This window comes from Paenibacillus glucanolyticus, from assembly GCF_037333485.1.
Taxonomy (GTDB): Bacteria; Bacillota; Bacilli; order Paenibacillales; family Paenibacillaceae; genus Paenibacillus_AQ; species Paenibacillus_AQ glucanolyticus.
Window position 1 is genome coordinate 5807844 of record NZ_CP147845.1, and the last position, 57671, is coordinate 5865514.

Here is a 57671-nt window from a genome sequence, read left to right on the forward strand (position 1 = left end):
ATGACATGTGGCTTAAATCCGAGGAGTTTCTGACGAAATACGTAGCTAACACATTCAAGGTTGTCATTCAGCTTGGCTCCATCCTGGCGGTCATCGTTGTGTTTAAAGACCGTTTCCTGGACCTCTTGGGACTTAAGCGCAAAAAGCCTGAAGCTGGCGCTCCGGCTGATACAGGCAGACTGAAACTCAGCCAGGTTATCGTAGGATTGATTCCTGCGGGTATCCTCGGCGTATTGTTCGAAGATTTCATCGATGAACATTTATTCTCTACCGAAACAGTGCTTATCGGACTTGTGATCGGGGCCATTTTCATGATCGTTGCCGACAAAGTCAGCTCGAAAAAAGAACCGAAGGTTGTGTCCGTCGACCAAATTACGTACAGGCAGGCCTTCAGCGTCGGACTGATCCAGTGTCTGTCGCTCTGGCCGGGCTTCTCACGCTCCGGCTCCACCATCTCCGGGGGCGTCATGCTCGGAATGAGTCACCGCGCGGCAGCGGACTTTACCTTCATCATGGCTGTACCGATTATGTTCGGGGCCAGCTTCCTGTCGCTGCTGAAGAACTGGGAATACTTCACCCTGGAGGCCCTTCCGTTCTTCATCGCCGGATTTGTAGCGGCCTTCGTATTCGCTCTGATCTCCATCCGCTTCTTCCTGAAGCTGATTAACCGGATCAAGCTGGTACCGTTTGCGATCTATCGGATCGTGCTCGCTGCTGTAATTGCGTTGGTGCTGTATCTGTAAGTGAGTTGGGTAACTCTGTGGGTGATTTGTGGGTGATTGGTAAGTCTCTGCGTTTGAGTCTCTAAGAATGAGTCTCTATGAACCCGTTAGAGCTATGGAGACGCTTAGCAGACATACCGTTGCTCCAACTACTGTAGTTCCCCGGATTGCTGATATGATTCATCATACGAAGAAATCCGGGACAAAGGTGACCACTCCGTTTTTCCGGAATCGATTCGTTCGCTTCGCTGATTCATGTGAGTGGTGCTCCTTTTAGAGTAAAAAGGCAGGTCAAGATCTAAAAATCTTGCCCTGCCTTTTGTTATTTCAGCTGCCAGGTTCCCACGAATTATTGGGTTCCTCTATTCGAACACCTTGACCTTGATTACTGATAACCGTGATTCCTAATGCGTTACTGTGCCTAATGCGTACTGTGCCTGCTGTGTTACTGTGCCTAATGCGTTACTGTGGACGAAGGTATGGAGACTGGAGTATTGCAGGCTAACAACGGAGGCTGTTCCGGACCAGAAATCCGTTATTTTCGAAAAATCGACTCATTTTTAAAATGAGACGGACACCAGAGCCGTTATTATACAAAATTATGCTCAACAACTGCTCATTTTCGGGGAATAGCGGATCTCTTGTCCGTAACCTTTGCGAAAATGCCTAGTTTCCACCAAATAAGGTACTCTGTGTCCGCTAGCGATTCACGATTTTAATTTTTCCTATTAGGGTGTATTGTTCCCATACACAAGCTCGTGGTCCGGAGCATGCGTGGATGGTTGTTGGCCCCACACAGCTTCAGGACCTCGATCATACCAACCACACGTCTATAGCTCCACCTATAACAACAGGCTGTTTCCCCATACAAGGCCATATTGTGCCTCCCCATACTGTGCCTCGTGCATTATTGTCCCCTGTACAGCTCCTCGCACTGCTCCTGTACCGTTTACCGCACTACTCTCCTTGCACAGCTACATAACTGCCTGTACATTCCCGGTGTGCCAACTCCTATCATCATGATTGCACACTCCGAATAACGGCTACGCTTATCCCCCATCCCCATCATCCATCAAAAAGAACAAACCTTCCCCTTCGGGAAGGCTTCTGTTTCTGAACTCAAGGATCTAACATGAATTCACGCTGGACAGCCTTGCTTCACTCTTCAAACGATAAATTGGCGGGTTCCTCCAGCATCTCGTATTGAACCTCGAGGTTGGTCGTTGGTACACTCCGATCCACCTCTTCAAAGCGGAAGCTGTCCACCCATACCTGACCTGCTCCCATCAGCAGCACACCGATCGAGATCGTGGCACTATCTTCTGGCACGTCCAGCACGATCGCATAGTGATTCCAGTTCGTGCTGCCAACAATGCGCCGATCGTTCATATTGTCGAATTGAAGCACATCCTCTGAATGGCTGTCGACACGCATCCACAGCCCGCAATATTCCTTGACGTTCTCGGTTTTGACAAAACCGGAGAATCGCATCCGTTTGCCGACGAATTTACCGGCTTTAAACTGCTGCATCATGGTCGCAAAAGCACCCATGTCCATGGGCGTGACAGCTTTAAGATAGCCCGAAGTGCTTCCTTGATGGACGGTGGTCCGGTCGATGCCGATTTCATAATCCTGAGGATGGCTTCCGCTCAGGAACCAGCCCTTTAATGCGGACTGAGACTGTTGCTGCTGCATAGAATCATCTCCTTGTTCAAAAATGGAATGGTGAGCGTGCGCCGCGAAGATTTTCCGATAACGTCCCGGGGGCATGCCGTACAATTTCTTGAAGGCTCTCGTAAAAGACTCCTGGCTCTCGAAATGGCAGTGAAAGGATATGTCGATGATCGCAGCCTCGGAGTACAGCAGAAGCTGCGCCGCATAACAAAGCCTTCGTTTTCTAAGGTAATCCGCGATATTCATACCGACCTCCTTCCGAAACAAACGGTGGAAGTGATATGGAGAAAAACCGGCATGAGATGCAATATCTGCGAGGGTCAGCTGCTCCTCCAGATGCTGCTCCATGTACGCTATGCTCTTTTGGATGATTAGCTGGGTACTCAAGGTTAAGCCCTCCTTTGTTTATAAGGATACCAAAAGGAACCGGCGCGGTTTTGATCTTTTTTGCCAACATAACAAGCCCCTTCGAATATACGTTTCGAAGGGGCTTATTTAACGATTTATTCAAGTCACTCCGGTCCTGATAATGGAATGACTCCTTATAGCGCCAAAGACTGCGCCGTGAACAAAGGCACGGCCCTATCTACAAACCATATTACCCCTGCGCCTTCAGCTGGACGGTGCGCTTGGTGCTTGCGGACTCGTACGCTGCAATGGCGACACGGGCAGAGTAGTAACCGTCCTCACCGGTTATTTCAACCGGTTTGCCGTCGCGGATGCTTTCCACAAAGCTGTTCACAAGACCTTCGTCCATATCGTCGCCCCAGAAGCTCCATGCGGCCTTACCTGTCACATCGCTGTAAACGTCGTTCTTCTGGGCGAAGGAATCGATGTTCAGCACACCCTTGGTGCCAATAATCTCAAGTGTCACATCTCCCCAGGTCGGGAAGGTGCGGTTACGGGACCAGCTCGGGTCCAGCACGGCTACAACGCCATTCGCGAATTTGACGTGCACCATGCCTGCATCATCAATCTCCGTGTCATTGAACAGGGTCTCCGCATGGGCATAGACTTCCTCTGCTTTGCTGCCGGTAAACCAGTGCATCAGATCCATGACATGGACGGTATGGTCCAATACGGCTCCGCCACCCGATTTGTCCCGTTCAATAAACCAGCCCCCGGGCATGCTGCCCCGGTTGGTCCCCTTCATGGCCAGAATATCGCCGATCTGGCCGGCGTCAATCGCTTCCTTGGCCTGACGTACGGACGTAATGTAACGGCAAGGAAAAGCGGTCATAAGCTGAACACCGTTATCCTGGCACACTTGGATCATCTCCAGCATCTCCGATTCAGACAAGCCTAAAGGCTTCTCGCACAGGACATGCTTGCCCGCTGCAGCAGCGTGCTTGGTGATTTCCGCATGACGCGAATTTTCCGAACAGATCACGACGGCATCCAGTTCCTCTGCCAGCAGCTCGTTATAATCCGCATAGTACCGAATCCCTCGATCCACGGAGTATGGTCGCACGCGTTCCGCGTCTTCATCCGCGATTCCGACTACCTCGACATCATCCCGCTTCAGCATGCCCAACAGATAACTTGCTGCATGCATATGGGCGAAGCTGATAAATCCTACTTTTACTTTCTTCATGAAACCGTCCCTCCGATCGTCACGGGCTGTCCGGTCTGAGCCGATTGCTCCGCTGCTTGAGCGATTTGAACAGCATAACAAGCATCCTTGATGCTTACGAGCGGCTCGCTGCCGTCACGGATACACTCGATGAAATGCAATACCTCTTTATAATAAGGGTCATGGAGGCTTGGACTTGCGGGAACTTGTACCGCTGCTCCATCCCCTGCCTCTGCACTTACCCGTTTAATGTCCAGGGACTGCACCTGATTGCTATCGAATCTGATGATTCCTTGATCTCCGGAAATCTCGAACTGTGTCGTAAACGGTCCGGGATACCCCCAGTAGCCGGTTAAACTCGCAATTGAGCTATTTTTAAAATGAAGCGTCAGCTGGGCGTACTCCATCTCGGGCTCGGCCCGTTTAACGATGGAAGCATATACCGACTCCACCTCCCCGAACAGCCAGCAGGCGAAATCGATGTCATGAATCATGAGATCCATGATAACGCCGCCGCTTTTTCCAGGGTCGTTATACCATAAATCCATGCCCTGCGGATAGGACCCGTACCGCTTAAAGTGAGCCATCTTCGGCGTTCCGATATGACCGGAGTGGGCCTTCCGATAAGCATCCTGATAGTTCGGAAAGAATCGGACGACATGGCCGATAAACAAACGGACTCCGTGCTTTTCGCAGGCCGCCTTCATCTCCTGTGCATCCTCCAGCGTTAAAGCTGCCGGTTTTTCACAGATGACGTGCAGCCCTTTTTCCGCCAACCTCAGTACAAACGGTTTATGGAGATAGGTGGGCAGACACACCGCAACCGTTTCCAAATCTTTTTGCTCCAACAGCGAATCTACATCCGTGTATCCCTTCGCCCCGGTCAAGGCAGCAGCCTGCTCAGCCCGTTCGGCGTTCAGATCGACCACGCCCGTTACTGTTACGCCCGGCATTTTCGCCAAATTATGCGCATAGGCCGTCCCCATCGTTCCACAGCCCAATATCGCTATGTTCATGCTTATCCCTCCAGTATGCCTATAATGACCTGAATCAATAGGTGATGCCGTATCCACGAACCGCGAATACTTTCCACCCTGTTTACATTCTTCATGTGACATGACATTCCTGCCTGTTTTTCAGGATTCGAGCTTTTTTGAACTTATGCCGCTAACTTGGTAAAGTGTATATAGTAAGTAGTAGTAATAATAACATCCCTTAGCGCTGCAAATTCGAAATTGGGATGCGTTCCAATCCAGCACAATAGAGAGAAAGGGTGTAGAGAGAACATGTCAGAACTTGTCGTACAGACGAAAGACGGGCGTATTCAAGGCATTTTGGAAAACGGAGTGCGTGTTTGGAAAGGCATTCCGTATGCGAAGCCCCCGATTGGACCGCTTCGGTTCCGTGCCCCCGCAGCTCCCGAGCCTTGGGACGGGATAAAAGACACCACCGCCTTCAGCCCCATGTGCCTCCAGCCGTTGGAATCCACATCAAGCATGCTTGGAGGAGGCGTAACCAAGACCGTGTCGGAAGATTGCCTTTACCTCAATGTGTGGGCACCCCGGAACGCTCCTGCTGAGCCGCTGCCAGTCATGGTATGGATTCATGGCGGCACGTTTGTCACCGGCTCTGGCAGTTTGCCAAGCTATGACGGTTCGGCCTTCGTTCTCCGCGGCAGCGTTATTATGGTTACCATTAATTACCGCCTGGGCCCTCTCGGATTTCTTCATCTGGCTCCGTTCGGTGAATCTTATGCCTCCAACACCGGCTTGTTGGACCAAATCGCAGCTTTGCAGTGGGTGCAGGACAATATTGGCGGCTTCGGTGGAGACCCGGATCGGGTTACAGTATTCGGCGAGTCAGCCGGCAGCATGAGCATTGCCGCCCTGCTGGCCATGCCTGCGGCAAAGGGGCTGTTCCACCGGGCCATCATGGAAAGCGGTGCTGCCCAAGTTATCACATCGGAAGAGGCACAGATGATTACGGCAGGTTTATTGAAGGAGCTTGATATCCCGCGAGCAGAGATGCATCGGCTGGAATCCCTCACCGGAGAGCAAATATTCGAAGCCGGGGAACGGCTGAAGAAGCGGGTGGGTCCTGGTGTAAGCATGCTCTTCCAGCCCGTCCTGGACCCGGACACACTCCCCCAGGATCCGCTGCAAGCTGTTCAGGAAGGCTCGGCCAAGGATGTACCCATCCTGATCGGAACGAATCTCGATGAAGGCGCTTTGTTCTTCCGGCCGGACATGCCCCTGGTGAAGGAGAGAGATCTGGTCCACGTCGTTGAACGGATGACCGGGATCCCCGATGCGGCTCCCCTTACCAAGGATTACCCTTATACCATTGACGGACATGCCCAGATTATGACCGACCTGTATTTCTGGCGTTCGGCCCTGCAGTTCGCTTCAGCTCAGATCGGACATGCACCGGTATGGATGTACCGATTCGACTGGACACTGCCGAATCACCCGATTCTCGGAAAAGCGATGCATGCACTCGAAATTCCATTTGTATTCAATACGCTGGCGCTGTTCCGGAATATCGGCGTTCAGGTGGATGCTCAAACGCAGGCCTTGTCCGACCGGATGCAGGATGCATGGATTGCCTTCGCACGGGGCGGCTCACCGGATACGGAGGGACTGCCGTGGCCGACTTATGAGCCAGCGTCGCGCTCAACGATGATATTCAACTCCGATTGCTCGATCATCGAGGACCCGGATGCGGTAAAGCGCATGAATATGGGTTTATAGCATACATCACACATCTTGCCGCAGCAAAAAGCTGTACTCCGCGCATCTCGAATCGCGCAGAGTACAGCTTTTCATTTGTCTTCGTCTATTCTTCACTTTTTATTTTACGGCACCCTGCGTAATGCCGTTGATGATCCACTTCTGCGCGAACAGATAGATGATAATCATCGGCAGCATCGCCATCAGATACGAAGCAAAGGCCAGATTGAAGTCCGTATTGAACTGCCCTTGGAATATATACTGCACCAGCGGCAGCGTGTAGGAATTCGTATCGCTGATGATGATCAGCGGCAGCAGGAAGTCATTGTAGGTGGAGAGACAGATCAGAATCCCTACCGTTGCATTGATCGGTGCCATGATCGGGAATATGATTCTCCAGAACGTTCCCCAAGTCGATGTGCCGTCCACTCTGGCCGCTTCCTCCAAGGCAACCGGAATGGATTTGATGTAACCCACATACACAAATACGTTAAATGCCAAAGCATATACGGTATGCAGGATCGTAAGCCCGACCAGATTGGTCATATGGAGCCCGGCCGTCAATTTGACCAGCGGCAGCATGATGATCGGGAACGGAATGAACATCGCGCTGATGAAATAGAAGTACAGTCCCTTGAAGAATCTACGATTCATATTGCGAGCGATGGCATACGCCACAAGTGAATTGGTCAATAGCGTCAGCACCACCGTTGCCGTTGTTACCATCGCGCTATTGCCCAGCGCATTGAAGAAATTGGTCATTCGTATCGCATTGGTAAAATTCTCGAAATGAAGCTCCTTCGGCAAACCGAACAGGGAGGTAAGCATGTCCTCCGGCGTTTTGAACGCAATAGTGATTGTCATGTACAGCGGGAACAGGATCAGGATGGTACCCAGAGTGATGAGAATCATCACCGTCCAATTGGTTTTGGTCCGCATTACATCTCCCCCTCCCTTCTCTGCAGGAATCGGATTTGCACGATCGAGATCGTGGCAATCAGAATGAAATAGATCACGGAGTTAGCCGATTGATAGGCAAACTCCCCTCCCTCGAAGCCGCCGGTGTAGATCAGATGGGAGATGGACTGTGTCGCCCGTCCCGGCCCCCCGTTGGTGAGGGCAACGATCTGGTCAAACACCATCAGGGAATTCTTCATCGCAAGCACCATGTTAATCGTAAAGAACGGTGCAATCAGCGGGAACGTAATCCTCCAAAACTCCTGCCAGCGGTTGGCTCCATCCAGATTGGAAGCCTCGTACAGCGTATGGGGAATAGTCTGCAGCCCGGCCAGATACAGAATCGTGTTATAGGCAATACCCTGCCATACCGCTACGACTACGATACCAATCCAGGCATGCTGCTCGCTGCCCAGAATATTGGTGGACAGCCACTCGATCCCCAGGTTTTGTCCCCAAATGGTGAATACATTCGAGAACAGGTAATTGAATATGTAGCCTACAATCAGCACACTCAGAATATTCGGCAGGAAGTAGATGCCTCTGAAGAAATTCCTCGCCTTGATTTTGGCATTAAGCCCCATGGCAATCAGCAGGCTGAAGATATTGATGAGGATCGTTACTACCACCGCGAATTTAAATGTGAACCAGTACGCATTGCCCACGTTGCTGTCCTTGAACAGGTTCGCATAATTCTTGAATCCGATGAAATCGAAGTTGTCCCCGAATCCGTTCCAGTTCGTGAAGGAGTAATACACCCCTTGCAGCGCCGGCAGTGTCAGAAATACGAAGAACAGTATCACCGCAGGCACGGTCATCAAATAGTAAGGCATAAGCCGCTTGTTCATGTTGGGTCCTCCTCAGTGCATCTTGGATATCGTGTATGTCACAGAAAACTCGCTTGAGAAGCTTACCGGGGAATGATCGTATTGCAACATGGCAACGTTCCTCCGTCTCTTCATTATGGAGCCCTTCTTCTCATGTTGCCGCACTTCATTCCCTCGTGCTGCAACTTTTAGCGCCTGTCTGCTACCTTGTCCCATTCGGTGTCCAGTTTCTTCAAATACCCATCAATGTCCCGGTTCTGTAAAAAGGACTGGATAACCGAGTTCAGCTGCACTGCGGCAGGTATGTAATGGTCGGCAAAGTCTATCACTTGCCCCCGCTCCAGGTAAGGCAGCAGCTCTGCAACGGCAGGATCGTCCTGCGTTACACCCTCAACGGTGGAGAACAGTGTTTGCTCCGTTATATATTGCTTGCTATTTTCAGGCTCCAACAGAAATTGAATGAACTGCTGGGCCTCCTCTTTATGCTTCGAATCCTCGGATATAGCCAGCAGGGTGTCCACTCCCGAAATCAGCTTGTTCTCTTCCGGATTGTTGCCGGTCGGCAGCGGAAAGAAGCCGATCGGTGCATCCGGATTGGCTTTCCGAATCTCCGGAATCGCCCAGGTCCCTTGGATGTACATGGCGGATTCACCTCTGGCGAACTCCCGGTTACCATCTGCATAATTCTTGCCGAAGTTATCCCCATGACCATAATCCATCAGCGCCAGCTGCTTCTCTGCAATCTCTTGGTATTTGTCGGCAAAGGTTACAGTGCCTTCCCGCCGCTCCATATAAAATTCGATGCCTTCCAGGTTAGACGCCAGCGCATTGAACGGAAGCACCGTCTGCCAATCGTCTTTATAGGTAAGATAGAACGGGATTTTGCCAGCCTCCTTGGCCTTCTGTGCTGTAGCCAATAACTCATCCCATGTCTTCGGAACGCTAAGTCCCAGTTCTTTAAAAATTTCCGTATTGTACATTACGCCGTTAGCGTTCGTGGAATATGGAATGCCCGTAACCTCGTCCATGCCCGCTACGTCTTTCAGCATCTGAACATAAGTCTCATCCACCTGACTCAGCAGCGGGTTATCTGTCAAATTCATAAAGATGCCGCTCTGTGCCAGCAATGAATAGGTATCCGTTGCACCCATGCCGATAATGTCAGGAATGTCATTCTTGACAACTCTCGTCTTAAGCACCGTCTCTGCATCCGGCGGATTTACCTGTACCACCTTAATCTCGGATTGGGATGAATTAAACTTCTCAATCAGTGCATCAAAAGAGCCCTTCGCCTCAGGTTTATTCTGAAAAAACTCTACCTGTACCCGTCCGGATTCCTCTTTAGCTCCGCAAGCGGTCAGCACCAATACAGTCAACAAACATGCAGCGATATATTTACCAAGCTTCATGGTCTGCCCCCACTTCCTATCCTGATGTAATTTAGGTCAATGCCCATATCTATTTACTACCCTTATTGCTTGGTTGGTAAACGTCTGCTCCCTCCCGTGTGGCCCCGTAGACCCATCGCCGTGGAGGCCTTGTCCCCTTGTCTGCCCAGCAGGAAATGGCCTACAGGTTATGGAATGTATAGGGAACCTGATAGGAGTGATCCCGATTTGTCATCCCCATTTTCTGAAGCCATATCCTCTTACCTCCCCGACCTCCGGCGTTACTGCATGCAGCTTGCATCAGGGTCCAAGTGGGACGCAGAGGACATCGAGCAAGAATCCTTAATAAAAATTCACAAAGCCCTTGAGCAGTCCCCTGACCGGCCCATCACCAAAGCCTATCTGTATCGGATAGCGCGGAATACGTGGATCGATTCCTACCGTAAGCACACCGGGAAACCCGTTCTGCTGCCCGATGCCGGCAATGATCGGGAATATCATGAGAGCCGCTTCTTGGTAAGGGAGACGCTGGAACTGCTCGCAGCCCAACTCACGGCACATCAGACGGTATTGATCATTCTGATCGACATTTTCTCGTATACGGCCAGGGAAGCTGCCCAACTGATACAGAGTACCGAGGGAGCCGTGAAAGAAGCATTGAAACGGGCCCGTAAACGGTTGAAGGGAATTCGGGCAAACGGAGAAATTCATGGTTACGCCCTGCCATCCGAGCGGAATCAGGAGAGCCGTGACACTTTGGAATGGATGGAATCCTTGATACGCGGCTTTCAATCTGCCAATCCGTACGCCATTGCCAACGCCTATCTGTCCATGCAATCTCGGCGTATTCAGCTGCAGCGGGTGCAGCGTGCCGGGGAGAGGCTTCTTTTTACCTTCCGTGATCCGGACGGTCATCTACTTACCATGACAACAGAAATTTTTTGGGACCCCGTTTCTTATGCACCCTCTTCTTCCGTTTAATTTAATTGAGATCGCATATATAGCGAAGTCCTCAGGATAGAACTATCAAAAAAGGAGTGTATAATCAATGGCAGCACCCCCCCACCGGATAGCTGTAATTCAGTGGCCTGTAAAAAATGTAGAGCGATCGCTAAAGTGGTACCAGGATGTGCTCGGCGTTACGCTGACCTTCCCTTTTACCCCGGGAGATCCTGCGGCCTGGCTCTGCATTGGCGATGCCGGGTTCGGTCTTGTGCAGACAGAAGATGTTCCTCGGCTGGAATTTACGGATTCACAAGGCAATCTTCAATCCATCGTTCAATTGCAGGTGAATGAAATTCACGAGGTATACGAGGACCTGCAAAATAAAAAGGTAGCCGTCAGCGATATGAAATATATTCCGGATGGCGGCTACAGCTTCAGCCTCACCGATCCGGATGGAAATACCGTCAGTCTCTGGGGCGGCTGGCCTTCACCCGGCGAAGAACAAGCGGAATAAATTTCCCAGATGAGCAAAAAAGGCTGTTCCTTCAAAGCAGATTAATCTGCTATGAGGAACAGCCTTTTACTTCTTTAACAACGTTCGCAGCCTTACTTAATCCACGAATAAAACATCCTGTTCATTGTATGCACGAAGAAGTGTGTACCGGCTGTACCGAACCTTGTGGGCTTCACGCAGGCTCCGCATCAGCAGCTCGCTCTGGATCGGGAGCTCCGACACGGCTGCTGGGCCGCCCACCATTGACATCAGATCGCCAAGCTCGGACGGTTCCGGGATCCCTTTAATCCCTTCGCTGATATCATCCCAATGACGGGAGATGCGCTCCGCCATAGAATCAACGTCTGTGGCAGCATTAGGGACGATCCCGAGTTTCTGCTCACCGAGGCGGTGATACAGCTTCGAGATTTCAATACTGGCAGCGCCTACCTTAGCCCCGTGCAGCAGCTGCTTCTCCCCGAGCCGGATGAACTCCATCTCCCAGTAGTGGGACAGATGATGTTCAGCACCCGAAGCCGGATGGGATTGACCGAACAGCAGCATAGCCAGGCCGGATTCAATGAGTGCACCCATTAAGGTGCACACCCCCTCCTCGCTCCGCCGGGCAATCTGTTCCACCCCACTCACACATTGGCTGAGCGCGAATTTCGTAATGTCCGCCGAAAGCTGCAAATATGGCTCCTCTGCCACCAGGCTTCCAAACTTCCAGTCGAACAGGGACGTATACTTGCCCAGCATATCGCCAAAGCCAGCTGCGGTAAGCTCGGTGGGAGCAGACATGAGAATATCGACGTCGGCAAAAATCGCACTTGGCCCAATAGCCGGTATGGTTTTCTTCTGTCCCCGGATCATGATGGGAGCTCCCTTGGAATTGAAACCATCCACTGACGCGGCCGTTGGTATCGAGAGGAATGGAATCCCAGTGGTATAAGCCGCGTACCGGCTAATATCGTGGATCGTCCCTCCGCCAACTGCAAGCACAGCCTTCGCCCTGCTCTGCTGGATATCCAGTATGACCTGGATCAAGGAGGGTTCATCCGCGATGACATCTCCCTTCTGATCCGAAGAAAGCTTGGTAACCTGGGCCTGAATAGCGGATTTCGTGAGCAGTCTCTCCAACGACTGGCCAGCCGCATCATAGGTATTGCCATCAACCACGATCACGACCACCGTCCATTGCTTCGTCTCTAGATAACCGGCGACCTCGCGTAGGGCTCCGGCTTGAATCCGGACAGAATCCACTTCATCCAGATTTGCATGCTGATGGACCGGCAAACCTGCCGCCAAGCTTCGGATGTTCGATAATAGATCGGTCATATCAGGGTGTCCTTCTTGCCTGTAACCGCCAGGGCCGGGAGCGGGTCGTTGCAGGTCATGCCGGTAACTCCACACTCCAGCGAGTACCTGACACCATCCTCTTCGTCCGGGCAATAGCTCCAGACTAACAGCCCCTGTTCCTGGAACCGGGCAACAAGCGCTGGTGTAAGCAGCGACATCTCCACACCGATCGCCCACATCCTGGTATAGGTTCCTGCTTCGCCAGAGACAAAATGGGACATTTTCTCGCCGAGGAACCCTTGCGTCTTCAGACCATACGTATCGTGAATATAGGTCAGAACTTCTGCATCGAAGCAGGTGAATACACAGCGTGGCAGGTATCCGTATCGGCCCAGTATGGCAACGGCCCGATCAGCAGCCTCTATGGCGTCGGGACTTGGCTTAATCTCAACGTTGCACAATACCTCAGGATATTCCTTGAGCAGATCGCAGAGCTCTCCAAGCGTCGGAATTTTCAACCCTTCAAACTCATGTGCGAACCAGCCTCCCGCATCCAGAGACTTCAGCTCCTCCAGGGTAAAATCCCGAACCGCGCCCGAACCGCTCGTCGTACGCTGAACGGTTGCATCATGGATGACCACCACTTCATGGTCCTGTGATAGCCGGAGATCAAATTCCAGCATATCCACACCTAATTCAAGCGCCTTGCGAAAGGCCAGCAGCGTATTTTCCGGATAAGCTGCTTTGTACCCGCGATGTGCAGCCACCATCATGCAGGATGGTTCCTGTAGTCGTTCGATCATATGTCCTGCACTCCTTTACCGATTGTTATTGGGCGAGAATCCGCTCCGTCTCTTTCTTGAAGGTATCCAGCGTAGCCGGAATATCCTTGCTGTCGTACATAATCGCTTCAATAGCCGAGAAGAACTCATGCATAATTTCTGGCCATGCCACATCCTTATTGGTATCTACGGCAAATTCCAGCTGATCATAGGCGACTTTGCGATTCGGTTCTTTGGCCCACAGCGCTTGCATCTTCTCCGACTCCACCATCTTCTTCGTGAAGGGCAGGTATCCCGATTGCAAAATAAATTCCAGACCGCCTTCCTCCTCCATCTCCATCCACCGGATGAACTCCCACGCCGCTTCCTTGTTCTTGGAAGAAGAGAGCATTGTCACATTCGCGCCCCCGGTCGGATTCGCGTACACTTCGTCCTTCGGCAGGAATGCCGTCACGTAATCAAAATCCACCGTGCTGGACAGCCCGCCGATCGACCCCGTGGATTGATACATCATGCCGACCTTGCCTTCCACAAACATGCTGTTCACAATGTTGCCGGAATCCTGTGCCGGCGGATAATACAGTGCGCCCGTGCTTTGCAGGTCTTTAAGGTATGCAAACATTTTGGCGCCGGCTCCGTTATCGCCGAATCCTATCGACGAATGGTCATCATTGAAAAAGGTGCCGCCCGCCTGTGAGATCATGGCAATGGGATACCAGGTGTCATAAGGCATCGTAACTCCGTAACGTTTATACTCGCTGCCTTCTTTGACAACCAGCGCATTTGCGACTTCCTTCATCTCCTCCCACGTGGTCGGAATTTGCAGCCCCAGCTCATCCAGCAGCGTTTTATTCACATGCAAAATCGGGGTGGAACGGTTCAGCGGCAGTGACACCAATTGATCATTAAAGGTGGAGTGCCCCATCAGCCCCGGCGTGAAATCATCGACGCTGATGCCGGAGCCTTCAAGATAAGGCGTCAGATCCTCCAGCACATCCGAATCGGCGAACATCTGAACGTAGGCGCGCTCCAGCATGCTGACATCGGGACCGGTACCGGAGGCAATCGCCTGTTGGAGCTTGGTTACCGTCTCGTCATAACTTCCCTGGAACGTGCCGACAACTTCAATATCTTCATGAGAAGCATTGAAGCGCTGAATAAGCGCGTCCATGTACTCCCCGTTCTTGCCTCCGAGCGAGTGCCAGAACTGAACCGTGGTCTTCCCCTTATCACCGGACGGAGCTTCGGTGCCCCCGCCTCCCGGCGCTTCGCCGGTCTCCCCGGAACCTCCTCCACTGCACGCGGCAAGCAAACTGAACAGCAGGATGACGGATAGCAGTGAATACCATTTGGATTTCATTCGATTCATTCCTCCATTTAATTATTCGATTATGATTTGTATAAACCTGTCATTTCCTGTAATTATTTAATGCCTGAATAAACAAATGCCTTCACGATATGCTTCGAGCAAAACAAATACACAAGCAGGATAGGCACCACCAGAATGACGTTTCCGGCCATAATGATATGCCAGTTGCTGATGCCCTCCGTCTCCCGGAGCATGGCAATGCCCAAGGTCAACGGCCGGACAGCAGCCGAATCCGTCATGACGAGCGGCCAGAAATAATCATTCCAGTGACTGACAAAACTGAACAGCGCAATGGTAGCAAGTGCCGGCTTCGACATGGGGATCATAATTTTCCGCATAATTTTGAATTCATTGGCGTTGTCAAGACGGGCCGCTTCGATAATCTCTTCCGGGATCTGCATGAAATATTGCCGCAGCAGGAAGATGCCAAAGGCATTCGAGATGAACGGTATGATCTGCGGCAGCAAGGTTTTGACCAGGCCCCAGTCCGCCATCATCAGATACACCGGAATGAACGTAACCTGTCCCGGAATCATGAACGCCAGCAGAATCATGCCAAACAGCAGGGTTTTGCCAGGGAATTTGTATTTGGCAAAGGCATATGCAGCCGGAATCATGATCAGGAACTGCAGAACGATGATGGAACCCGTAACCACAACGGAGTTCTTAAAATAGGTCAGGAAAGGACCGGCATTCATGGCCTCCATGAAATTGCCCCATTGCGGCGAAGCCGGAATCCAGGTCGGCGGAAACGTCATCGTCTCCCGGAATGTCTGGAGCGAGGTGGAGATCATCCACAGAAACGGGAAGATAAAAATCATGAGAACCGCAGCCTTCAGTACATAGCCGAGCAGGATCCATACGGTTTTTAATTCAAAGGTCTTCAAACTGTGCCTCCTTTCTGCATGGACGCGCCCTTTATTGATAGTGAACCTTCTTGGACAGCAGCCGGAAATAGATGAACGTCAGCAGACCGATAATCGCCATGAGCACAACGCCGGTTGCTGCCGAGTACCCGATATTGGTCGTTCGGAAGCCGTATATGTAGTACACAAGCGTGGTTGTTGCATTGTTCGGTCCACCGCCTGTCATCACCTGAACCGTATCAAATACCTTGAAGGAACCAATCGTCATGATGATCAGGATAAAAAACAGCTGTGGCGAAATCATCGGCAGTGTGATTTTATAAAACACATTGAACTTACTGGCGTTATCCAGCGCAGCCGCTTCATAAATGCTCGGCGAAATGCTCTGCAAGGCCGCTACGATAATCAGCGTGTAGTAGCCGATAGCCTGCCAGACCGATACGATAATGATCGAGATTAATGCTGTCTTGGAGCTTTGCAGCCATGCAGACGGCGGGAGCCCGACCAGCTTAAACACATAATTAAGCAGACCTTGATTCGGCTCCATCAGCCACAGCCACACCAGCGAGATCGATACGATGGATACGACATGAGGCGTGAAAATCCCGGCCTGAACGACGGAGTTGAAACCGCTTTTTTTGTTAAGCCATACCGCAATCAGCAGAGACAGCAGCATGGTCAATACCACAACGCCTGCTGTATAGATGGTGGTGTTCCAGAGCGCCTTATAGAAATCGCCGCGGCCCAGAATCTGCGTGAAATTATCCCATCCGACAAACTTGCTCTTGTCTTTGTTCATCAGATTGTATTTGAACAAACTTAAGTAAATCAGATACCCTACCGGATACATCACGAACAGCATAATGCCCGCCATCGCCGGTGCGATCAGCACATAAGGTCTGAGCCCCTCCCATATTCGCTTCTTATCCATGTACCAGCCCTCTCAGCCGCTCCATAAACTCCCGGTAACGAGCATCCTGCTCCTCGACCCGCTTCTCGTCTGCACCGAAAAAAAACAATTTATCGGCTGGCACGCCGAGATAAACCTCCTGATCCACATGGAACTCATCTTCCAGGCACTTCACCATGAATGCCTGACCCTCCGTCGTTTTCACCTGATAAATGGTCTCGGCGCCCAGCATTTCACGCGTGATGATCTCACCCTTGGCCTTATAATGAAACGAGCCGGGCTCTGTACCAACCACGACACTCTCCGGACGGAAGCCGAATGTTGTGTTATCGTTGCCAAGCGGCGCAATGTTCATCGGAGGAACCCCGATAAACTGTGCGGCAAACCGATTCCTGGGCTTGCGGTATACTATCTCCGGCGGCGCCTCCTGCTGAATGACGCCTTTGTTCATAAGCACGATGGTATCGGCCATCGACATCGCCTCTACCTGATCATGGGTCACATACACAAAGGTTGTTCCGAGCTTCTTGTGCAGCTCAATCAGTTCAATCCGCATCTGAACCCGCAGTTTTGCATCCAGATTAGACAGCGGTTCATCCATTAGGAATACCGACGGGTTCTTGACCATCGCCCGGGCTAAAGCCACCCGCTGCCGCTGTCCGCCGGACAAGGTGGATGGCCTGCGGTCCAGGTAATCGTTCAATCCGACGGTTTCTCCAATGGTCTCTACCAGACGTGTCCGATCCGCTTTGGGAACCTTGTTGTTCACAAGACCGAACTCGATATTCTCGCGGACCGACATGGTCGGATAGATTGCATAGTTCTGAAATACCATGGCCACGCCACGTTTACCCGGTGCAATCCGTGTAACGTCCTGGCCATCGATGAGAACGGAACCGGAGGTTTGAGGGTCAATGCCTGCAATCATCCGCAGGAGCGTGGTTTTCCCGCACCCTGACGGACCTACCAATACGGTGAATTTGCCATCCTCAATGGTTAGATCCAAATTCTGAATGACGGGTTGACGATCAAACCACTTGCTTACTTTCACAAATTCAATAGATGCCAAGAGCGATCCCCCTCACGAAAATGTAATGATGCTATCATGACAAGCAAATAATGAACAAAAATCATTGAAATGAAAACCTTTACATGCTCTCGATAATAAATACGCATCAAATGCACATGTAATGATCATTTTTGCTCATTTTTATTTAGTTTGATTGTAAATCTGCAATATTAGGGGAGTGTTAGGCCTTCGTACGGATTTTGTAAATTCGCATAGCATCAAGGGGTTTAACATTGCGTTAACATAGTGAGGGTACACTGTAGAGACATGGAATCCATAAGCATAAAAGAGCAAAAGTGCGCATTGTATGTACAAACGCATCTAATTCATTCATCGTCTTAATAGGAAGGGAGATATCATCGATTGCTGGCACATGAACGAAAAAAAAGAATCATTGATTATGTAAGACAATACCGTACGGCAACGGTTGCTGCACTGGCATCGGAATTCGGCGTTCATACGGCCACCATCCGCCGGGATCTGGCGGAGATTGAACAGGAAGGCGCTTTAAAGCGTACGCACGGCGGCGTCATCATGGAGCAATGGACGCATAACGAGCCATCATTTAATGAACGAACCAACTTTCATCGGGATGAGAAGATTCGGATTGGCCAGCTCGCGGCATCACTTGTGGAGGACGGCGAGAATATCATCATTGATTCGGGGACAACTACCCTTCATATTGCTACACATCTGGTACACCGCTCGGACATTACCGTCATTACCAACGACATGAACGTGGCTGTCGAACTTCGCGATGCTCCAGGCATCAAGGTTATTCTGACCGGCGGGGAGCTCTACCCGTCCAGTTATATGCTGAATGGCATGTTCACCGATCATGTACTGAAATCACTGCATGTGGAAAAAGCGTTCATCGGGACCCCTGCCCTTCATCCGCAGTATGGCTTAATGCACCCGGAGGCACTGCTCGTCCCGGCCAAGCAGAGCATGATTCAGGCTGCCGGTGAGATCGTTGTTGTCACAGACCACAGCAAGATTGGCAAGCTGTCCCTGCACACCGTTGCACCCAACAGCGCCATTCACACCCTTGTAACCGGCGCTTCGGCATCCGACTCGGATATTAAGCCATTTCAAGAACGGGGCATCACGGTATACCGGGCTTAAGGATGGTTTCCTTCTGGTTCACCTGCGAAAAACACAAAAAGCACCCGTATGGGTGCCCTGATTAAGCTGCTGCCAGCCAGCAGCTTTCCTATTTATTATTATGAAATCATGTATTTACCGGTTCCATCATGCCTATTAAAGGGATTGTAAAGGTAAAACATGCTCCTTCGCCAGAAGTCTCCTCCAGCCAGATTCGACCATTCATCAGCTCGGTTAGCTGTTTGCAGATCGACAGGCCAAGACCCGTTCCGGTGTATTCTCTGGTCACTTCAGCATGGTGGGCTTGAGAGAAGGACTTGAACAAGCGATGTCTCCGGTCAACTGGAATGCCTATTCCCGTATCTCGAACGGATATCTTGATGGCTTGCGTTTCTGGAGAGATTCCAACAGCGACCGAAACCTCTCCTTCACTCGTGAATTTGATGGCGTTGGAGATCAAATTGATAAGCACCTGCCTAATCTTATCGGCGTCTGCTGTCACCTTCTCAGGCACTTCATCGCCAATAACGACATGGAGTCGGATCCCCTTACGCTGCACGTCATTCATAAATAGGCTGGTCACCTGCTTCATTAGCGGACGGAGGTAAAACGGCTCCATAACCAGCTCCATCTTGGTATTCTCGACCTTGGAATACTCCAGGATATGTTCGATCATGGAGAGAAGCGATTCGCTGCTCTGCTCAATCAGCTCCACGTATTCCCTCTGCTCCTCATCAAGCGAGGTCAACTGCAGCAATGCCGACATCCCCATAATCCCGTTCATCGGAGTGCGGATTTCATGACTCATCACGGCCAGCAGCTCTGACTTCTCTTGCAAAATTCGGTCGTTCTCATCTTCCATCTGCTTCAATTCATCGATGGTGGACTCCAATTCAAGCATATCTCCAAAGAATGCCGAGAGTGATAACAGCAAATCAATATCCTCTTGGCTATACTCGTAAAAGTTATGATCGAAAGCACACAAAGAGCCATAGATCTCGCCCGAGCTTGTAACGATCGGAACGCCCATAAACGAGCATCCGCCAACAAACCGCGTGGCATCCATGTCCTTGGTCAACGCATGCGTCAAATTATTCGGTATCACAAGCGGTCCTTCCGATTTCTCAATAACAAGATGACAATAGGAATCCTCGTTCGCTACGATCAAGCCTTCCTCAAGCATAATCGTTTCCCGGTTAAACGATTTCAAAACGGTTGTTGTATGCCGGTCGTTCAGTGCGATGCAGAAGGTATTGGCCTGCATTAATCGGCTGGAAGTCTGGATCACTCTAGCTGCAGAATCATATAATTTCGTGGATATTACGGTCAGTACATCAACATAATCCGTCTTTAACATGATTCTCCTCTCGTTCTAACAAAATGCCGCCTTCTTACCTTCATATCATAGCATTCTCATAACAAAAGTAAAGTTTGGCCGTTTCTGCCATTGCATAAAAAAAGGTCCGGCAGTCATAGGACGCCGGATCCTCTCGTACTGTTGGTTAAGGGATTACCTTCCATACTTCGGCAGATCCAGGAGTTTCACCTTGTGTCCACCATTTCGCTTCATAGTTCACGCCATTGTGGCTGACTTTATTGCCATTGGTATAAACAGCTGTTGCACTCCAAGCCGGGTAGGCCGTTGAGCCTCCGGACGTTGACACCGTAAGCGGTGCCGATGCGGAGGATTTGCTGCCTGAGCTGTTAACAGCTACCACAGTATACGTATAAGACGTGCCTGCAGTTAAACCTGTATTGTTGTAAGACGTTGTAGTGGATGTACCCACAAGTGTTCCGTTACGGTAGATTTCATAGCTGGAAGCCCCTGTGGAAGCTGTCCAGGCCAAGGAAACACTACTGCTTGTTTGGGATGGGGAAGTCAGTCCCGTCGGTGCCGGTACGCCTGGATTCGGAGTTCCGCCGCCGCCACCGAAGTCAACATCGATCGCGTTATAAAAAGCATTAGGTGTATCAGCTACTTCCCATACAGCCAGGATTACATGGTATCCGGATTTAGCAGGGACGTTACAAGTGGAAGCATAGTTTGTTGGAGGTTTAGCACCGCCGTAGTCAATGGAGCAGAAAGGCGTCAGATCAAAGGAAGCTCTGCTCAGTGGAGCATTTTGATTCCAGCCGTCTTTCGTGATGTAGTATTTCCAGCTTGCCGTCGCATGGTTGGCTGTCAAATGCCATTGGAACGTTTTGGTTCCCGGGGTAATGCTTACTTTGCTCCAGCGTGTTGCAGATTGCTCATCAAGTTTAGGGAACACACCGCCTGCACTGGCGATTTTGCCATCAGCAGGACCAGCGTTTGGCCAGCCCTTAGGGGCTTCCAAACTTTGCGGCTCATACACGATTGCCCCGCAATCGGTGTTTTGCCCCTGCTTACACAGAATGGCGCGGCTTCCCGGAGAATCGACATACCCGTGGGCAAAAGCCTTATCTGCAAATAAAACCATGAATAAAGCCATCAATAACATCGTGGAACCAGCAATAATCAGATTTTTGAGCCAAGCTTTGTTCGGCAAACTTAAAGTCATACAATATTTCCTCCTCTTAATGTTGAATTTATAATTAAAGCGTTTCCACAACCTCCGGGCTGCGCTTCCCACCTCCCTTCATTTAGACAAGTGTTGCGATCTGAATTGACTGAACTTGGAGATATAATCAAAAAGCGAATGTCCAAGCTTTACCAGTGCTATAATTATTTTAAAGCATATGGAATCGGTATCCCATAATACTAATCAACGATTTATTACACATATCAATGAAATTGGATAAATATGTAACTTGTTATGTAATGAAAAAGCGCATTTTTTGCTGAAAAAGATCACAAAAAAAAGCATGCCTCCCATAAGGATTCATGCTTTCGTTCCAAACATCCAGTCCATTCGTACTGCCGGGCAGAACGGAACTGCATTATTCGACTCCGTCCTTAAAGTGCTTCTTGTAATGTTTATCGCCTTTGTGCTCCAAATCCTCAATGGTAAGCTCCAGGGTATGCACAATCTGTTCCTTGACCTGATTCAACGTGTCAAAATACACATTTTCCTCCGTCCCTACGATACGCGTACCACTAAGTGCCTGAACGGCCTGGTAGACTCGGTGCTGTTCGGCCAAATCATCGACTGCCTTCAGTGTATGTTTCATCTGAAGAAACAGGTCTTTATGGTGCTGGGTGGTTAAACGCTTCTCAAGCTCTTCGATTCGGGCATTCACAGCAGATCTCCCCTTCATATTATGATGCTTCCGATTATACTTTGTGCGATCGTCTTTTTTCAATAAATTCTTCTTATATATATCACGGTTTCTTGGTTGCTAAACAGGAAATCGCCCCCTGCTCAGCGAACTATGATAACGTTAACATTCTGCACAATTACATACCTTGGCATTACAAAAATGATCAAACATTTGGAGGTAGCAATGGAAAACAACGGACTCGGCGGAAAAAGCATCATCCTCAGGCTGGAAATGAATACTCAAGAGATTAAATTCGGTCAGGTCGCATCCGCGATATTCGAAGCTGGAGGAGACATGGTCGCTATCGACGTCATTCAGGCGAGCGGCAACATCACCGTGCGGGATATTACCATTACGGTAACGGACAGCGTTGATATCGGCAAGATCACAAATAGCGTGAAGGAATTAAAAGGGGTTCGTCTCGTCAACGTTTCAGACCGTACATTCCTGCTTCATCTCGGCGGCAAAATCGAGACCCAGCCCAAAATTCCGATTCAAAACCGGGATGATCTATCCCGTGTCTATACACCAGATGTTGCACGGGTGTGTACAGCCATTCAGGAGGACCCGAAAAAAGCCTTCACACTGACGATTAAAAGAAATACGGTGGCTGTTATTTCGGACGGCAGCGCAGTACTCGGTTTGGGAAATATCGGCCCTTATGCGGCCATGCCGGTCATGGAAGGGAAATCCATGCTATTCAAGCAGTTTGCCGGCGTAGACTCCTTCCCCATCTGTCTGGATACTCAGGATACGGAAGAGATCATCGCTTGCATCAAAGCTTTGGCTCCGGCTTTTGGCGGCATTAATCTGGAGGACATCTCCTCCCCTCGCTGCTTCGAGATTGAGCAAAGACTGCGCGATGAGCTGGATATTCCGGTATTCCACGATGATCAGCACGGTACAGCAGTCGTTCTGTATGCCGCACTCATCAATTCCCTGAAAATTGTCGGCAAATCGATTGATAACGTCAGAGTGGTGGTGTGCGGCATCGGCGCGGCTGGTATAGCATGCAGTAAAATCCTGATGTCGGCCGGCGTTAAGGACATCATCGGTGTCGACCGCGAAGGCGCCCTGGTTGCAGGGAAGGAATACGGCAATAAGATGTGGCAATGGTATGCCGAGCATACGAATCCGAATAAGGTTGAAGGTACTTTACGCGAGGTGATTCAAGGCGCCGACGTGTTCATTGGACTCTCTGCCGGCGGTCTGCTGCGCCGCGAGGACGTACAAGCCATGGCCGAGAATCCGATTGTGTTTGCAATGGCAAACCCTACGCCGGAGATCAGACCCGAAGAGGTGGAAGATATCGTCGGGGTGATCGCAACCGGGCGTTCGGATTATCCGAACCAAATTAATAATGTCCTCTGCTTCCCGGGTATTTTCCGTGCTGCTCTTGACTGCAGAGCGACCACGATTAATGAGGAAATGAAGCTGGCAGCTGCCGAAGCCATTGCATCGGCCGTATCGGACGAGGAACGCAACCCATCCTATATCATTCCTAGTGTCTTCAACCAGAACGTTGTAAAAGCCATACGTGATCTTGTCGTAAAAGCCGCCGTCAAAACCGGCGTGGCCCGGAGAATCCCGCGTGAATAAGAATTCCCTCATCCGGAAGTTCAACAAGCAGGCTGCTCGATATGAGAGGAATACAAGACAGCGCAGCCTCGGTGAATGGAGACAACGGCTTCTTCAGGATGTCGAGGGACATGTGCTTGAAGTCGCTGTTGGCGCCGGTGCCAACTTCCCCTTTTATAATAGAAGCAAGGTGGACGTAACGGCAGTCGATTTCAGTCCCGAGATGTTAAGCCGGGCACGGCAGATGGCCTCTGAACTTGGCATCCAGGCGACTTTCCAGGAGCAGGACATCGAGACGCTGGAGCTTCCGGAACGATCTTTTGACTGCGTGGTCTCTACCCTTTCATTGTGCGGTTATAAAGATCCGGTCAAAGCACTCAATCAAATCAACCGCTGGGCGAAACCCGGCGGCCGCATTTACCTGCTGGAGCATGGCATGAGCACGAACCGGCTGCTCGGCTATGCGCAGCATCTGCTCAATCCGGCGGCACGGCGGATATCCGGCTGTCATTATAATCGGGATATGATCGAGATCGTGGATGCCTCGGCGCTGAAGGTCGTTAAGACAGAACGCTACTGGAACGGCATTATCCACCTGATCTGGGCGCAAGCAACCTGACCTTTTCATTCATTCATTTGAACCTGTCTGCATAGTTTTAACGTGAGCCCTTATTAATTGATCTGGAGGAACTTGTTATGAATACAAGGCCTGATTCTCATGAGTATTTGCCCCTCGCTGAACCGTACGTCTCTCTGGTCCCTGAGGGCAGCATAACGGAGATTTTGCAGCAGCAGCATGATGAAACGTTAAAATCGCTCAGCGATCTGACGGAAGAACAAGCCAATTACAAGTATGCAGAAGGCAAATGGAGCTTAAAACAGGTGGTTGGGCACATCGCCGATGTTGAGCGCTTGTGGAACTACCGCATCCTCTACATTGCGCGGGGGGATGCCCGTGAATTCTCGGGTTATGACCGCGAAATTTTTGTCCGGAATTCTCCCTTCGGCAGTCTTCCGTTGAGAGAAGCCCTTAAAGATTACGCCGCTGTCAGGCAGTCCAGCATTACGCTCATAGGAAGTTTGACGGAGGAAGCGCTGCTGCGCGAGGGCACGTTCAACAATTACCCCCTCTCCGCCCGCGCTGCCGCTTACGTCATTGCAGGTCATGAGCTTCACCACCTGAATATTCTCCGGGATAAATATTTAACGTAATGTAAGACCTGTGCAAGATTCTTCGTCATCTTGGCTGCTTCACGTATCTACATAAACAAAAAGAGGAGGCCCTCTATAAAGGCCTCTTCTTTATCGTTTTCAAACCTAATCCCAATTCCAAACCTCGATGCGGCCCAAGCGGAATTCCCGGAATTGCGGCTACTCCTTCAGCTTCTCCAGCTCCCGCACAGGTCCCGTCACGGTAGCGCCGTAAACCTGAACCCCATGTTTCTCCAAATATGCCAGCCGCTGTTTGTCTATGCCCACACCGTTGTATTGAATGCTCTCGGTCAGCCATTTGAGGTCGGAGATCATATTCGCAGTATGCTCCGACATCTTGCCTACATCCTCAGCTGTAAAATAGAGCCCCCACATAGACAGTCGATTGTCCTCCTCGAACGCGTACAGGGGCCGCAGGGTGAGGTGCGGAACATAATAGTCTTTGCCACCGGCAATGTTTGAACCAACCTCGAATTCCTTAAGCTCTCCAGCATATACGGGCATTCCCGTCACGGCCAGGTCATAACCTTCCAGAAGTTTCAGCAGCTGCTCGGGCTGCATTAAAGTCATCGTTGAAAATGACATATCCGCTACATTTCCGTCATCCATTCTGCCTAATTGCACGATCCCCTCCTCCTTGCGCTGTTGATCAGGCGGCGTCGTTTGTTCAGACATAATCGATGAAGGCAGAATAAATGCCCCCTGCATATCACTGTCACTATTCAGATAAGCCCCGGTATCTTCAACGGAATACGTCAACTCGCCAAACAATGGCTGCTCAGCTCGAACCTCACCGGTAATGACTTGCCATCCCCCGATATCTCTATATAACTTCAGCGTTGCCTTCTGGGTCAGGAGGGGCGTAACCTCAACATTCGGAAGACCCGTTTTCTCCACCTTAACGCCGTTTCCATGCAGCTCTACCGCCGTGATAACAGACCGGATAAACGTATCATTCCTCTCCGGGGTATCAAAAAATATCTGACTGAGCGACAAATACAGCACGTACAAAAGATAGAACAGCAGCAGCGCTCCCACCGCATTCGACAACAGCCTCACGCGCGTCCGCCACACCATCCGGTTAAACTTCTTCTCGCTCCACTCGGGCTGTTCATCCTCGAAATCCCCGTTCCGGAGCACTTGCTTCTCCTGATCCTCATCATTGCGCATACTTCTACGCCTCCCCTTCTCACCTAGACAACGGTTCTAACGCGCAAATGTTACAGGTAAAAATAAAAAAATCGTCACAGCCGCAACAAATGCTGCTGCCATGACGATTCCACATTCATTCATCTATTATTGCGCTTCAGAGGACGACGTGTTCTGTCCATCCCAGCACTCCACATCATGGAGCCCTGGAATGCTGTCCTTGGTGAAGACAGGATCCAGACCTGCCCGCTTCTGCTTCAAGTAGTCCTTAAGCGCAGCGAAGGCCTTCCGGGAAAGGAGTGTGATCGCCACAAGGTTTACGATGACCATCAATCCCATAAATAAATCCGCCAGATCCCACACCAGCTTCACGCTTGTAACCGAACCAAAAATGACCATAGCCAGCACGGCTACCCGATAGATCCAAACCCAAGCCCGGTTCGACTTCAAAAATTCGATGTTGGTCTCCCCGTAGTAATAATTGCCGATCAGCGTACTGAACGCAAACAGGAAGATCATAATCGCCAGGAAGTCGGACGCCCACGCTCCCATCTCCATACCCAGGGCAGCCTGCGTCAGCGCGATCCCGTCAAGCCCGGTCTGCTTGTACGCGCCGGTGAAGAGAATAATGAAGGCCGTGCTTGTACATATAACCAGCGTATCGATCAGCACACCAAGCGCCTGCACCAGCCCTTGCTTCGCAGGATGGCTTGTCGTTGCGGTTGCTGCGGCGTTCGGTGCACTCCCCATTCCCGCTTCGTTGGAGAACAGGCCTCTTTTGATTCCGTTCAGCAGCGCCGCACCGATAGTCCCGCCAGCGATTTGCTCATAGCCAAACGCGCTTTTGACAATAAGAACTAACACTTCCGGCAGTTTGGTAATGTTGGCTAATACGATAAAGAGTGCCGCACCGACATAAACCACGGCCAATACAACAACGATCAGCTCCGACATTTTGGCAATCCGCTTCACTCCGCCAACGATGATCGCCGCAAATATAACCGCCATGATGATCCCAATGGTTAAACGATCCGCGCCAAATGAATTCTCGAAGGCAATCGTAATGGTATTGGATTGAACCGCGTTAAAGACAAGGCCGAATGATAACGTGATCAGGATTGCAAACAGCACACCCATCCACCGTTTCTTCAATCCTTGCTCCATGTAATAGGCCGGACCGCCACGATAACCGCCCGCTCCGTCCTTTACTTTATAAATCTGAGCCAGCGTGCTCTCGATAAAGCTTGAGGCTGACCCGATAATCGCAATAATCCACATCCAGAACACTGCCCCGGGGCCGCCAAGGGAGATGGCCAGAGCAACCCCCGTAATATTCCCTGTCCCGACACGCGCCGCCATACTGATGGCAAATGCCTGAAAGGGCGAAATACTGCCCTTTGTTTTACTTTTGGGTTCGCGGATTACCCGGAGCATTTCACCGATCAAACGAAACTGCAGGAATCTGGTCCCCACTGTGAAATACAGGCCAACCGCAATCAGCAATACGATGAGCAGTTTAGACCAGAGAAAATCATTAAAGATATTAACGGCATGCTGTACAATTTGATCCATATTCTACCCTCGCTATATAAGTCATCACCCATGGTGTAGGTTTGTGAAAAATAGTCCAATTTTCATCTAACCATTACTTCCCCCTCAAATACAAGAGGTTAATTGTGGAAATCAGGGGCTTGATGAACAGCGCGGGTTCTTCTTGGCCTTCCATATAAGAGAAGTCCCTCTCCACTGCGTGTTAACAACAGTGAGAGGGACTTGCAATCAGAGCAGGGCAACTCTCTTCAGCTTGCCTTATATGGATGGAGGTTTTGCGCCCGTATAGATCAGAATCGCATCCCGAAGGAACTCCGCAGTTCCGGGATGCTTCTCATCGTAATGGGCCGTAAAGCGCTCATCGTCGACATACATCTGAGCAAGGCCAGCATGGGCTTCCTTGCTGTAATCGTTCCAATAATAAGTGAGCCACTGCTTGTGAAGACCGGCTGCCTTCTGCGCCAGATCGCTGGCCGGATCGCCTTGCTTGAACGCTTCGGCCAGCGTCTCGTACAGCTCCTCCGCGAGGCGCGTCACCTCATCATGCTGTGCCTGCGTCATATTTTTCAGCTTGGCATTCGATTTATTCACAGTCTCTTCGCCATACTTCGCGCGAATTTCCTTACCGTATTTCTGCTCATTGTCCTCAATCAACCTCTGTTTGAATCCTTCGAATTTCTCTTGGTCACTCATGGTCATTCTCCCTTCCGTGGAGGCGATCGTGTTCTCCACATTGGTAATCAGCATATCCAATTGCTTTCTTTTGTCCAGAAGCTGTGCATGGTGTTCCTGGAGCGCCCGGGATCTGTTGAAGGATGGCGAGGTCAGAATTTCTTTGATACCGTCCAGATGAAGCCCGAGCTCCCGGTAAAATAGGATCTGCTGCAATTGATCGACCTCCTCCTGCCCATAAATCCGATATCCCGACGAGTTGATCCTGGCCGGCTTCAGAATGCCAATCTCATCGTAATACCGAAGCGTCCGGGTACTGATTCCTGCCAACTTCCCAAGCTTCTGCACCGTGTATTCCATGGTTTCACCTCCTGACAACACCACTGTACACCTTCACGTAACGTTAAGGTCAACACATTGCGCGAAAAAAATTCAGAGCCAAACCAAAAAGTCCCCCACACAAGGTGGAGGACTGACTGAAAACTCGCCCCATAGGATAGCGGGCGACCTCTATCATGAATAGCGGCGGGGCAGCATCCATTATCTTAACGTAACTGCACCTGGTTCAAGCAAATGATACATTGTTATACCGCTTCATCTTCGGTATCGGTTTTAGCAGCAGCTCCTGATTTATCCGCGTCCGTATGCTTCTCGTTAATCCACTGCTTCAAGGGCTCGGTCATTTGATCTTTCAGCTTTTGCAGCAGCTGCTCCTCTGTAATTCCCTTGGTGGCAGCCAGCTCAACCAACGATTTACCATCTTCCATGCCTGCCTTGAGCTCGTCCTCCGTTATACCGAGCAGGGCGGCTATTTCCTCCGGATTACCGAATTTCCCGAAGCCATGCCCCCCTCTGCCATGACCTTTCATCCCAAAACCGGGATCACTGCTCGCCACCATTTGCTCCAGACGGGCACTTAGCCCCTCCTTCCACTCGGCTGCTTCGGTTTCCGTAATACTGCCTTCGCTCAGACGTTCCTCAATCTTGGCGGTCTCCAGCTCGGTCAGCTTCTGTACCAATACAGCTTTCGTCATCCCTTTACCTTCGGCAATCTCGGCAAATGTACTGCCGCCTTCAAGCGCCGTTCGGATCTCGGCCTCGGTCAGTCCGAGCAGCTCAGCCGTTTCTTTCAAGATGTTGCCTCCGCGGGGACCTCCTCCCTTATGATCCATCCGCTTACCCTCCCATTTCTTTACGGAATCAGATGTGCCTGTCTGCCCTTCCTCAGTAACCGAGGCGGAAGTGTCCGTGCTTGCCGCGGCGTAGGTCTTGCTCTGCAGATATCCGGCTCCTCCCAGCACAATCGCTGCCGCCATGCTGCCCACTAATACTTTTTTACTTATCGGATTCATCGTAATCTCTCCTTCAGGGTTATAGTTTGTCTTACCATTTGAAGTATAGAGAAGGAAGCTGAAAGTAAACTTAGGGGAAGATTATGCCAGGCTTAGGCCTAGCTGAAGGTTTGCTGAATGCGGGGTCGACAACGTAGAAAACCAGCTGATCCTGCACAAAAAAACCGCCGGGGATGGCCTCCCGGCAGTTCATGTTCATCCATTCTCTTCATGATCATATAGCATGCAATTCCATATTGCCTAACCTATTATGGAGGGCCTTCATTCATCCCCCTCATCCGCAGCTTCCTGAATGGCCCGATTGGCCAGGTTAGTCAGCACCATGTCGTCCATTGGCGGGTTATGAAGCCCTGCCCGAACATCCCTGTACATTCTCTCCAAGGGGAGATTCCGGGATAGACTTAATCCACCGACTATCCGCATAGCCTGATCTACAATCCGGACCGCTGCGTTGGTCACGATGTATTTGGCGAGACCGAGTTCGGGCTTTAGCGAAGCGCGGTTCTCCACTTCCTTGTCCCAGCGGTCGGCCGTTTGATACAAATAGCTTCGGGCTGTGAGCAGATCCACCTCGATTTGAGCGATCTGGCGTTTAATATTCGGCAATTCCGCAATGGGGACTGTCAATGAATTCGGTTTATGATGTCGTGCAAAATCAATAGCAAAATTGCGCGCGGCATAGGCAATCCCCATATAACATGCCGGTATGTGAAGCAGGACGCCTTCTGTAGGTACGGGTTCCTCAGGTTTCTCATAATCAAGTCCACGGATCACTTCCGCATCCGGCACAAATACATCCTCCAGAATCACGTCATGGCTTCCTGTCGCCCGCATGCCCAGCGTATTCCAGGTCTCCTCAACCTTGACACCGGGCCCGCTGCGAACCAGAAATGCACCAACCTTCTCGCTGTGCTCCATTCCCGCCGTAACAACAAACTGCTTCAAAATCGGACTTAATGTGCTGAAGGTTTTACGTCCCGTAATGCTCCAGCCACCCGTCACCCGCCGTGCAGTCGTCTCCGGCCTTCCGCCCCGGCTGGGGCTTCCCGTCGCAGGCTCGCTTGCCAGCTCATTCATGACGACGCCTTCGGCCACAACGTCCTTGCACAGCTTCTCAAATAACGGCGCCGGCCAGGCACCGGAAAGACGCAGCTGCAGCATTTGCCCAATATGCCAGCCGACGGCCAGCGCAGTGGACCCGTCCCCTCGGGCAAGCCTTTCCTGGGCAAGCACCATCTCGTAGACGGAGGCTTCTTCTCCGCCGAAGGATTCCGGCACGGTCAGCTTCAGATAACCGGATGCCTTCAGGTCTTCAAAATTCTCGAACGGAAACGATCCCTCCAGATCATGCTTGGGTGCTCTTTCCGCGAATTTCGCTCCGAGCTGGTCGGCCCGAGCAACAATCCATGCTTCGCGTTCATTACGTATGAATGGATCTGTAGAACCGAATCGATTCAAGGTCGTCCCCTCCTCATTAACCCATTATTCCGATGGCTATATACATAAAATTGTAGCAACCCTATTTTCGAGTGTCAATGAAGGGCTAAATAACGTTTCCTGCCAGAAATGAAGCGATGGCTTCATTCACCTCATCGGGGTTATCCAGATTCGTGGCGTGGTGGGCGTTCCGGATGATTTCCAATCGCGCATTCGAAATTCTCTCCAGCATGTATTCCTGCTGCCTGCGGATCATCGTGTCGCTTTCGCCCTGAAGAAGCAATGTTGGACACTGGATCTTGTGCAAGTCCTGCCTGCTCTCCATTCGGGTAACCGCATCCCATATCCGAACCCAATCGCGATGCGTTATGGAGCCGAAGGCTTCCTCGATATAGGCTTGATTGTCCTTATTATATTTGGATAACATCTTGCCCTGGATTTTCCCCGATAAAGAGATCGGCATGAGGTAACTCGACCAACGGTTCAGGGGCACAAACATTCGCTCGAACCAATTGAACGCATTCGTGAATGGAGTGCCTATCAGTACCAGCGCTTCAACCTTGTCAGGATAGCGAACTGCAGTCTGTAACGAGATATGACCACCCAGAGATAACCCGCATAGGATAGCTTTATCTATGTTCAGATGATCCAGCAGATCCGCCAAATCCCGGCTGAAATCCTCCGAATTCACTTGTCCATCGGGCAGGGCAGACGAACCATGTCCCCGAATATCCCACACGACGGTTCTATGAGTTTGCGAGAAACAGTCGATCTGCGGCCGCCATTGCTTATGATTCCAGGAGGCCCCGTGCGTAAACACAAGCGGCTTCCCTTCCCCTTGTACTTCATAATACAAATCGACTCCACTTCCGTTATAAACTGGCATGACGCTCCCCCTTCAACTCATGAAATTACGGCTTATCGCTGTTTGTTAACGAGGCAAATATCACATCAAAGCACTCATCAAACAGTTCGTCCAATGACCGGTTGGACTCTTTAATCCAGATCAGCATGGCACCGCTGATGGCAGCCTGTAATACCCTGCTGAGCGAAGCGACATCACATGGAATGATTTCGTTGTTTGTTATCGCCTGGTTCAGCATCTGCCGGGTAAACTCATCGATCAGCCGCAACCGGTACTGCGTCTTCTCCAGCAGATCGGGATCGGCCGTACTCTCCAGATAGAAGGAAGTGTGGTTAGCCAATTCAACGGGATGGCTCATACGTGAGGTAGAGTGCTTGAACACGGCCTTTAGTGCATCGATTCTGGGTTGATCAGACAGGCTGGCCTCATGGAAGGCTTGCCGGGTTAATTCAATGACATAATCGCTGTATGCCAGGAACATATTCTTCTTCGAGCCGAATCTCTTCATTAAGGCTGCCGGCGAGATATGCATTTCATGCGTGATATCCGTTAACGCTACTTGACCGTAGCCTTTTTTGCACAGTGCTCTGTAGACGCCATCAAATATGGCCTCGTCTTGAAATTCGCGAGGTCGTACCATCCAATACACTCCAATCAATTAGTGAATGATTATTTACTAATCATTATTTCATAGACCTTTTTACATGTAAACCCTTAATTCCCGGCCACTTATCTTAGAAACGTGAAATATGTCTTATTCTCTTAGGCGGGTTTAACCTCTATACTGTCAGTAGAAGGAAACCATAATCTAGGAGGAGCTGAGCAAATTGCGTACGAAGTTCGTTTACCAGGCACCTGCAAACGGTTATCCCGAATGGAATAATAACCCCCATATCTTTCAGCTAAATCGTCACAAGGCACACGCTTATATGATGACGTTCCCATCCGAATCCGAAGCGTTAAACCACGACCACTCCTTGTCCCCCTTATATAAGTCATTGAATGGGACATGGAAATTCGCTTTTGCGGAAACACCGGAAGCACGCATTCGCCATTTCCATGAAACCGATTATGATTCCAGCAGCTGGGCCGATATTCCCGTCCCTTCCCATTGGCAGCTTCAAGGCTATGACTATCCACAATATACGAATGTCAGATACCCTTGGTCCGATTCGGAGCCTGAATTAAAAGCTCCCTTCGCGCCAACCCGATATAATCCCGTAGGCTCCTACATCCGGGAATTCACGGTACCCGATACATGGGAGGGGCAGCCGGTTTATATTAGCTTTCAAGGTGTTGAATCCGCTTTCTATGTATGGGTGAACGGCGAAATGGCCGGGTATAGCGAAGATACGTTCACACCGGCCGAGTTCGATATTACTCCCTATCTGATCAAGGGTGGGAACAAATTGGCTGTTGAAGTATACCGATGGTGCGATGCGAGCTGGCTTGAGGATCAGGATTTCTGGAGACTTAGCGGCATCTTCCGTGACGTCTACCTCTATTCGGTCCCTGCGCTTCATATCTCGGATTTCTTCGTGCGGACGATTCTCGATGATGATTACCGGAATGCCGAATTGCAGATTGATGCAGCCATCACGAATTATTTTAATGAAACCATCGATAAGGACACCCTTCGGCTTGAGGCGCTGCTGTACGATCATGACCATCGACTGGTTCAGAAGCAATCACTCACCATCGCGGATTACATTATTGATGAGGGCACCTTCTCCCTGGGCATGGACGTTCATCAGCCTGAACGATGGAGCGCGGAATCCCCTTGCCTCTACACTGTAGTTCTGGCATTGAAAGATTCAGACGGGGCATGTCTCGGAGCGGTAAGCTGCCGCACGGGCTTCCGCCGCTTCGAGCTTAAAAACGGATTGATGCGAATCAATGGGCAGCGCATTCTGTTCAAGGGTGTCAACCGGCACGAGTTCTCCCCTGATACCGGACGGGCTCTAAGCCGCGAGGACATGATCACCGACATCGAACTGATGAAGACCCATAATATTAATGCGGTACGGACGTCCCATTACCCGAATCAATCCATATGGTATGACCTTTGCGATGAATATGGCCTATATGTCATTGATGAAACGAATCTGGAGACACACGGCACGTGGGTGTATGGGCAGCAGGAACTGGAGGATACGATTCCGGGCAGCAAACTCGAATGGCGCGACAACGTATTGGACCGCTGCAATTCGATGTTTCAACGAGACAAGAACCACCCCTCCATCCTCATCTGGTCATTAGGCAATGAGTCTTTTGGCGGCGACAACTTCATAGCAATGCATGATTTCCTTAAGGAGGTCAATCCATCGCGGCTGGTTCATTATGAAGGGATATTCCACTACAGGGAATCCGAAGCGGCCAGCGATATCGAGTCCACCATGTATGCCAAGCCGCAGGATGTGGAGAAGTATGCAACCAGCAATCCGGGCAAGCCCTACATTATTTGCGAGTACAGCCACGCGATGGGCAATTCATGCGGTGGGCTTCACCTCTATTGGGAGCTGTTTGAGAAGTATGACATCTTACAGGGAGCCTTCATATGGGATTGGATCGATCAAGCGATTCGCACCCAGACGCCGGACGGTACAGAATACCTTGCATATGGCGGGGATTTTAACGAGACGCCGCATGACGGCAATTTCAGCGGGAACGGCCTGATCTTCGCGGACCGCAGCAAAACGCCAAAGCTGGATGAAGTGAAAAAATGCTATCAGAACGTCAAATTCGAAAGCACCGATCCTGCCGCAGGTCGGATTCGGGTCAGCAACCGCTTCTTGTTTACCAATCTGGATCAGTATCTTGTACAATGGGACGTGCAACTAAACGGAGAAGAGAGCCAATCCGGCACACTTCAGCTTTCCCTGCCTCCGGGCGAGCATACCGAATTCTCGATTCCCTGCTTTCCTATGGAATATAATGGAAAGGAAGCGATTCTTACCCTCTCCCTCGTGAGGAAGGAAAGCGTCAAGTGGGCGCCAGCCGGACATGAAGAGGCCTGGGAACAGTTCGCTCTTACGCCATACGTTACGGAAAAATCGGAGCACGGGACTCACGGGCAGACGGATGCCTTGCTGGATGTTACCGAGTATGAAGAAGACCTCCTCATCACAGGGTCTGCCGTTTCGCTGCGCTTTAACCAGATCACCGGCGATCTGACATCTTACACGCTGTCCGGCAAGGAATACTTGCGAGCTCCCGTCAGACCTAATTTCTGGCGGGCCGTTACCGATAACGATCTGGGCAACCGCCTCCCTGAACGCTGCGGCGTATGGAGAACCGCCCATAATCAGCGGAAGCTGATATTGCTGAGCTGGCAAACCGAGGGCCCTGCCGTTATCGTCTCCAGTCAATATCAGATAGAGACCCACCCCATATCCAGCCTGACCCTGGACTATCGGATCTTCCCTGACGGAACGCTTCATGTGCATGAAACTTTCATTCCTGGCAGCGGCTTGCCCGAGATTCCGGAAATCGGCATGCTGTTCCTGCTGGATAACGAACTGGACACCCTCCGCTGGTACGGCCGCGGACCTCATGAGAATTACTGGGACCGGAAGACCGGAGCCAAAATCGGCCGATATTCGGGGAAGGTGGCGGATCAGTTTGTCCCCTATCTGAGACCCCAAGAGTGCGGGAATAAAACGGATGTCCGCTTCGCCAGCCTTAACGCAGGAAGCAGCGGCGTCGGCCTCCGCTTCGAAAGCCCATCGCTCATGGAGTTATGCGCTCTGCCGTGGACACCGGATGAACTGGAACGTTGTGACCATGCTTATAAACTTCCCGCAAGCGATAAAACCGTCCTGCGCATCAACTACAAGCAGATGGGTGTAGGCGGCGACGACAGCTGGGGAGCGCCCATTCATGAGGAATTCACCCTGCCTGCAAACCGTACGTACAGCTTCGGATTCACGATTAGGCCAAGCCAAGGGTGAAATATACGAATGCTGGTTAACCGTGACCCATTGAGCAGCCAGAATATTGCGCAGAGGCCAGAACGCAGGTCACACTGAGAATTCCGATAGAAACATAGAGAATATAACAAAAAAATGCCCTCTCACCTCCCAAATGGAGGGAAGAGGGCATGGTTATTTACTTTTTCTTGATCGGGTGCGAATCCTATATCACTTACGCCTGTACGCCTTGCAGCTCATTGCGATCCGATTCGTCCCGGATATCCCCGACGATTTCTTCCAGAATATCCTCCATCGTCACGAGTCCGGCGGCAGCGCCCGACTCATTCGTTACAATCGCCATGTGGACGCGGGATTGCTGCATCTTGATCAGGACGTCTTTGATTGAGGACGATTCCGAAAGACGCGGCATCTCATGAATAAATTCATGCACGGCGCAGTCCCTTCCAGCCGCAATGCCTGTCAGCATCTCTTTGGTGTTGATAAACCCGATGAAACGATCGGCATTCCCTGCTTCGGCAACCGGATAGCGGGTATAATCATACTCACCCAGAACCTCAATGATTTTAGCAAGCGGCCAGCCCTGTTCCACCGTAATGATTCGCTCTCTAGGAATCATGATTTCCTGTAAGGTGCGCTCATCAAAAGCGAATATATTCTTCAGGTAATCCAGCTCAGTTTGGTTGATCTCGCCGCTCTCGTAGCTCTGATCCACAATCCACTTCAACTCCTCCTCGGAATGGACCGTCTCATGTCCAGCCGGCTTTACGCCAAATATACGAAGAAGAAGACGCGAAGCTCCGTTCAGTGCATAGATAAACGGGTACATGATTCTACCGAACCAGTATAGTGGCGATGCCAGCAGCAGCGTCATCTTCTCGGCAAATTGGATCGCCAATGTTTTCGGTGCCAATTCTCCGATGACAACGTGCAGGAATGTGATAATCGAAAGAGCAATGACATAGGAGAGCACGGTTGCAATGGCAGCCGGCACATCAAATCTCTCAAACAGAGGATGGAGCATCCGCTCAACCGTCGGTTCGCCCAGCGCTCCGAGTACGAGCGCCGTTATGGTTATCCCGAGCTGGCAGGCAGACAAGTAGTAATCCAGCTCGTGTGCTACCTTCTTGGCCTTGACTGCTTTTTTATTACCCTCTGCAATCAATTGATCGATTCTTGACATCCGTACCTTCAATATCGCGAATTCGGCTCCGACAAAGAACGCTGTCAGTCCTATAAACACAGCTACTAAAAATAAGTTTAACACGATTATTCCGTCCAATGATTTCCCTCAGTCGAGGGATTCACCTCCAAAAAAATGATGGTCTGAATGTATCAACGAGAAGCCCTTAACACGCAATCTCAAGCTTGTCTTAGAATGACTTGTTTAATCTGCAAGTTATCGGTTTCCGATACAACCCATACGTGCTCGCCTTGCTTGATCTCATCGCCGTCCTGAACCGTAGTGCCTTTCTGATACTGAATCCAGCCGCCAATCGTATCCATCTCTTCACGATTCTCGAAGACCAGTCCAAACTGCTTCTCAAGCTCATCCAGGAGAACCCGTCCATTAATCAGGTATTCACGTTCCCCGGTCTTCCGGATATCCGCCACTTCGTCGGCATCGAATTCATCACGAATCTCCCCAACGATCTCTTCCAATATATCTTCCATGGTCAATATCCCAGATGTGCCGCCGTATTCATCGATAACCAGAGCCATATGCATACGTTCCTGCTGCATCTTCAACATCGCTTCATGGATCGGCGTAACTTCAAGCACGATAGGAAGGTCCCGGACAAATTCCGTCAGTTTGCGCTCCCGTCCAGCCACGATATGCGGCAGCATCTTCTTCACGTTGACAACGCCGACCACCCGGTCCTTGCTGCCCTCTTCAATGACAGGATATCGCGTATAGTTGTGTTCATCCAATATACGGACGATATCCGGGTATTTCATATCCTTGTCGAGGGTAACCAGAGCGGTTCTCGGCACCATGATATCCTTGGTCACACGCTCATCGAATGAGAATACGTTCTCCATGTAAGCCAGCTTGGTCTGATTGATCTCGCCGCCCTGATAGCTTTGCGTCATAATAATGCGCAGCTCGTCTTCCGAGTAAGCCTGTTCATGTCCAGCAGGCTTCACGCCAAAGGAACGCAGCAATACTCGTGATGCTCCATTCAATGCCCAAATGAATGGTTTCATGATTTTCCCGAACCCATACAGCGGGGCAGCGAGCAGCAGGGTCATCTTCTCCGAGAATTGGATTGCCAGCGTCTTGGGTGCCATTTCCCCTACCACGACATGCAGAAATGTCACGAGTATGAAGGCAATGGCGTAGGAAGCAATCGAAGCCGTTGAGGCCGATACGTTAAAGAGATCAAATACCGGGTACATGATGCGTTCAACGGCAGGCTTACCAATGGCCCCAAGTCCGAGAGCCGTTACCGTAATCCCGAGCTGGCAGGCCGATAGATAATAATCAAGGTCGCCGGCTACTTTTTTGGCCACAACCGCCTTTTTATTCCCTTCAGCAATTAATTGATCAATCCGAGACATACGAATTTTTACAACAGCAAACTCAGAGGCCACAAAAAACGCTGTCAATGCAATCAGAACTGCAAGTATGAATAAATTAGTGATGGTAATAATGTCCAATGATTTCCCTCTTAAGAGGGATTCACCTCCAGATTTAATTAAGGCTGTATTCAATGTTATTCAGAAGCAAGTACATCATGTATTACAAATACCCAGGCAGAAGAGGCAGCCAATAGAAAAGATGTCACTCCCTTTAGTTCCGTAACTTGATCCATTTGCAATAACGCCTTCCCAATGTACTACCTCCTCTCCGAATGTAAATTTTCATAATTACGAAAAAAGTATAACACAATCAGAGCCAAACCATCCAGTTGAACGTCATGGTTTAGAACCAGTTCTGCCGTTTAATTCACATAATTCTCACTTGATTTATGGGTTTAAAATAGGTTTCAGGGTAAATCTGCCTTCTTACGTATTAAAGTTCCCTCTTTCTTCCTTCTTAAACCATTTATCTATCAATACGTATGAGCTGATGACTTGCCCGCATACATATCGATCCGTTACTAGAGGACAGTCATGACCATAGCCAAAATTCCTAAAAAAAACCGCAGGATCGTGGCTTGATCCTGCGGTTTTTATAATTGAATTATTTCCGCTTAATGAAGATCAACGGTTTTGTTAATATCCGAGTTGCCCTCCGGCTGCTGGCCCACCATTTTTTTGAAGAAGGCCTTCACCGTTTTAGTTTTATTTCCGGTTTCCCAGTACTCTGCCGTGTCCGTATTCACCTTGATCAGAATCATGTTGGGATCGTCGTAGGATGTTTGCAGCAGCTTCTCGTATGCTGCATTCCAGAGTGCTTTTTTCCGTTCCACATCCTCTACAACTTCAGCCGTTCCACGAATCGATACGTAGGATTTGCCGACATACGCAATATTCACGTTGGGATTAGCCATGATTTCCGCATATTTGCTGGTATCCCGTTTCGTTAAGAACCAGAGGTCCCCATCAAATTCAATATCCTGTGTCTGCATCGGCCGGGAATTGATCCCACCCTCCGATATCGTGGAGAACATCGCAGTTTCCACATCCTTGATAATATCCTTAACAATCTCAACGGCTTCCTGGTTCACAACGGTTCCGTTTGACATATTGATCACCCCATCCTTCTGTTTAGTCTCTAATTACACTTCCCATAAATAAGTTAAACGATGAATGAAGACCATTTTCCCTGATTCTTGGATAAGATCAGCCTGTATCATTCCATTTCGGGCCGCAGCGAGTTTCGAATGGCTTTATGTCAAAAAAAGAGCCGTGACTGTCAGCGCAGTCACGGCTCTTCGGTTATAATAGATACTTTAGTCTTGATGGTCACAGCCAGCCTAGGTGATTATTCCACTCCACCGGATTCGGGCTTCGCCCTGAATTCAAGCGCATAAATGGAGGAAGGACGCAATGCGTAACCGCGCTGCAGTTCCTCCGCCGAAACCCCGTATTCCTTACACTTGATTTGCTCAGGCTGGAATACGGAATTGATATCATCGTAAAAATTCCCGGTAATTTCATAAACGGTTGTTTCCCCGGAAGCTTCGAAAGCTTGCAGCTCAAGCTCGGCCCGAACCTCCCCCAGGCTTCGGTTCACGATAAGCAGCGTAATCACGCTGCCGTCGTCATTCGTACCGGCCACAATGTCCAGATCCGGAAGCGCATCCAGCTCCACAGGCGTCTTCTTGTGTGACGACACGGAGAAGGTGCCGCATTCCGCCTTAACAGGAAGGATTCGCCGGATATCCCGATTCGCGTAAAGCTTTAACACTTCATAGGTGGGTGTACCGTATATTTCGAGAGGAAGCCCGCTCCAGCCAGGTTCTTTGCCGCAATACTGGTCGGCATAATAATCCCCCACTCTGATGCATCCTCCCAGCCAGCCGTTAACTAGATCGGAGAAGCTGCCGATATGCACCATATCGCTGCAACGAATCATTTCATTCAGGTTGGCGGCATTGGCCACGGCTGCTCCCAAGGTATGTTCGTTCGGCAGCCCTTTTCTTACGGTGTTCGGATAGTACATCGTGTTGTATTCGGTGATCGCCAGCTTCACGTGGCTATGCTTCGACTGGGACCGAATAAGCTCCGTCGTCTGCCGGATATAATGCCGGGTCCATTCGGGATAAGAGGCGATCGCTTTATAGCGGTCCTCTGCCGGGGTGTCCCGGTTCATGCCGAAGGGACCGTAGCCGTGGTACAAATGCAGTGTCAGATAGTCCATATACTCACCGGCCAGATCGAGGACCGTTTGATTCCAGTCCTGATCATAATGCCCGCAGGCCAGCAGCACGATGGAATCGTCCGCCTCCTTCATGGCCTTGGCAAACGATATCGTCCGCTCCGCAAACCTGTCAGCTGTGCAAGTGCCGACCTGCCATTGCCCCCAAACCTCGTTGCCAATCTCCCAGTACCTTACATCGTATGGCTCGGGTGATCCATTCTTTGCTCGCAGAGCTCCCATCGGTGTATCCACGCTTCCATTGCAGTATTCGATCCACTGGGCAGCCTCTACTGGCGTGCCGGAACCATCGTTCACGCAAATGAGGGGCTCAACCCGCAGTTCGCGGCAAAAGCGGATGAATTCGTCCGTTCCGAAATATTTGCTGGTCCACCCTCCCCACGCTTCGTTGTACATGACAGGTCTCTCCAGAACAGGGCCGATCCCATGCTCCCAATGGTACGCGCTGATATAATTGCCTGCCAGTCGCATCATCCCCGCGTTCAGCTCGCGGGTCATGTCTACCACTTCGCGCTTCACCATGGCAATGCTGTCTACTGGCAGCATTGACACATGATCGATCCAAAGCATGCCGGTGGATACGTGGTCGACCCACCTTGGGTGCCCGGCCGGGATATACACCCGAATTTCCGCATCGGCACAAGCACGGGTTATGGACAGCTGCCCCTGGTATTCCTGCCAGTTATGGCTGCTCAGCTCGACCCGCAGCTGCCCCAGCGTTTCTTCCGTACGCCGGTCCACCGCTTCGATCATCAAATAACGAAGCTCGATGGAAGCCCTTGCAACCATCCGAACAGCGTAATCCTTCGGCCCTTGCAGCGATGTGATCTGCGTTATGCCGGCATAGGCCTCATCATCGCTCAGAATGCGGATGCGCTGGGCGCGGCCCGAATGCTTGGGTGCCGGCGCCTCCATGGCATACCTGGTGTTCCTTCCGTTGGTATACGCGCGCCAGCTTCCCGATACCGCGGTCTTCGATTCCGTCTCGCTTTCGAAATCCATGTCCTTCAAGGGAAATGCGAGCATGGCCTCCATATGGTCCCGTATATCCTCCACGAAATGTCCGAACAGGTAGGGGTTGACCGTATGCTCGCTCGGCCTGACGCAGTCAATGGTAATCTTGGCGTTTGTTTTCAAGATAAATCCTCCATAAGCGTGATATATTAGGGGAATTAATTCGTGCGAAAATGGCATGTGAGCTGAGCTCACCCTTTTACCGAGCCAATCATGACGCCTTTAACAAAATGCCTTTGCACAAACGGATACATAAGCAGTACAGGCAAACTGGAGACAATAATGACCGCGTATTTAATGCTCTCGGCAAGCAGGATTTTGTCTTCCAAACCAATGCTGCCGTCCACCGCATCAGATTGACTAATCAGCAGAATTTCGCGGAGCACCAGCTGAAGCGGATGCAAATTCTCGTTACGAATATAGATGAGCGCATTAAAAAATGAATTCCAGTGTCCTACCGCATAGAACAGCACCATGACCGCCAGAATCGGCTTGGATAAGGGCAGGATGATGCTCAGCAGCAGCCTCCAGTTGGAGCATCCATCGATATGGGCAGCCTCCTGCAGCTCCCACGGAATGCTCGATTGGAAATACGTTCTCATCACGATCAGATTGTAGGTCGCGATGGCACCGGGAACAATCAATGCCCACATCGTATCGACCATTCCCAGATCCTTGACCAACAGGTAGGTCGGAATCAGCCCTCCGCTGAAAAACATGGTCAGGGTGATAAACACCATAATCGTATTGCGTCCTGGAAGGTCAGGTCTCGATAGCGGGTACGCTGCCAGTATCGTCATGATGATATTAATTACCGTCCCTACAATCGTATAGAAGATCGTATTGCGGTAACCGATCCAAATCTTATCGTTATGCAAAATATTCGTGTAGGCATCAAGCGTTACGCTCTTGGGCAGCAGCCAAACCTCCCCGTTCAGCACCCTTGCCGGATCACTGAACGAAGCGCTGACAATAAAGATTAACGGATACAGCACAATGAGAATAATGATGGCGGCGACCGCGTAAATGATCACATCGAATACCCATTCATCCGAGGTTCTTTTTATGGTCGATGGCTTGGACATGTCGCGTTTTCCCCCTTTACCATAAACTCGTCTCCGACGTTTTACGCGCAATTCGGTTTACAAGCAGCAGCAAAATCAGGTTGATGATCGAATTAAACAGCCCGATTGCTGCCGTGTAACTGTACTCTCCCTTTAAAATGCCTGTCGTGTAAACAAACGTGGAAATGACATCACTCGATTCGAGATTCAAATTATTTTGCATCAGCAAAATTTTCTCAAAGCCAATGTTCATGAAATGGCCGATATCCAAAATCAGCAGAATGATAACAACAGGAGCGATGCCGGGTAAGGATATATGCCAAATCCGCTTCAGTCTTGTCGCTCCGTCCATCTTGGCAGCCTCATAAAGCTGCGGGTTCACCCCGCTCAATGCCGCAATGTAGATAATGGACTGCCAGCCCATGTTCTGCCATATGTTAGAGCCGATAAAAATGGTCTTAAACCAGCCGGCTTCCTCCATAAAACGGACCGGCGTGCCTCCCATTGCCTCGATCAGCAGATTGACCGGACCGCTGGTAGGCGAGAGGAATACATTCAATATGCCGACAATCACAACTACGGAAATAAAGTGCGGAATATACGTAATGTTCTGCAGCCATTTGCTGAAGGTCTTGTTACGAATTTCATTAATGATCAACGCCAGCAAGATGGGAATCGGAAAAGCGATCAACAGCGAGAACAGATTAATGGACAACGTATTCCACAGCAGCCTCCAGAAATAATACGAATCGAAGAAGCGTTCGAAATGCCCGAAGCCCTCCCAGCTGCTCCCAAGGATTCCCTTGGCCGGGTTGAAATTCTTAAACGCAATTTGCAGCCCGTACAACGGACCATAGTGAAAAACCAGATACCAGACGACCGGCACAAGCAGCATGAGGTACAGGTCATACCTTTTGGCCATTTGTCTTAGCAAGCGGGGACCTCGCCTTCGTTGACCTGGAGGCATAGTGATCGTTGTATCGGCTTTGACACTCTTCATGGGCATCCACTCCTTATCCATGATGTGGCAGCATTATTTCTGCATCTTGTCATAAGCATCCTGATACAACTTCTCCAGCTCATCGATTTTCATCTTCTTCAGCGTAGACTGGAATTGTTCCCACTTGTCGAAGCTAAGCGCGCCCACAATGAATTTCGTGCTCTGCTCTTCGTAGTATTTATCGATATCGTTACGCAGAATGTTCACTTGCTGAGCGGTTTGCTCGTCAAACATGGGAGCCGCGTAGCGAACCTCCGGCATGAATGGATCCAGCTTCTGCTGCGCCTCCTGTACCTGCGGCGGATTGATGAAAGAGGCGACCTGCTCGCTGATGAGATGAGGCGCTCCTCCTCCGGCGTAAGGCGTGATTTTTGCCTGGTTGGTAATATCCTTCAAGAAATCCTCTGTATAGTAGGGAATTCCGTCCTTCATCTCGTAATGCTCTCCTTCTCTGCCGAACCGGAGAAGGGTAGATCCTTCGTCGCTATAGAAGTAATCGATCCAGCGCATCGTGACTTCTGGGTATTTATTGACGGACGTGATGGCAAAAGCTCCAAAATCCCGCGCAATCGGCAGCGCCTGACTTTGCATCCGGTCTCCGTCAGGCCCTGCCGGAGGCGCGATCCCGGTATATTGATCCTGGATTGACAAAAAGTTGTTGTTTGTCTGGTCAAAGAAGAATCCCGCATTCCCTGATCCCTGCTTGGCCAAATATTGCGCTTCAGTGTGCGAGAATATCTCGGGATCCAGAAGCTTTTCCTTGTAAAGCTTGTTTAGATACATCAGCATCTCTTTATTCTTGTCGCTGCCCATCCAGATGCTTGCCTTGTCATTTTCAATGTTGATGTTGTAGCCGAGCTGTGTGTCCAGTCCGAACGATCCGCTCATCGCGCTCACAACCGATAACCCGATTCGGGCGGTCATCGGAATCTCATCCTGCTTGCCGTTGCCGTTCGGGTCCCCGTCACGGAAAGCAAGCAGCACCTGATACAGTTCTTCGGTTGTCTCCGGCACCTCCAAATTCAGCTTATCCAGCCATTTCTGATTAATCCATTTCTTATCCGTACGCGCCGCGCCTAGCGTGACGATGCCCGGAATCGCGTAAATGTGGCCCTCCGGCGTTGTGATGCCCGAGCGGATTTCGGGATATTCCTCCATCCATTTCTTCAGGTTCGGAGCGTATTCATCGATAAGGCCTTCCAGCGGGATCAATTGGCCTGCCGACCCGTAGCGGACGGTTTCAAGCGGCGATAGCCCCGAACGGAACAGCGCATCGGGCAGCTCATTCGACGCGAACAGCAGGTTTTTCTTCTCCTGGAAGCCGTCTGTCGGCGCTTCGATGAACTCCACCTTTACATTGCTCAATTTCTCGTAATCCTGAAAAACCGGCATCTCCTTAAACGGACCATTAACGGGGGCAATCCGGGTGAACATCTTGAGTTCCACCGCCTGCTCTACGATCGGAAATCCCGTGGTGTGAACGACATTCTCCGAACCTTCGGGTGCGGCTTCCTTCTTCGAACCTCCATCTGAACTGCATCCGGCCAGCATCAAGCTGGAAACGATCATGGTCATGATCGCGTTTCTTCCCCAGTGTTTACGCATGAATAGGTGACCCCCACATTTCTTAATCACCACACGCTTAGTGTAAGCGTTTACCGTTGGTGTGTGATTATTATAATTCAACGGCCCTGGCAGCCAATTACAATAATATGATCATTTACTCCACATATTTTACGGTTTTTTTATACTGGCTGCTTCCGAAACACGGTTTCTGCCGATCCGAATGCTTGGTTTTTCTCTTATCCTTTTCCCAGACTGTTCAAGTACTCTTGCGGTGTCATTCCCGTAATCTCCTTGAACACTTTAAAAAAATAGTTATGAGTCGTGAACCCCACTTGATTGCTGATTTCCTTGATGGTATAGCGCCCGCTTTCCATCAGTTTACACCCTGCGTCGATTCGTACCCGATTCAAGTATTCCGAGAAGGTCCGCTGCGTCTCCTCCTTGAAAATTCGGCTTAAGTAGGATGAGTTCAACCCGATGGCGCCTGCCGCTAGCTCCAATGTGACATACCCCGGATATCTCTCCAGGATGAAGTGGATGGCTTGCGTGACATGACGAGAATAGGCCCCGCTCACACGGTGCTGCTTCAGCAGGCCCAGCAAGTCGGCATAGAAGGATAACAGCCACTGCTCCAATTCCCCGACACTGCCCATCCTTCCGAGTTCGCTTCTTGCAGGAAGCCTGTCCCCTGCTGCTTCAATGGATGGCATCCATGTTTTCAATGCCTTATCACCGGTCTGCATCAGCTCACTGACAATGATCTGAACCGTATGCGAATGGATTGGCTGATGGGAGATCGAAGCAAATATGGATGAAATTAAAGCCTGCACATCTTGGGTGTCCAGTCTTTCGATGGAGAGCAGAAGCTGCTTGTGCTCTTCGATCGTCAAAGAAACGCGCTCTTTGTACCCTCCGGCAAATCCGACAGCGTGGTCCATTATCCTTGGCGGCGTATTCTCGGCGAACGGCACCTTGACGGATGAAGCATCTAGTTCCCGCTCAGCTGAGCTGTAACTGGATCCAAGCTGGGATAAGCTGGTGCACACATGTCCTATAGCGGTTACACATCTTAAATTGAGGAATAATTCAAGGGCGTGCTGAATCTTCCTTATTCGTCCATCTGCCTCGCTCATCACGGCAAATTCACTTCGTTCCTTGTTCGCAAACACAACAACAAACCGCCCATCCTCCACATAAGCTGCCGTCCGCTCATGGATATCCCCCAAACTCTGCTGCATCATATCCACTACCTGCTGAACCAGCCGATTCGTTTGCACATCGCTGTACGATTCCGTCAGCAGCCGAAACGGGATAATCTGCACAGCCGCAGCCGTATAACTGAAGGTCTGGGGATACAGGTTATTCCGCTGGGAGAAGGTTTCTGACTCCAGGCTTGCTTCCATCCCTCCCCGGATTAAATGCACAACATAATCGCGGATCAGGACAGGGTTTATCCTCTCTTCCAGGGCCTGCCGGGCAATGCGTTCTTTAAACAGCCGATCCTCCTGCCGCAATGCCAGGACCGCTTTATTCAGCATGGCGATCAGCGTTGCCCCGTCCAGCCGATGCTTCAATACATAATCGATGGACCCGTTCTTCAGGGACTCCCGCACGTAGTCATAGTCATCAAAGCTGCTGAGCATGATGGTCTTAATGGCCGGGAAGCGTTCTTTGATCGCTCGGTTGAGCTCTACACCGTTCATGCCGGGCATGTTCACGTCAATAATTGCAATATGAGGAGGGGACTGCTCCATCATCGCCAGAGCCATGAATCCGTTATGCGCTTGGCCGCACAGCTGAAATCCATGCTCATTCCAGTCGAGTAACGTCCACAGATTATGCCGCACCAGCGGCTCATCGTCGACAAGCAGCACTTGGAACATCGCTTATATCACCTCTTGTTCGGATTCTCCCTTACACTCCGTAAGTTTCGGCAGCCGGATCTCGACCTTGGTATACAGACCTGGCTCACTGTACAGCTTGACGCCGTATGAATGACCATACAGGTGTACGATCCGTTCATGCACGTTACGCACCCCCATTCCGCTAAAACGGGACGTATTCCCGCTCTTTCCCCTTTCACCCAACAAAGCAGCCTTCTGCCCCTCTGTCATACCCTTGCCATGGTCGATCACTTCAATCTTGAGGTCGCCCCCCTCTTCGCATACGCGGATCAACACAAGTCCCTCCCGCTCCAGCGGTCCGATACCATGAATAATGGCATTCTCCACAAGAGGCTGCAGCATCAGCTTCAGCACCCGGCATTCCAGCAAAGCATCATCCTCAACCTGGGCAACCATCCGGATCGGCTCCATATACCTGTACTTGACGATGGAGATATAGCGTTCAACATAATCCAGTTCCTCCCGCATCGTCAGAAATTCGCTTGAATTGCCCAGAACCCCGCGCATGAGCTCAATCAACGATCCCGACACTTCTTCGATGTTAGGCACGCCGTTCATCTTGGCCAGATACTTAATGGTGTTCAGCGAATTGTATAAAAAATGAGGATGAATCTGCGCCTGAAGGGCCGTTAACTCGGCTTCCCGCTTGGCCCTCTCACTGACCCGGATTCCTTCCATCAGCCGCTTCAAATCCTCCACCATGCTGATAAAGACGCGGTACAGCTGCCCGGTCTCATCCTCGCCCTTGATCTCCTTTCTGGGAAACGTTAAATTCCCCTCCTTCACAAACATCATCAACGATTTCAATCGCCGGATATTAAGGGTGATTCGCGAAGACACCTGCAGCGACCCGATGAGAACCACAACAAAGACGATAACCGACACCTCCGCCAGCAGCTTGCGCAGCCTTGCCGATTCGCTCAGCAGCGAATCCATCGGAATCAACGCCAGCGTGGTCCAGCCCGTATAACCGGATCGGCGGCTGACCACGATATAGTCTCTCCCGTCAATAACTTGCTTGATAGCATCACCATTACCTGCAAGCTCCTGATTGAGTCCGACAATCCTATCGGATGAAGGGGCAAAAGACGGTGCCGATTCGGCCGCATAAACGAACCCGCCCTGCATGTCCAACACATAGATCATGCTGTCCGTAGTCGGCTTCACGCCGTATGTTTTTTGGATAAAATCATAATTCAAGTCCACCATGACCACCCCGATCGGTTCACGATTGTAGCGGATCTCCCGCCCTACCGTGATGGCGTCCGACACCCCCGTCTGCTTGAAATACGCATGGCGGGATCCATTCTGCAGCATATAATCCAGCATCGGTGACCCCAGCACCGTCCTGTCCAACCACGGCCCACCGGAGAAATACACCTTTCCGTTCAGACCGACAACAGCGATCCGTGTAATGTAGGGCTTATAATCGATCAGAACGGACAGGAACTCATCGATCCGCTTCTGCTCCTGAAACCACTCGTAACTGATCTCTTCATTCGGGCTTAACAGGGTGTCAATCACCGTGTTTTTGTTGGTCACCACAACGGTGTTCAAGCGATCGATCTCTTCCAGCATCATATTCAGCGATTCATCCGCCTGCCGAATGCTGTCCGATACCGAGGTGACCGCATTGTGCATGATCGTCTCACGCATGCTCATGTAAACAATGACCGTAATCGAGACAATGGACACGAGGGTAACCGCACTAAACGCAATGAATATTTTCCCTTGAATGCTTCGACCGGGCGATATCCACCTCTGAATCGTAGAAAGCTTCATAGCGGAATTCTCCTTTTTCAAGATCAACCGAAATAAAAAGTAACCGTTTACAAAATGTCGTTCACATGAGCATTCCCATGGTACGCACTCAGCATTGGGTTCCCCGCATGGTAATGGGAGGCACCTTGTAATAAATCTTGAAGGCTCTCGTGAATGAGTATAAATTGGGATAGCCAAGAGACAGGGCAATCTCCGTGATCGTTGCGTCCGTTTCGGTCAGCAATCGTTTCGCCTTCTCCATCCGTATTTTCTGCATGTATTTTAACGGAGGCATTCCTACCTGACTGGTGAACATATTGGAGAAGTACGAACGGTGCACCCCCGCAAATTCAGCCACCTGCTGTACTGAAATCCCTTCGGTCGCGTGAAGTTCCATGTAATCCAAACACTCATGAATCCATCCCGCAAGCTCTGTCGGCTGCAAAGAAACCGTGTCCGGCACCAGTCCGGCAAGCAGTCCGTAGATCAAGCCATGCAGTTCCAGTGAAATTGAAGGCTTCCAGCGTTCCACGCCAGCCAGGGCATGAATCACGCTTTCCGAGGACTCTTTGACCCGGGCGGATAACATTTGTTTGCCAAACGGGCTATCCGGAAGCAAACCGGCAAGCTCCAATAACGGCTTGACCCTGTTGCCGTCCAATGCGAGCCAGCTCATTTGCAGCGGAGAATCCGAGGGAAGCATGTGATAGTAATAGGTCCGCCCCGGAAACAGGCAGAACACATCGTTCTTCTGCAGATCCACCCATTTACCATCAAACTCAAGCCGGACCATGCCTTCATGCACAAAATGCAGACTGTAACACTCGATCCGTTTCGGTCCGACCTTGTAATTGGGCTTGGCTGCAGTTCGTCCTGCCCGAACCGGCCAAATTTGTTCCTCCTTATCCAAATATCCCGGCGTATAGTAGATGAATTCCGCATACTCGTATTCATATTCCTGCATTTGGCGACGCCCCTCCTTTCCTTCATTTTTTGCTTAATCATAACAAAATGACAACAAAAATATAACACTAAGCTATTTTTATAACTGATTTTTTTCAATATTATCATACTAGGAGGGGATTACACTTGTCGAGAACACCTAACATTTTGCTAATAACTAGTGATCAACAGCATTGGAACACCATCGGTACATTTCAGTCTGAAATTTCCACGCCGAATCTGGACCGTCTCGCCCGGCAAGGGACAACGTTCGATCGGGCCTATTGCCCAAATCCCACCTGCACCCCCAGCAGAGCATCCATCATTACGGGAATGTATCCCAGTCAGCATGGAGCATGGACTTTGGGTACAAAACTGCTGGAAGACCGCCACACCGTGGGTCAAAGCTTCCAGGAAGCCGGATACCGAACGGGTCTTGTCGGCAAAGCTCATTTTCAGCCACTGAAATCCACGGATGTTTATCCTTCGCTGGAAGCGTACCCGATCCTTCAGGATTTGGAATATTGGAGAAATTTCCACGGGCCATTTTACGGATTCGACCATGTTGAACTGGCCCGCAACCACACCAATGAAGCCCATGTCGGTCAACATTATGCACAATGGCTGGAAGAACAAGGGTGTGCCAACTGGCGGGAATACTTCCTGCCGCCGACGGGAACCATGGATCCTTCCCGGACGTACACATGGCCCATCCCGGAGAAATACCATTACAACACCTGGATTGCCGAACGAACCGGCTCCCTTTTGGACCAATACCAGCGCTCGGATGACCCTTTCTTTCTGTGGGCCAGCTTCTTCGACCCGCATCCGGAATATCTGGCCCCTGAACCGTGGGACTCGATGTATGACCCGGACGAGTTGACCATTCCATCCGTAACGCCGGGAGAGCATGACCGAAATCCGCCGCATTTCCAGTTGACGCAAGAGGACGATCCGGATTTCTCGCATCTTGCAGAGACCGGGTATGGCATACATGGCTACCGTTCCCATCACTATTACGAGTATGGTGCAAAGGCACGACTAACGGAGTATGACAAGAAAAAGCTTGTTGCCGTGTATTACGGCATGATCAGCATGATGGACAAATATATCGGCAAAATCCTCGATAAACTGGATGATCTGGGACTGGCGGAGAATACCGTCGTTGTATTCACAACGGATCACGGCCACTTCTTCGGCCAGCACGGCCTTCAAGCCAAGGGAGGGTTTCATTACGAGGATTTAATCCGGATTCCGTTCATGGTAAGGTACCCCGATCAGGTGCCTGCCGGAAAAAAATCAAATGCCATGCAATCCCTGGTCGATCTGGCCCCGACCTTCCTATCGCTCTGCAACGTTCCGATTCCGCACGCCATGACGGGCGTCGACCAAAAGGAAGTGTGGTTCGGCAAGAAGGCGGCCGCTCGGGAGCATGCCCTCTGCGAATTCCGGCACGAGCCGACAACGATTCATCAAAAAACATATATCGAACAGCGTTATAAGATCACCGTCTATTACAATCAATCCTACGGTGAGCTGTTCGACCTTGAGACCGATCCTAACGAGCTGCATAACCTGTGGAACGAGCCGGAGCACGAGCAGCTGAAGGCCGAGCTATTGCTCAAATATATCTGGGCCGAGCTTGGCAAGGAACCGATGCCGATGCCCAGAATCCATCATGCGTAATGGAAATCATGAGAGATCGCATCAAGGGACTGAAGCATAAATTCAAGCTGCTGAACCAGCTATTCTGGACCTTCTTCCGCATCGGGCCCTCCACCTTCGGAGGTGGGTATGCCATGCTGCCAATTATTGAGCGCGAAGTGGTGAGCAAGAAAAAATGGATGCAAGAGGATGAAATCGGTGAGCTTATATCGCTCGCCGGCTCAGCTCCCGGAGGCGTTGGCGTTAATGCGGCTGCCATCATCGGCCACCGTCAGGCTGGCGTTGCCGGAGCTGTGTCGGCGGTCATCGGAGTAACATGCCCCACGTTTCTGATTGTGATTCTGATCAGCATATTTGCCATGGTGTTCCGAAACCAGCCTAAAGTCGAAGCTGCTCTAAAGGGGATGAACGGTGCCATTATAGCGCTAATCCTCATGGCGGCATATCGGATGGCCAAGTATTCCGTCTTTGACAGGACGACAGCGATAGCTGCCCTTGCTACCGTCTCCGTGCTGTTATTTGCTGGTGTCCACCCCCTCTATCTTATAGCTCTGGGTTTGTTATGCGGCATGACAGTCATCCGGATCAAACTACGGCTTGGACTTCGGGCCCGGACCGAGAAGCAGACCGCAACCGGCAGCCCTTCGGAGCTGGAGTATTACATTTAAGCGAGAGAAATCGGGGCGATCGAATCATGTATTGGGACTTGTTTATCATGTTTATAAGCGTAGGCCTTGTGTCGTTTGGCGGCGGTTATGCAGTCATTCCGATGATTCAGTATGAGGTCACGGAAAAAGGATGGCTGACAGCCGCGGAGTTCCAACAGACAGTGGCGCTGGCTGGAATGGCGCCCGGCTCGATTGCAACCAATGCCGCCACGCTGATCGGCTATGAAACAGCAGGTTATCTCGGAGCCGCCGTCTCCACCGCTGGGATCATTATCCCGTCGTTGATCGTTGTTGTGCTGCTATCTGCCTTCTTCTACCGCTTGCATGACAACCCATGGCTGAAATCTTCCCTGTACGGCTTGCGGCCTGTAACGACCGGGCTCATTCTATATGCAGCCATTCACTTTGGCTTGTCTAATGAAGGCGCAGCGATAACCTGGGGCATCGTCCCCACGCTCCTTATCAGTGGTGTTTGCCTGTATCTCTTACTGAAGCACAAGCTCCACCCGCTGCTCCTTCTCATCGTCGCCGGCGCTGCCGGCATTGTTTTATTCTAACTTGAACTGGGAGGTGCATGATGGAATCCAAACCGTCCTGCTGCACCGCAGCACGAAACAGGCTGAACGTCACGGCCCCAACTCCTGCTGCAGGCCAGGCAGCGTTACCTGGCATGACGATTGCCGAATCCGAGAAGGACCGTATGGTTCAGCTTCCTGGCGGTCTATTTCTGATGGGCACCTCCGATCAGGAAGCCAATCCGTATGATGGAGAAGGACCCGTTCGGGAAGTAAATGTCAACGCTTTTGCGATTGCTCCCTATACGGTGACCAACAGCGATTTCGTCCGTTTCATACAAGCGACCGGATATAGGACAGATGCTGAGCAGTTTGGCTGGTCGTATGTGTTTCACTTGTTCTTGACCGAACAGGCTGCTGCGGCAACACAGGCCCCGGCCCATACGCCATGGTGGAGAGCGGTACCCGGTGCGGTCTGGGCTCGTCCGGAAGGCCCCGGGTCAAGTCTCGTTCATCGTATGGACCATCCCGTCGTCCATGTGTCCTGGAACGATGCCGACGCCTACTGCAAGTGGGCCGGAGTCAGGCTGCCCACGGAAGCCGAATGGGAATATGCCGCACGCGGCGGACTCGTGCAGAAACGATACCCTTGGGGCGATGAATTGAAGCCTGCTGGAGAGTTTCGCTGCAATATCTGGCAGGGGAGGTTTCCCGTGAAGAACCATGCCAGCGATGGTTATCCTGGCACGGCACCGGTTGGAGCCTATCGGCCGAACGGGTACGGTCTGTATCAGATGTCGGGCAATGTGTGGGAGTGGTGCTCGGACTGGTATGACCGAAGCTATGATGTGACTGGACACATGGACAATCCCAAGGGACCACTGCAAGGACAAGAACGAGTCATGCGCGGCGGCTCCTATTTATGCCATCGATCCTATTGCAATCGCTATCGCGTTGCCGCAAGGAACAAAAATACGCCGGACAGCTCATCCAGTCATGTCGGGTTCCGCTGCGTCAAGGATATGGGTTACCTATCGTAGTCTCGAGGGGTCAAGACATATCGTGTACAATAAGTCCACTCATGCTCCTTAGACACACATATCCTGTATCATAGGAAAGTTTGGTGACATTACCACACCTTATAGATAAAGGAATGAATACGATGGCTGAATGCAATCGAAATCCAATCGGTGAATGCTCGGAGGCTGAAGGTTCGAATACGACAGCCAGTGGATTCGCCTCCCATTCGGAAGGAATTCTGACGACAGCTAGCGGAGCCGTTTCCCATGCGGAAGGCAGTACGACCAGAGCGTCCGGGGACGCTGCCCATACGGAAGGCTATAATACCGAAGCGCTGGCCGACAGTTCCCATGCCGAGGGATCGACTACTATGGCAAGTGCAACAGCTTCTCATGCCGAAGGTTTTACAACGATGGCCTACGGCGAAGCCTCCCATGCCGAAGGCAACGCAACGACAGCTCTGGGCCATGCCTCTCACACCGAAGGCTATCTGACGGAAGCGATAGAGGATACCGCCCACGCGGAAGGCTCAAACACCGTAGCAGGCGGAACCGCATCTCATGCGGAAGGGTACAGAACCATGGCCAGTGGAGAAGCCTCCCATGCCGAAGGCATCTCGACAACGGCGAGCGGGTTTATATCGCATGCCGAAGGATTGTCTACAACGGCGAGCGGCCTCGTATCCCACGCCGAAGGAACCAACACTACTGCGCAGGGTAATTATTCTCATGCCGAGGGCGCATATAACACAGTAACCGGCAATTACGGTCATGCGGAGGGCGCAAACAACACGGTGGATGGGAATTATGCCCACGCGGAAGGCGGAAGTAATACGGCTCAGGGAAATTTCTCTCATGCAGAAGGATACGATAATTCGGCAACCGGCAATTATGCACATGCCGAAGGTTCGCTTACGACTGCAAGCGCCTTTAATTCCCATGCCGAAGGCTACACTACGTTAGCGGAAGGTTACGCTTCGCACGCGGAAGGAAATACAACGATAGCTTCAGGAAACAATTCGCACGCCGAAGGTTTTACTACGACGGCGGGTGGTTATGCTTCGCATGCAGAGGGAAATACCACCACCGCATCGGGCGGAAATTCCCATGCGGAAGGAGTCAACACCCTCGCCGAGGGCAGCAATTCCCATGCCGAGGGGTCCGGCAGCCAGGCATTAGGGATCAATGCGCATGCCGAAGGCTCCAATACGCTGGCTTCGGGGAATAATGCGCATGCCGAAGGTGCTAATACGGTTGCTTCCGGTGTATATGCCCATGCCGAGGGAGCAGACACAACGGCATCGGGCAATTACTCCCACGCGGAAGGTTCAAGTACGCAGGCAACCAACAACTATGCCCATGCCGAGGGCTCCCTCACCACGGCCAACGCCTTTAATTCGCATGCGGAAGGCTACACGACGTTGGCATCCGGATATGCTTCGCACGCGGAGGGCAATACCTCCACTGCCTCAGGCAATAATTCACACGCGGAAGGATTTACGACTTCGGCACAAGGCTATGCCTCCCATTCTGAAGGGTCCAACACCGTGGCATCGGGCAGCAGAGCGCATGCCGAAGGAGTCCAAACGACGGCAAGCGGAGATTTCTCCCATGCGGAAGGCCTCCAAACCACCGCCACCCATAACGGAGCCCATATTATGGGCAGATATGGGGCGTCGCTCTATACCTATTCCTGGCATGTCGCGAACGGGACCTCCGCTGATGCACAGGGTCTGGCCGCTGTTCTGCAAGGGTCAACCGGCAATATGTATATTGACGGCAACTATTTTTCCGGTGGAGCCGATTATGCCGAAATGTACGAAACACTGGATGGCACCGGCATAGAGCCCGGCTATTTTGTAACCCTGGATGGAGATAAGGTCCGGATCGCTACGCAAAGCGATGGTTACTTGCTAGGGATTGTCACCTCCACTCCCTCTATTGTGGCAGATGCCGCAGAACTGCGATGGAAGGATTACTACCTCCGTGATGAGTGGAGAAACGTGCGGTTTCAGGAAGTTACGATTCCTGAGGAACGGGATGAAGAAGGAAATATCATTGCACCTGCATCCACCGAACAACAGCCGATCTTGAATCCGGAGTGGGACCCTTCGATGGTCTATATTCCAAGAAGCCAGCGCGAGGAATGGGTAACCGTCGGTTTGATTGGAAAACTGCTCGTTCGTGATGATGGAACGTGCACGGTTAATGGCTATTGCATGCCCAATGACGATGGGGTTGCCACCAATGCCGATAGCGGATACCGTGTAATGAAGCGCACCGGACCCAATCAAATCATGGTGCAGTTTAAATGAGGGTGGAATGCACCGTGATCTGGCTGAGCGTAGAAGAACCGACTTCTTGGAGTCGGTTCTTTGTACATAAGAATAATAATCGATCTGATTGGGATACAACATTCTTAGGAATAGAGACAATGCAAAGGGTCAAATTGATATAATACACTCTATAGTTTAAATGATGTGACTAATTTCCTGATCTAACCTATGTGATTGGTGGAACAGAATATAGATTGCTTCATTCCGCTAGTAACTTAGTATAGTTGTTGTTTAAATCGGTCTCTTGTTCTGCCAAAGAAAAAGACTAGTAAAATCAGCAATCTGATTTCACTAGTCTTTTACATTCGCCTCATTTAAACCATTTCTTTTTAAACTCTATTGTTTTCGTTTACCAAACGCCCACAGACCAACGCAGGCTAATAATATCCCAAAGCCCATCAACACTCCCTGAACGACCTCTTTCAGCATAGAACCTGTAGTGTATCCATGGTCGTTCCAAGCAAAATACGCAGGACCGCTGAGATCAAGACCATCATCATACTTTGGTTTTTATCCATCGTCATGTCTATCTTTACATCCATGTACCTCTTATTTTGGTTTAAAGCCTCTTTTTCGTACTTTGACTACATCTTATAAGCCTTCATCGCTTTTCTAAGCTCCTTGAATGTAGGGCGTTTGCCGTACATCAGGACACCAGTGCGATAGATTTTTGCAGCCAACCAGCCAAACACGAGGATGGATACGATCAGGATAGCAAGGGATAACAGGATCTCCCACATCGCTACGTCGCCAAGTCCGATACGAACCAGAATCGTTGTTGGTGAGATGAATGGAATATAACTGGACACCTTCATCAGCATCGAGTTCGGAGCGCTCAGGCTAAAGATTGCGATATAAAATGCCACCAGCGACAGCATGGTAATCGGCATGACAGCCTGCCCCAAATCCTCTGTACGGCTGACAATCGAACCAATGGCCGCGTATAACATCGCGTACAAGAAATATCCGAGAATGTAGAAGATTAAGCCAAACACCAGCAGCATCGGATCAATCGCAGTAAGGTCAAGATTCATTTCCTTCAATGTGTCCATGTTGTGAGGCAGCATCAAATTCGCTGCGGCAACAATGCCGAACGCCAGGATCTGTGACAGACCCAGCAGGAACATGCCGATAACCTTACCGAACATTTGACTCAGCGGAGAGACGCTGGTAATGAGGATCTCCATAATACGGGAGCTCTTCTCTGTCGTCACTTCCGAAGCAATCATGTTGCCGGTCCCCATCAAGGTGAAGAAGAAGAGAATAATCAGTGCATACACCACGATGTAGTTAATAACCTCGGAAGCCCCATCCTTCTCTTCGGATGCTCCTCCAGCACTGCCTGATGGATTCGTGCCAATACTGCGAGCATCAATCTGAACCGGCGCATTCAGCTCATTGATCTGTGCATCAGACAAATCAAGCCCATCTACAATGCTGCGAGTCTTTGCCACTTGAAGAGCGGCTTGCAGATTCGATTGCAGCTCCGGACTCATTCCCTCTTCTTCGGAGCTGTAGACCACGGCCGGGAACGTGCTGCCTTCTTGTGCTTCAAATTTTAAATAACCTTCAATAGTGCCATCTTCAATGTCTTTATTCAAGGCAGCTTCATCTGCCGTTTCATATTTCACAAATTTATAGGTAGTTGACGGCAGGCTGCTCCAAGTCGTCTCCAATTGTTCAGCGAGCGCTTGCTC

Annotated in this window: 47 protein-coding genes (2 of these 47 cut by a window edge); 14 read left to right on the forward strand and 33 right to left on the reverse strand. The window is 50.8% G+C overall.

Annotation, left to right across the window (positions count from 1 at the left end; all coding sequences use genetic code 11):
• On the forward strand, positions 1-743 hold the 3' portion of the coding sequence (locus WDY75_RS26925) for an undecaprenyl-diphosphate phosphatase (protein ID WP_006208144.1). It extends 100 nt beyond the left edge of the window; 743 of the gene's 843 nt are visible here — the last part of the coding sequence; the start codon falls outside the window, past its left edge; it ends in the stop codon at positions 741-743.
• 1137 nt (positions 744-1880) lie between these two features.
• On the opposite strand, the gene WDY75_RS26930 is transcribed toward WDY75_RS26925, so the two are convergent.
• From WDY75_RS26930 to WDY75_RS26940, 3 genes are all read right to left on the reverse strand, one after another.
• On the reverse strand, positions 1881-2783 hold the full coding sequence (locus tag WDY75_RS26930; RefSeq protein WP_063478547.1) for a helix-turn-helix domain-containing protein: 903 nt from the start codon (positions 2781-2783) through the stop codon (positions 1881-1883).
• A gap of 211 nt (positions 2784-2994) precedes the next feature.
• Positions 2995-3990, reverse strand: coding sequence for a Gfo/Idh/MocA family protein (locus WDY75_RS26935; RefSeq protein ID WP_063478546.1), 996 nt, complete (start codon positions 3988-3990; stop codon positions 2995-2997).
• Positions 3987-4985 carry a Gfo/Idh/MocA family protein gene (locus tag WDY75_RS26940; RefSeq protein WP_063478545.1) on the reverse strand — a complete coding sequence of 333 codons (999 nt, stop codon included), beginning with the start codon at positions 4983-4985 and terminating at the stop codon, positions 3987-3989. Before WDY75_RS26940 ends, WDY75_RS26935 begins: the two co-directional genes overlap by 4 nt.
• A 270-nt stretch (positions 4986-5255) precedes the next feature.
• Between WDY75_RS26940 and WDY75_RS26945 the strand changes: the two genes are divergently transcribed.
• Positions 5256-6719, forward strand: coding sequence for a carboxylesterase/lipase family protein (locus tag WDY75_RS26945; RefSeq protein ID WP_063478544.1), 1464 nt, complete (start codon positions 5256-5258; stop codon positions 6717-6719).
• Positions 6720-6818: 99 nt separating this feature from the next.
• Here the strand turns inward: WDY75_RS26945 and WDY75_RS26950 are convergent, their stop codons facing one another.
• From WDY75_RS26950 to WDY75_RS26960, 3 genes are all read right to left on the reverse strand, one after another.
• Positions 6819-7637 (reverse strand): carbohydrate ABC transporter permease, encoded by an 819-nt coding sequence (locus WDY75_RS26950; protein WP_063478543.1) that lies wholly within the window; start codon positions 7635-7637, stop codon positions 6819-6821.
• Complete coding sequence (locus WDY75_RS26955) at positions 7637-8503, reverse strand: carbohydrate ABC transporter permease (protein WP_006208138.1); 867 nt, start codon at positions 8501-8503, stop codon at positions 7637-7639. Before WDY75_RS26955 ends, WDY75_RS26950 begins: the two co-directional genes overlap by 1 nt.
• A 167-nt stretch (positions 8504-8670) precedes the next feature.
• A complete protein-coding gene (locus WDY75_RS26960; protein ID WP_063478542.1) occupies positions 8671-9891 on the reverse strand; it encodes an ABC transporter substrate-binding protein in 1221 nt (406 codons plus the stop codon).
• Positions 9892-10098: 207 nt separating this feature from the next.
• On the opposite strand from WDY75_RS26960, the gene WDY75_RS26965 reads away from it, so the two are divergent.
• Positions 10099-10851 (forward strand): RNA polymerase sigma factor, encoded by a 753-nt coding sequence (locus tag WDY75_RS26965; protein ID WP_063478541.1) that lies wholly within the window; start codon positions 10099-10101, stop codon positions 10849-10851.
• A gap of 67 nt (positions 10852-10918) precedes the next feature.
• Positions 10919-11329, forward strand: coding sequence for a VOC family protein (locus WDY75_RS26970; protein WP_063478540.1), 411 nt, complete (start codon positions 10919-10921; stop codon positions 11327-11329).
• Positions 11330-11425: 96 nt separating this feature from the next.
• Here WDY75_RS26970 and WDY75_RS26975 read toward each other — a convergent pair whose 3' ends face one another.
• From WDY75_RS26975 to WDY75_RS27000, 6 genes are all read right to left on the reverse strand, one after another.
• Positions 11426-12646 carry a sn-glycerol-1-phosphate dehydrogenase gene (locus WDY75_RS26975; RefSeq protein ID WP_063478539.1) on the reverse strand — a complete coding sequence of 407 codons (1221 nt, stop codon included), beginning with the start codon at positions 12644-12646 and terminating at the stop codon, positions 11426-11428.
• Entirely contained in the window at positions 12643-13410 is a 768-nt protein-coding gene (locus WDY75_RS26980; RefSeq protein WP_063478538.1) for a glycerophosphodiester phosphodiesterase family protein, read from the reverse strand. The genes WDY75_RS26975 and WDY75_RS26980 overlap by 4 nt, the downstream gene beginning before the upstream one ends.
• Positions 13411-13435: 25 nt before the next feature.
• The gene (locus WDY75_RS26985) at positions 13436-14749 is read right to left on the reverse strand and encodes an ABC transporter substrate-binding protein (protein WP_063478537.1); all 1314 of its coding nucleotides are present in this window, start codon (positions 14747-14749) and stop codon (positions 13436-13438) included.
• 62 nt (positions 14750-14811) lie between these two features.
• Positions 14812-15645, reverse strand: coding sequence for a carbohydrate ABC transporter permease (locus tag WDY75_RS26990; RefSeq protein WP_006208129.1), 834 nt, complete (start codon positions 15643-15645; stop codon positions 14812-14814).
• A 31-nt stretch (positions 15646-15676) separates the two neighbouring features.
• The gene (locus WDY75_RS26995) at positions 15677-16555 is read right to left on the reverse strand and encodes a carbohydrate ABC transporter permease (protein WP_063478536.1); all 879 of its coding nucleotides are present in this window, start codon (positions 16553-16555) and stop codon (positions 15677-15679) included.
• Positions 16548-17603, reverse strand: a complete 1056-nt coding sequence (locus WDY75_RS27000; RefSeq protein WP_063478535.1) for an ABC transporter ATP-binding protein — start codon at positions 17601-17603, stop codon at positions 16548-16550. The genes WDY75_RS26995 and WDY75_RS27000 overlap by 8 nt, the downstream gene beginning before the upstream one ends.
• A gap of 363 nt (positions 17604-17966) precedes the next feature.
• Between WDY75_RS27000 and WDY75_RS27005 the strand changes: the two genes are divergently transcribed.
• Positions 17967-18728, forward strand: coding sequence for a DeoR/GlpR family DNA-binding transcription regulator (locus tag WDY75_RS27005; RefSeq protein WP_036638670.1), 762 nt, complete (start codon positions 17967-17969; stop codon positions 18726-18728).
• Between the two features lie 106 nt (positions 18729-18834).
• Here WDY75_RS27005 and WDY75_RS27010 read toward each other — a convergent pair whose 3' ends face one another.
• From WDY75_RS27010 to WDY75_RS27020, 3 genes are all read right to left on the reverse strand, one after another.
• Positions 18835-20064, reverse strand: a complete 1230-nt coding sequence (locus tag WDY75_RS27010) for an ATP-binding protein (protein WP_063478534.1) — start codon at positions 20062-20064, stop codon at positions 18835-18837.
• Positions 20065-20209: 145 nt separating this feature from the next.
• The gene (locus WDY75_RS27015) at positions 20210-21247 is read right to left on the reverse strand and encodes a lytic polysaccharide monooxygenase (protein WP_006208124.1); all 1038 of its coding nucleotides are present in this window, start codon (positions 21245-21247) and stop codon (positions 20210-20212) included.
• A gap of 379 nt (positions 21248-21626) precedes the next feature.
• Positions 21627-21926: a hypothetical protein gene (locus tag WDY75_RS27020; RefSeq protein WP_036638865.1), complete on the reverse strand. Its 300-nt coding sequence runs from the start codon at positions 21924-21926 to the stop codon at positions 21627-21629.
• A gap of 204 nt (positions 21927-22130) precedes the next feature.
• On the opposite strand from WDY75_RS27020, the gene WDY75_RS27025 reads away from it, so the two are divergent.
• The 3 genes from WDY75_RS27025 (at position 22131) to WDY75_RS27035 (ending at position 24737) form a co-directional block, all read left to right on the forward strand.
• A complete protein-coding gene (locus tag WDY75_RS27025; protein ID WP_006208122.1) occupies positions 22131-23546 on the forward strand; it encodes an NAD-dependent malic enzyme in 1416 nt (471 codons plus the stop codon).
• Positions 23539-24144 carry a class I SAM-dependent methyltransferase gene (locus WDY75_RS27030; RefSeq protein WP_063478533.1) on the forward strand — a complete coding sequence of 202 codons (606 nt, stop codon included), beginning with the start codon at positions 23539-23541 and terminating at the stop codon, positions 24142-24144. The genes WDY75_RS27025 and WDY75_RS27030 overlap by 8 nt, the downstream gene beginning before the upstream one ends.
• Before the next feature lie 77 nt (positions 24145-24221).
• On the forward strand, positions 24222-24737 hold the full coding sequence (locus WDY75_RS27035; protein WP_063478532.1) for a DinB family protein: 516 nt from the start codon (positions 24222-24224) through the stop codon (positions 24735-24737).
• 159 nt (positions 24738-24896) lie between these two features.
• On the opposite strand, the gene WDY75_RS27040 is transcribed toward WDY75_RS27035, so the two are convergent.
• The 7 genes from WDY75_RS27040 to WDY75_RS27070 all read right to left on the reverse strand — a co-directional run bounded on the left by WDY75_RS27040 (position 24897) and on the right by WDY75_RS27070 (position 32403).
• Positions 24897-25907, reverse strand: a complete 1011-nt coding sequence (locus WDY75_RS27040; protein ID WP_231887995.1) for an anti sigma factor C-terminal domain-containing protein — start codon at positions 25905-25907, stop codon at positions 24897-24899.
• A 126-nt stretch (positions 25908-26033) separates the two neighbouring features.
• Positions 26034-27458: a sodium:alanine symporter family protein gene (locus tag WDY75_RS27045; protein WP_063478531.1), complete on the reverse strand. Its 1425-nt coding sequence runs from the start codon at positions 27456-27458 to the stop codon at positions 26034-26036.
• Positions 27459-27695: 237 nt separating this feature from the next.
• A complete protein-coding gene (locus WDY75_RS27050; protein ID WP_006208117.1) occupies positions 27696-28469 on the reverse strand; it encodes a MerR family transcriptional regulator in 774 nt (257 codons plus the stop codon).
• Positions 28470-28693: 224 nt separating this feature from the next.
• The gene (locus WDY75_RS27055; RefSeq protein ID WP_063478530.1) at positions 28694-29461 is read right to left on the reverse strand and encodes a hypothetical protein; all 768 of its coding nucleotides are present in this window, start codon (positions 29459-29461) and stop codon (positions 28694-28696) included.
• A 261-nt stretch (positions 29462-29722) separates the two neighbouring features.
• Positions 29723-30919, reverse strand: a complete 1197-nt coding sequence (locus WDY75_RS27060; RefSeq protein ID WP_006208115.1) for an acyl-CoA dehydrogenase family protein — start codon at positions 30917-30919, stop codon at positions 29723-29725.
• Between the two features lie 85 nt (positions 30920-31004).
• A complete protein-coding gene (locus WDY75_RS27065) occupies positions 31005-31784 on the reverse strand; it encodes an alpha/beta fold hydrolase (protein ID WP_063478529.1) in 780 nt (259 codons plus the stop codon).
• Positions 31785-31809: 25 nt separating this feature from the next.
• Positions 31810-32403: a TetR/AcrR family transcriptional regulator gene (locus WDY75_RS27070; RefSeq protein WP_006208113.1), complete on the reverse strand. Its 594-nt coding sequence runs from the start codon at positions 32401-32403 to the stop codon at positions 31810-31812.
• 187 nt (positions 32404-32590) lie between these two features.
• On the opposite strand from WDY75_RS27070, the gene WDY75_RS27075 reads away from it, so the two are divergent.
• On the forward strand, positions 32591-35713 hold the full coding sequence (locus tag WDY75_RS27075) for a glycoside hydrolase family 2 TIM barrel-domain containing protein (RefSeq protein WP_063478528.1): 3123 nt from the start codon (positions 32591-32593) through the stop codon (positions 35711-35713).
• A gap of 193 nt (positions 35714-35906) precedes the next feature.
• On the opposite strand, the gene WDY75_RS27080 is transcribed toward WDY75_RS27075, so the two are convergent.
• The 10 genes from WDY75_RS27080 to WDY75_RS27125 all read right to left on the reverse strand — a co-directional run bounded on the left by WDY75_RS27080 (position 35907) and on the right by WDY75_RS27125 (position 49793).
• The gene (locus WDY75_RS27080) at positions 35907-36974 is read right to left on the reverse strand and encodes a hemolysin family protein (RefSeq protein WP_063478527.1); all 1068 of its coding nucleotides are present in this window, start codon (positions 36972-36974) and stop codon (positions 35907-35909) included.
• Positions 36975-37054: 80 nt separating this feature from the next.
• Positions 37055-38353: a hemolysin family protein gene (locus WDY75_RS27085; RefSeq protein WP_006208110.1), complete on the reverse strand. Its 1299-nt coding sequence runs from the start codon at positions 38351-38353 to the stop codon at positions 37055-37057.
• Between the two features lie 536 nt (positions 38354-38889).
• A complete protein-coding gene (locus WDY75_RS27090) occupies positions 38890-39384 on the reverse strand; it encodes a pyridoxamine 5'-phosphate oxidase family protein (RefSeq protein ID WP_063478526.1) in 495 nt (164 codons plus the stop codon).
• 239 nt (positions 39385-39623) lie between these two features.
• Positions 39624-41657 (reverse strand): alpha-L-arabinofuranosidase C-terminal domain-containing protein, encoded by a 2034-nt coding sequence (locus tag WDY75_RS27095; protein WP_063478525.1) that lies wholly within the window; start codon positions 41655-41657, stop codon positions 39624-39626.
• A 68-nt stretch (positions 41658-41725) separates the two neighbouring features.
• Complete coding sequence (locus tag WDY75_RS27100) at positions 41726-42619, reverse strand: carbohydrate ABC transporter permease (RefSeq protein WP_006208108.1); 894 nt, start codon at positions 42617-42619, stop codon at positions 41726-41728.
• 16 nt (positions 42620-42635) lie between these two features.
• Positions 42636-43598: an ABC transporter permease gene (locus WDY75_RS27105; protein ID WP_006208107.1), complete on the reverse strand. Its 963-nt coding sequence runs from the start codon at positions 43596-43598 to the stop codon at positions 42636-42638.
• Positions 43599-43631: 33 nt separating this feature from the next.
• On the reverse strand, positions 43632-45203 hold the full coding sequence (locus WDY75_RS27110; protein ID WP_036638633.1) for an extracellular solute-binding protein: 1572 nt from the start codon (positions 45201-45203) through the stop codon (positions 43632-43634).
• Positions 45204-45400: 197 nt separating this feature from the next.
• Entirely contained in the window at positions 45401-47047 is a 1647-nt protein-coding gene (locus WDY75_RS27115) for a response regulator (RefSeq protein WP_063478524.1), read from the reverse strand.
• 3 nt (positions 47048-47050) lie between these two features.
• Positions 47051-48850: a sensor histidine kinase gene (locus WDY75_RS27120; protein WP_063478523.1), complete on the reverse strand. Its 1800-nt coding sequence runs from the start codon at positions 48848-48850 to the stop codon at positions 47051-47053.
• A gap of 88 nt (positions 48851-48938) precedes the next feature.
• Positions 48939-49793 carry an AraC family transcriptional regulator gene (locus tag WDY75_RS27125; RefSeq protein ID WP_006208103.1) on the reverse strand — a complete coding sequence of 285 codons (855 nt, stop codon included), beginning with the start codon at positions 49791-49793 and terminating at the stop codon, positions 48939-48941.
• A gap of 125 nt (positions 49794-49918) precedes the next feature.
• Here WDY75_RS27125 and WDY75_RS27130 point away from each other — a divergent pair, with 125 nt between their 5' ends.
• From WDY75_RS27130 to WDY75_RS27150, 5 genes are all read left to right on the forward strand, one after another.
• Positions 49919-51457 (forward strand): sulfatase, encoded by a 1539-nt coding sequence (locus WDY75_RS27130; protein ID WP_063478522.1) that lies wholly within the window; start codon positions 49919-49921, stop codon positions 51455-51457.
• Positions 51457-52104 (forward strand): chromate transporter, encoded by a 648-nt coding sequence (locus WDY75_RS27135; protein ID WP_006208101.1) that lies wholly within the window; start codon positions 51457-51459, stop codon positions 52102-52104. The genes WDY75_RS27130 and WDY75_RS27135 overlap by 1 nt, the downstream gene beginning before the upstream one ends.
• Positions 52105-52130: 26 nt before the next feature.
• A complete protein-coding gene (locus WDY75_RS27140) occupies positions 52131-52661 on the forward strand; it encodes a chromate transporter (RefSeq protein WP_006208100.1) in 531 nt (176 codons plus the stop codon).
• A 20-nt stretch (positions 52662-52681) separates the two neighbouring features.
• Positions 52682-53659, forward strand: coding sequence for a formylglycine-generating enzyme family protein (locus WDY75_RS27145; protein WP_063478521.1), 978 nt, complete (start codon positions 52682-52684; stop codon positions 53657-53659).
• Positions 53660-53781: 122 nt separating this feature from the next.
• Positions 53782-55953 carry a peptidase G2 autoproteolytic cleavage domain-containing protein gene (locus WDY75_RS27150; protein WP_063478520.1) on the forward strand — a complete coding sequence of 724 codons (2172 nt, stop codon included), beginning with the start codon at positions 53782-53784 and terminating at the stop codon, positions 55951-55953.
• Between the two features lie 605 nt (positions 55954-56558).
• Here the strand turns inward: WDY75_RS27150 and WDY75_RS27155 are convergent.
• On the reverse strand, positions 56559-57671 hold the 3' portion of the coding sequence (locus WDY75_RS27155) for an ABC transporter permease (protein WP_006208096.1). Its footprint extends 192 nt past the window's final position; the window shows 1113 of its 1305 coding nt (coding positions 193-1305); the start codon falls outside the window, past its right edge — the gene reads right to left on this strand; it ends in the stop codon at positions 56559-56561.

Excerpts from the sequence above, each read along its gene's own strand:
- WDY75_RS26935 (WP_063478546.1), bottom strand. The coding sequence starts at position 3,990 with ATGAAGAAAGTAAAAGTAGGATTTATCAGCTTCGCCCATATGCATGCA.
- WDY75_RS26940 (WP_063478545.1), bottom strand. The coding sequence starts at position 4,985 with ATGAACATAGCGATATTGGGCTGTGGAACGATGGGGACGGCCTATGCG.
- WDY75_RS26945 (WP_063478544.1), top strand. The coding sequence starts at position 5,256 with ATGTCAGAACTTGTCGTACAGACGAAAGACGGGCGTATTCAAGGCATT.
- WDY75_RS26950 (WP_063478543.1), bottom strand. The coding sequence starts at position 7,637 with ATGCGGACCAAAACCAATTGGACGGTGATGATTCTCATCACTCTGGGT.
- WDY75_RS26955 (WP_006208138.1), bottom strand. The coding sequence starts at position 8,503 with ATGAACAAGCGGCTTATGCCTTACTATTTGATGACCGTGCCTGCGGTG.
- WDY75_RS26960 (WP_063478542.1), bottom strand. The coding sequence starts at position 9,891 with ATGAAGCTTGGTAAATATATCGCTGCATGTTTGTTGACTGTATTGGTG.
- WDY75_RS26970 (WP_063478540.1), top strand. The coding sequence starts at position 10,919 with ATGGCAGCACCCCCCCACCGGATAGCTGTAATTCAGTGGCCTGTAAAA.
- WDY75_RS26975 (WP_063478539.1), bottom strand. The coding sequence starts at position 12,646 with ATGACCGATCTATTATCGAACATCCGAAGCTTGGCGGCAGGTTTGCCG.
- WDY75_RS26980 (WP_063478538.1), bottom strand. The coding sequence starts at position 13,410 with ATGATCGAACGACTACAGGAACCATCCTGCATGATGGTGGCTGCACAT.
- WDY75_RS26985 (WP_063478537.1), bottom strand. The coding sequence starts at position 14,749 with ATGAAATCCAAATGGTATTCACTGCTATCCGTCATCCTGCTGTTCAGT.
- WDY75_RS26995 (WP_063478536.1), bottom strand. The coding sequence starts at position 16,555 with ATGGATAAGAAGCGAATATGGGAGGGGCTCAGACCTTATGTGCTGATC.
- WDY75_RS27010 (WP_063478534.1), bottom strand. The coding sequence starts at position 20,064 with ATGTTAAAGACGGATTATGTTGATGTACTGACCGTAATATCCACGAAA.
- WDY75_RS27015 (WP_006208124.1), bottom strand. The coding sequence starts at position 21,247 with ATGACTTTAAGTTTGCCGAACAAAGCTTGGCTCAAAAATCTGATTATT.
- WDY75_RS27025 (WP_006208122.1), top strand. The coding sequence starts at position 22,131 with ATGGAAAACAACGGACTCGGCGGAAAAAGCATCATCCTCAGGCTGGAA.
- WDY75_RS27035 (WP_063478532.1), top strand. The coding sequence starts at position 24,222 with ATGAATACAAGGCCTGATTCTCATGAGTATTTGCCCCTCGCTGAACCG.
- WDY75_RS27040 (WP_231887995.1), bottom strand. The coding sequence starts at position 25,907 with ATGCGCAATGATGAGGATCAGGAGAAGCAAGTGCTCCGGAACGGGGAT.
- WDY75_RS27045 (WP_063478531.1), bottom strand. The coding sequence starts at position 27,458 with ATGGATCAAATTGTACAGCATGCCGTTAATATCTTTAATGATTTTCTC.
- WDY75_RS27050 (WP_006208117.1), bottom strand. The coding sequence starts at position 28,469 with ATGGAATACACGGTGCAGAAGCTTGGGAAGTTGGCAGGAATCAGTACC.
- WDY75_RS27055 (WP_063478530.1), bottom strand. The coding sequence starts at position 29,461 with ATGAATCCGATAAGTAAAAAAGTATTAGTGGGCAGCATGGCGGCAGCG.
- WDY75_RS27065 (WP_063478529.1), bottom strand. The coding sequence starts at position 31,784 with ATGCCAGTTTATAACGGAAGTGGAGTCGATTTGTATTATGAAGTACAA.
- WDY75_RS27070 (WP_006208113.1), bottom strand. The coding sequence starts at position 32,403 with ATGGTACGACCTCGCGAATTTCAAGACGAGGCCATATTTGATGGCGTC.
- WDY75_RS27090 (WP_063478526.1), bottom strand. The coding sequence starts at position 39,384 with ATGTCAAACGGAACCGTTGTGAACCAGGAAGCCGTTGAGATTGTTAAG.
- WDY75_RS27100 (WP_006208108.1), bottom strand. The coding sequence starts at position 42,619 with ATGTCCAAGCCATCGACCATAAAAAGAACCTCGGATGAATGGGTATTC.
- WDY75_RS27105 (WP_006208107.1), bottom strand. The coding sequence starts at position 43,598 with ATGAAGAGTGTCAAAGCCGATACAACGATCACTATGCCTCCAGGTCAA.
- WDY75_RS27110 (WP_036638633.1), bottom strand. The coding sequence starts at position 45,203 with ATGCGTAAACACTGGGGAAGAAACGCGATCATGACCATGATCGTTTCC.
- WDY75_RS27115 (WP_063478524.1), bottom strand. The coding sequence starts at position 47,047 with ATGTTCCAAGTGCTGCTTGTCGACGATGAGCCGCTGGTGCGGCATAAT.
- WDY75_RS27120 (WP_063478523.1), bottom strand. The coding sequence starts at position 48,850 with ATGAAGCTTTCTACGATTCAGAGGTGGATATCGCCCGGTCGAAGCATT.
- WDY75_RS27125 (WP_006208103.1), bottom strand. The coding sequence starts at position 49,793 with ATGCAGGAATATGAATACGAGTATGCGGAATTCATCTACTATACGCCG.
- WDY75_RS27135 (WP_006208101.1), top strand. The coding sequence starts at position 51,457 with ATGGAAATCATGAGAGATCGCATCAAGGGACTGAAGCATAAATTCAAG.
- WDY75_RS27140 (WP_006208100.1), top strand. The coding sequence starts at position 52,131 with ATGTATTGGGACTTGTTTATCATGTTTATAAGCGTAGGCCTTGTGTCG.
- WDY75_RS27145 (WP_063478521.1), top strand. The coding sequence starts at position 52,682 with ATGGAATCCAAACCGTCCTGCTGCACCGCAGCACGAAACAGGCTGAAC.
- WDY75_RS27150 (WP_063478520.1), top strand. The coding sequence starts at position 53,782 with ATGGCTGAATGCAATCGAAATCCAATCGGTGAATGCTCGGAGGCTGAA.